The sequence below is a fragment of the Geminicoccus roseus DSM 18922 genome (assembly GCF_000427665.1).
Lineage (GTDB): Bacteria > Pseudomonadota > Alphaproteobacteria > Geminicoccales > Geminicoccaceae > Geminicoccus > Geminicoccus roseus.
In genome coordinates, this window is the sequence record NZ_KE386572.1 from 3,610,219 (window position 1) to 3,667,247 (window position 57,029).

General features: G+C 70.4%; 46 protein-coding genes, 1 pseudogene and 1 riboswitch (2 of these 48 only partly in view). Of the genes and pseudogenes, 27 read left to right on the forward strand and 20 right to left on the reverse strand.

Features of this window, described 5'->3' with window-relative positions:
- Positions 1-231: the 3' end of a carbohydrate ABC transporter permease gene (locus GEMRO_RS0118035; protein WP_027135128.1), read on the forward strand. The gene continues 720 nt to the left of window position 1, outside the view; 231 of the gene's 951 nt are visible here — the last part of the coding sequence; its start codon lies beyond the left edge, outside the window; its stop codon occupies positions 229-231.
- Positions 224-1,123: a carbohydrate ABC transporter permease gene (locus GEMRO_RS0118040; protein ID WP_027135129.1), complete on the forward strand. Its 900-nt coding sequence runs from the start codon at positions 224-226 to the stop codon at positions 1,121-1,123. The genes GEMRO_RS0118035 and GEMRO_RS0118040 overlap by 8 nt, the downstream gene beginning before the upstream one ends.
- Before the next feature lie 31 nt (positions 1,124-1,154).
- Here GEMRO_RS0118040 and GEMRO_RS32830 read toward each other — a convergent pair whose 3' ends face one another.
- The gene (locus GEMRO_RS32830) at positions 1,155-2,534 is read right to left on the reverse strand and encodes a glutathione S-transferase family protein (RefSeq protein WP_051329199.1); all 1,380 of its coding nucleotides are present in this window, start codon (positions 2,532-2,534) and stop codon (positions 1,155-1,157) included.
- On the reverse strand, positions 2,531-3,442 hold the full coding sequence (locus GEMRO_RS0118050; RefSeq protein WP_027135130.1) for a ribokinase: 912 nt from the start codon (positions 3,440-3,442) through the stop codon (positions 2,531-2,533). The genes GEMRO_RS32830 and GEMRO_RS0118050 overlap by 4 nt, the downstream gene beginning before the upstream one ends.
- Before the next feature lie 472 nt (positions 3,443-3,914).
- Here GEMRO_RS0118050 and mntR point away from each other — a divergent pair, with 472 nt between their 5' ends.
- From mntR to GEMRO_RS30360, 3 genes are read left to right on the forward strand one after another with little or no spacing between them, the layout of a single operon-like run.
- The gene (gene mntR, locus GEMRO_RS35365) at positions 3,915-4,358 is read left to right on the forward strand and encodes a manganese-binding transcriptional regulator MntR (protein WP_027135131.1); all 444 of its coding nucleotides are present in this window, start codon (positions 3,915-3,917) and stop codon (positions 4,356-4,358) included.
- Between the two features lie 5 nt (positions 4,359-4,363).
- On the forward strand, positions 4,364-5,278 hold the full coding sequence (locus GEMRO_RS0118060; RefSeq protein ID WP_157505633.1) for a hypothetical protein: 915 nt from the start codon (positions 4,364-4,366) through the stop codon (positions 5,276-5,278).
- On the forward strand, positions 5,275-6,336 hold the full coding sequence (locus tag GEMRO_RS30360; protein ID WP_051329200.1) for an alpha/beta hydrolase: 1,062 nt from the start codon (positions 5,275-5,277) through the stop codon (positions 6,334-6,336). Before GEMRO_RS0118060 ends, GEMRO_RS30360 begins: the two co-directional genes overlap by 4 nt.
- Before the next feature lie 1,286 nt (positions 6,337-7,622).
- On the opposite strand, the gene GEMRO_RS30365 is transcribed toward GEMRO_RS30360, so the two are convergent.
- The 4 genes from GEMRO_RS30365 to GEMRO_RS30375 all read right to left on the reverse strand — a co-directional run bounded on the left by GEMRO_RS30365 (position 7,623) and on the right by GEMRO_RS30375 (position 13,337).
- On the reverse strand, positions 7,623-9,716 hold the full coding sequence (locus GEMRO_RS30365) for a cytochrome-c peroxidase (protein ID WP_051329201.1): 2,094 nt from the start codon (positions 9,714-9,716) through the stop codon (positions 7,623-7,625).
- Between the two features lie 75 nt (positions 9,717-9,791).
- Positions 9,792-10,784: a hypothetical protein gene (locus GEMRO_RS0118085; protein ID WP_157505634.1), complete on the reverse strand. Its 993-nt coding sequence runs from the start codon at positions 10,782-10,784 to the stop codon at positions 9,792-9,794.
- A gap of 103 nt (positions 10,785-10,887) precedes the next feature.
- Positions 10,888-12,687, reverse strand: coding sequence for a multicopper oxidase family protein (locus GEMRO_RS30370; RefSeq protein ID WP_084507120.1), 1,800 nt, complete (start codon positions 12,685-12,687; stop codon positions 10,888-10,890).
- A 50-nt stretch (positions 12,688-12,737) separates the two neighbouring features.
- On the reverse strand, positions 12,738-13,337 hold the full coding sequence (locus GEMRO_RS30375) for an SCO family protein (protein ID WP_035485563.1): 600 nt from the start codon (positions 13,335-13,337) through the stop codon (positions 12,738-12,740).
- Positions 13,338-13,728: 391 nt separating this feature from the next.
- Here GEMRO_RS30375 and GEMRO_RS0118100 point away from each other — a divergent pair, with 391 nt between their 5' ends.
- Positions 13,729-14,007 carry a hypothetical protein gene (locus GEMRO_RS0118100; protein WP_157505635.1) on the forward strand — a complete coding sequence of 93 codons (279 nt, stop codon included), beginning with the start codon at positions 13,729-13,731 and terminating at the stop codon, positions 14,005-14,007.
- A 16-nt stretch (positions 14,008-14,023) separates the two neighbouring features.
- On the opposite strand, the gene GEMRO_RS0118105 is transcribed toward GEMRO_RS0118100, so the two are convergent.
- Together GEMRO_RS0118105 and GEMRO_RS32835 are read right to left on the reverse strand one after the other, a co-directional pair.
- A complete protein-coding gene (locus tag GEMRO_RS0118105) occupies positions 14,024-14,665 on the reverse strand; it encodes a response regulator (RefSeq protein WP_027135136.1) in 642 nt (213 codons plus the stop codon).
- 92 nt (positions 14,666-14,757) lie between these two features.
- Positions 14,758-17,064: an ATP-binding protein gene (locus tag GEMRO_RS32835; protein ID WP_051329202.1), complete on the reverse strand. Its 2,307-nt coding sequence runs from the start codon at positions 17,062-17,064 to the stop codon at positions 14,758-14,760.
- A gap of 191 nt (positions 17,065-17,255) precedes the next feature.
- Positions 17,256-17,363: riboswitch (TPP riboswitch) on the forward strand.
- 52 nt (positions 17,364-17,415) lie between these two features.
- Here GEMRO_RS32835 and thiB point away from each other — a divergent pair.
- From thiB to GEMRO_RS30385, 4 genes are all read left to right on the forward strand, one after another.
- On the forward strand, positions 17,416-18,414 hold the full coding sequence (gene thiB, locus GEMRO_RS0118115; protein WP_051329203.1) for a thiamine ABC transporter substrate binding subunit: 999 nt from the start codon (positions 17,416-17,418) through the stop codon (positions 18,412-18,414).
- On the forward strand, positions 18,390-19,967 hold the full coding sequence (locus GEMRO_RS34355) for an ABC transporter permease subunit (RefSeq protein ID WP_027135138.1): 1,578 nt from the start codon (positions 18,390-18,392) through the stop codon (positions 19,965-19,967). Before thiB ends, GEMRO_RS34355 begins: the two co-directional genes overlap by 25 nt.
- Positions 19,951-20,643 carry a thiamine ABC transporter ATP-binding protein gene (gene thiQ / locus GEMRO_RS0118125; RefSeq protein WP_027135139.1) on the forward strand — a complete coding sequence of 231 codons (693 nt, stop codon included), beginning with the start codon at positions 19,951-19,953 and terminating at the stop codon, positions 20,641-20,643. The genes GEMRO_RS34355 and thiQ overlap by 17 nt, the downstream gene beginning before the upstream one ends.
- Before the next feature lie 63 nt (positions 20,644-20,706).
- Entirely contained in the window at positions 20,707-21,600 is an 894-nt protein-coding gene (locus GEMRO_RS30385) for an alpha/beta fold hydrolase (RefSeq protein ID WP_084507126.1), read from the forward strand.
- Between the two features lie 4 nt (positions 21,601-21,604).
- On the opposite strand, the gene GEMRO_RS30390 is transcribed toward GEMRO_RS30385, so the two are convergent.
- The gene (locus GEMRO_RS30390) at positions 21,605-22,669 is read right to left on the reverse strand and encodes an MBL fold metallo-hydrolase (protein WP_051329205.1); all 1,065 of its coding nucleotides are present in this window, start codon (positions 22,667-22,669) and stop codon (positions 21,605-21,607) included.
- A gap of 322 nt (positions 22,670-22,991) precedes the next feature.
- On the opposite strand from GEMRO_RS30390, the gene GEMRO_RS35370 reads away from it, so the two are divergent.
- Positions 22,992-23,444 (forward strand): HNH endonuclease, encoded by a 453-nt coding sequence (locus GEMRO_RS35370; protein WP_240476713.1) that lies wholly within the window; start codon positions 22,992-22,994, stop codon positions 23,442-23,444.
- A 157-nt stretch (positions 23,445-23,601) separates the two neighbouring features.
- On the opposite strand, the pseudogene GEMRO_RS35840 reads toward GEMRO_RS35370, so the two are convergent.
- Positions 23,602-23,844, reverse strand: a pseudogene (locus GEMRO_RS35840) (restriction endonuclease); the annotation flags it as partial.
- Between the two features lie 296 nt (positions 23,845-24,140).
- Here GEMRO_RS35840 and GEMRO_RS0118150 point away from each other — a divergent pair.
- The 12 genes from GEMRO_RS0118150 to GEMRO_RS35705 all read left to right on the forward strand — a co-directional run bounded on the left by GEMRO_RS0118150 (position 24,141) and on the right by GEMRO_RS35705 (position 40,881).
- Positions 24,141-25,787, forward strand: coding sequence for an extracellular solute-binding protein (locus tag GEMRO_RS0118150; protein ID WP_205625022.1), 1,647 nt, complete (start codon positions 24,141-24,143; stop codon positions 25,785-25,787).
- Between the two features lie 79 nt (positions 25,788-25,866).
- Positions 25,867-26,814: a carbohydrate ABC transporter permease gene (locus GEMRO_RS0118155; RefSeq protein WP_027135142.1), complete on the forward strand. Its 948-nt coding sequence runs from the start codon at positions 25,867-25,869 to the stop codon at positions 26,812-26,814.
- Positions 26,807-27,661 carry a carbohydrate ABC transporter permease gene (locus tag GEMRO_RS0118160; RefSeq protein WP_027135143.1) on the forward strand — a complete coding sequence of 285 codons (855 nt, stop codon included), beginning with the start codon at positions 26,807-26,809 and terminating at the stop codon, positions 27,659-27,661. The genes GEMRO_RS0118155 and GEMRO_RS0118160 overlap by 8 nt, the downstream gene beginning before the upstream one ends.
- Positions 27,662-27,870: 209 nt before the next feature.
- Positions 27,871-29,397 carry an extracellular solute-binding protein gene (locus tag GEMRO_RS0118165; RefSeq protein WP_027135144.1) on the forward strand — a complete coding sequence of 509 codons (1,527 nt, stop codon included), beginning with the start codon at positions 27,871-27,873 and terminating at the stop codon, positions 29,395-29,397.
- 56 nt (positions 29,398-29,453) lie between these two features.
- Positions 29,454-30,479, forward strand: a complete 1,026-nt coding sequence (locus GEMRO_RS30400) for a carbohydrate ABC transporter permease (protein ID WP_051329206.1) — start codon at positions 29,454-29,456, stop codon at positions 30,477-30,479.
- Between the two features lie 3 nt (positions 30,480-30,482).
- Positions 30,483-31,361, forward strand: a complete 879-nt coding sequence (locus GEMRO_RS0118175) for a carbohydrate ABC transporter permease (RefSeq protein ID WP_027135145.1) — start codon at positions 30,483-30,485, stop codon at positions 31,359-31,361.
- A 49-nt stretch (positions 31,362-31,410) separates the two neighbouring features.
- A complete protein-coding gene (locus GEMRO_RS0118180) occupies positions 31,411-32,502 on the forward strand; it encodes an ABC transporter ATP-binding protein (protein ID WP_027135146.1) in 1,092 nt (363 codons plus the stop codon).
- 166 nt (positions 32,503-32,668) lie between these two features.
- Positions 32,669-33,592, forward strand: a complete 924-nt coding sequence (locus GEMRO_RS0118185; RefSeq protein WP_051329649.1) for a thiamine pyrophosphate-dependent dehydrogenase E1 component subunit alpha — start codon at positions 32,669-32,671, stop codon at positions 33,590-33,592.
- A 13-nt stretch (positions 33,593-33,605) separates the two neighbouring features.
- Complete coding sequence (locus tag GEMRO_RS0118190; RefSeq protein WP_027135148.1) at positions 33,606-34,619, forward strand: alpha-ketoacid dehydrogenase subunit beta; 1,014 nt, start codon at positions 33,606-33,608, stop codon at positions 34,617-34,619.
- Positions 34,619-35,743: an acetoin dehydrogenase dihydrolipoyllysine-residue acetyltransferase subunit gene (locus GEMRO_RS0118195; RefSeq protein WP_027135149.1), complete on the forward strand. Its 1,125-nt coding sequence runs from the start codon at positions 34,619-34,621 to the stop codon at positions 35,741-35,743. The genes GEMRO_RS0118190 and GEMRO_RS0118195 overlap by 1 nt, the downstream gene beginning before the upstream one ends.
- Positions 35,744-35,878: 135 nt before the next feature.
- Positions 35,879-37,114, forward strand: coding sequence for an exonuclease SbcCD subunit D C-terminal domain-containing protein (locus GEMRO_RS0118200; RefSeq protein WP_027135150.1), 1,236 nt, complete (start codon positions 35,879-35,881; stop codon positions 37,112-37,114).
- Positions 37,111-40,881: an AAA family ATPase gene (locus tag GEMRO_RS35705; protein WP_027135151.1), complete on the forward strand. Its 3,771-nt coding sequence runs from the start codon at positions 37,111-37,113 to the stop codon at positions 40,879-40,881. Before GEMRO_RS0118200 ends, GEMRO_RS35705 begins: the two co-directional genes overlap by 4 nt.
- 6 nt (positions 40,882-40,887) lie before the next feature.
- Here GEMRO_RS35705 and GEMRO_RS0118210 read toward each other — a convergent pair whose 3' ends face one another.
- The 4 genes from GEMRO_RS0118210 to GEMRO_RS0118225 form a co-directional block, all read right to left on the reverse strand.
- A complete protein-coding gene (locus GEMRO_RS0118210) occupies positions 40,888-41,661 on the reverse strand; it encodes a cyclase family protein (RefSeq protein ID WP_027135152.1) in 774 nt (257 codons plus the stop codon).
- A 318-nt stretch (positions 41,662-41,979) separates the two neighbouring features.
- On the reverse strand, positions 41,980-42,378 hold the full coding sequence (locus tag GEMRO_RS0118215; RefSeq protein ID WP_027135153.1) for a VOC family protein: 399 nt from the start codon (positions 42,376-42,378) through the stop codon (positions 41,980-41,982).
- 29 nt (positions 42,379-42,407) lie between these two features.
- On the reverse strand, positions 42,408-43,484 hold the full coding sequence (locus tag GEMRO_RS0118220; protein ID WP_051329207.1) for a methylenetetrahydrofolate reductase: 1,077 nt from the start codon (positions 43,482-43,484) through the stop codon (positions 42,408-42,410).
- Positions 43,481-44,485: an ArsR/SmtB family transcription factor gene (locus GEMRO_RS0118225; RefSeq protein ID WP_027135155.1), complete on the reverse strand. Its 1,005-nt coding sequence runs from the start codon at positions 44,483-44,485 to the stop codon at positions 43,481-43,483. Before GEMRO_RS0118225 ends, GEMRO_RS0118220 begins: the two co-directional genes overlap by 4 nt.
- 306 nt (positions 44,486-44,791) lie before the next feature.
- On the opposite strand from GEMRO_RS0118225, the gene GEMRO_RS30405 reads away from it, so the two are divergent.
- Together GEMRO_RS30405 and GEMRO_RS30410 are read left to right on the forward strand one after the other, a co-directional pair.
- Positions 44,792-45,523: an MlaA family lipoprotein gene (locus tag GEMRO_RS30405; RefSeq protein ID WP_205625023.1), complete on the forward strand. Its 732-nt coding sequence runs from the start codon at positions 44,792-44,794 to the stop codon at positions 45,521-45,523.
- Positions 45,513-46,175 (forward strand): MlaC/ttg2D family ABC transporter substrate-binding protein, encoded by a 663-nt coding sequence (locus tag GEMRO_RS30410; RefSeq protein ID WP_051329209.1) that lies wholly within the window; start codon positions 45,513-45,515, stop codon positions 46,173-46,175. The genes GEMRO_RS30405 and GEMRO_RS30410 overlap by 11 nt, the downstream gene beginning before the upstream one ends.
- Here GEMRO_RS30410 and GEMRO_RS32840 read toward each other — a convergent pair.
- From GEMRO_RS32840 to GEMRO_RS0118260, 5 genes are all read right to left on the reverse strand, one after another.
- Complete coding sequence (locus GEMRO_RS32840) at positions 46,120-46,635, reverse strand: GNAT family N-acetyltransferase (protein ID WP_051329210.1); 516 nt, start codon at positions 46,633-46,635, stop codon at positions 46,120-46,122. The genes GEMRO_RS30410 and GEMRO_RS32840 overlap by 56 nt on opposite strands.
- Entirely contained in the window at positions 46,632-47,210 is a 579-nt protein-coding gene (locus tag GEMRO_RS0118245; protein ID WP_027135156.1) for a hypothetical protein, read from the reverse strand. Before GEMRO_RS0118245 ends, GEMRO_RS32840 begins: the two co-directional genes overlap by 4 nt.
- Positions 47,207-48,335, reverse strand: a protein-coding gene (gene prfB / locus GEMRO_RS0118250) for a peptide chain release factor 2 (RefSeq protein ID WP_157505637.1) whose coding sequence is annotated in 2 segments (ribosomal slippage) — positions 47,207-48,265 and positions 48,267-48,335 — 1,128 coding nt in all. Because the reading frame shifts where the segments join, the coding sequence is not laid out codon by codon here. The genes GEMRO_RS0118245 and prfB overlap by 4 nt, the downstream gene beginning before the upstream one ends.
- Before the next feature lie 30 nt (positions 48,336-48,365).
- The gene (locus GEMRO_RS0118255) at positions 48,366-50,837 is read right to left on the reverse strand and encodes a penicillin-binding protein 1A (RefSeq protein ID WP_240476715.1); all 2,472 of its coding nucleotides are present in this window, start codon (positions 50,835-50,837) and stop codon (positions 48,366-48,368) included.
- Between the two features lie 129 nt (positions 50,838-50,966).
- Positions 50,967-52,295 carry an N-acetylmuramoyl-L-alanine amidase family protein gene (locus GEMRO_RS0118260; RefSeq protein ID WP_051329211.1) on the reverse strand — a complete coding sequence of 443 codons (1,329 nt, stop codon included), beginning with the start codon at positions 52,293-52,295 and terminating at the stop codon, positions 50,967-50,969.
- A 449-nt stretch (positions 52,296-52,744) separates the two neighbouring features.
- Here GEMRO_RS0118260 and GEMRO_RS0118265 point away from each other — a divergent pair, with 449 nt between their 5' ends.
- Positions 52,745-55,438 carry an Rne/Rng family ribonuclease gene (locus tag GEMRO_RS0118265; RefSeq protein WP_027135160.1) on the forward strand — a complete coding sequence of 898 codons (2,694 nt, stop codon included), beginning with the start codon at positions 52,745-52,747 and terminating at the stop codon, positions 55,436-55,438.
- Here the strand turns inward: GEMRO_RS0118265 and GEMRO_RS30420 are convergent.
- On the reverse strand, positions 55,425-56,606 hold the full coding sequence (locus GEMRO_RS30420; protein ID WP_051329212.1) for a pyridoxal phosphate-dependent aminotransferase: 1,182 nt from the start codon (positions 56,604-56,606) through the stop codon (positions 55,425-55,427). The two genes, GEMRO_RS0118265 and GEMRO_RS30420, sit on opposite strands and share 14 nt — an antisense overlap.
- Positions 56,607-56,642: 36 nt before the next feature.
- On the opposite strand from GEMRO_RS30420, the gene GEMRO_RS30425 reads away from it, so the two are divergent.
- A protein-coding gene (locus GEMRO_RS30425; RefSeq protein WP_169728409.1) for a M48 family metalloprotease crosses the window boundary here: on the forward strand, positions 56,643-57,029 show its 5' end (the start). Its footprint extends 954 nt past the window's final position; only the first 387 of its 1,341 coding nucleotides appear in the window; its start codon is at positions 56,643-56,645; its stop codon lies beyond the right edge, outside the window.

The following is a 57,029-nucleotide window of genomic DNA, read 5'->3' on the forward strand; positions in this document are numbered from 1 at the left end:
CTGTTCACCTTCACCGACTTCCAGCTGGTCTACGCCATCACCCGCGGCGGACCCAACAACGCCACCCATCTGATGGCGACGCTGGCGTTCCAGCGCGCGATCCCGGGCGGCTACTTAGGCGAGGGTGCCGCGATCGCGGTGGCGATGATCCCGTTCCTGGTGGCGTCCACCATCTTCAGCTACGTCGCCCTGGCGCGGCGCAAGTGGCAGCAGGGAGGCAGCGATGACTGAGGCCTCGACCGAGAAGGCGCCGGTGATCACCGCCGAACGCTCCGGCGTGATCAACTGGGATTCCCTCCCGCGCAGGATGATGGTGGTCTACGTGCCGCTGATCCTGTTCCTCCTGACGCTCCTGTTCCCGTTCTACTGGATGGTGGTCACCGCCTTCAAATCGAACGCGGAACTGTACAACTACACCGACTACAGCCCGTTCTGGATCCACTCGCCGACGCTGGAGCACATCAACCGGCTCCTGTTCGAGACCGACTATCCGCAATGGCTGTGGACGACCATGCTGGTCGCCGTGTGCAGCACGGTGCTCTCGCTGTTCGTCTCGGTGCTGGCGGCCTATGCGGTGCAGCGCCTGCGCTTCAAGGGCAGCCAGTGGGTGGGCCTCGCCATCTACCTGGCCTACCTGGTGCCGCCCTCGATCCTGTTCATCCCGCTGGCCACGATGATCTTCAAGATGGGCCTGTACGACAGCCCCTTGGCGCTCATCCTGACCTACCCGACCTTCCTGGTGCCGTTCTGCACCTGGCTCCTGATCGGCTACTTCAAGTCGATCCCCTACGAGCTGGAGGAGTGCGCGCTGATCGACGGCGCCACCCGCCTGCAGATCATGTGGAAGGTGACGCTGCCCCTGGCGGTGCCGGGGCTGATCTCGGCCGGGATCTTCGCCTTCACCCTGTCCTGGAACGAGTTCATCTACGCGCTGGCCTTCATCCAGAGCTCGGAGAAGAAGACCGTGCCGGTCGCGGTGTTGACCCAGCTGGTGGAGGGCGACGTCTACCACTGGGGCTCGCTGATGGCTGGCGCGCTCTTGGGCTCGATCCCGGTGGCGCTGATCTACTCGTTCTTCGTCGACTACTACGTGTCCAGCCTCACCGGCGCGGTGAAGGAGTAGCGGCAGGACGGCAGGCCGGAAGGCCGGCGCGTCAGCGCCGGCGCCGGTCGGAAAAGCCGATCGGCTTGATCGAGGACGGCCGGATGCCCGGCCGCTCCCCACCCGCCGCCCCCGGGCCGCCGTCCGGGGGCGGTTCCTCGTTCTCGGGCGGGCGCGCCTTGCTCAGCACCCGGGCGAAGCGGTTGAGCGGCCGCTCGTTCTGGTCGCCCTGGGTGGTGCCCGGGCGGCGCAGCCGGAACATGAACGAGGTCTCCTCCCCGGCCGATCCCTCCGACGGCCCGGCCGCCGGGGGTGGCGGCGCCGGGGGCGGCGTCGGCTCGGGCGGCGGGCGCTGCTCCGGCCGGGGCGCTTCCGGCACGGCGGGAGTTCGGCCGGCCGGCGCCGTCGCAGGCGGCGGGGGCGGCAGGACCGGGTGCCGCGGCCGCAAAGGCGGCGCCGCCTGGCCCGGCTGCTCGCCCGGACCCGGGCCAGAGCGAAGCGGCACCGGCGGCAGCGGCGGGATCGGCGGCGGCACCGCCAGCCGCTCGACGATCGGCAGGCGCCGCCAGCCCTTGGCCGGCGTCTCGTCCAGATAGGCGATCGGCGGCCGGTCGACATCCTCCAGCCTGGGCCGGGGCGAGGCCGGCGGAGGCGGCGCTGCCGGGGGTGGCGGGGGCGGCGGGGGCGCCTCGGGCACCGGCGGCGCCGGCTGCTCCTCGGCCTGCTCGGCCACCTCCGGCAGGACCAGGTGGCTGGCGATCTCCGGCAGCGCCGGGGCGGCCGCGGCGCCGGCCTCGGCCATCCACGCCCGCAGCGCCGGCAGGGCGTCCAGGGCCTGCAGATAGGCGGCGCAGCTCCGCTCGTCCGCCAGCGCCCGGGCGGTGAGCGGGCCGGCCAGAGCCGCCATCATCGCATCGGCGCCGCAAAAGCCGCCGAACAGGAACGGGCCCCTGGCCGGCGGGCAGGCGGCGCGCAGGCCGCCGATCATTGCCCGCAGCCGCTGGATCTCGCCGGCCAGCGGGCGGCGCAGGCGCTCCGGGATCTCCGCCGGCGGCGGCCGGGCCGCCAGCAGCCCGCGCAGCACCGCAAAGCCGCTGGCCAGCTCGGCGGCCACCGCCCGCGCCTGCGCCCGCGCGCCGGGCTCGGCCGGCCAGATCTTCGCGTGCCCCTCGGCCAGCGCCTCGAGCACCGGCAGCGGCCCCCAGATCGCCCCGCCCGCCCGGTACAGAACCGGGCCATGCTCGGGCGCCAGGGCCCGGGCGCGCGGTTCCTGAGGCTCCGGTGCCGCGGCGATCTCGGTGAAGCTGAGACCGAACTGGTGCAGCGCCAGCCAGACCGGCAGGGCCGGCGAGCCGCAGACCCGCTCGCCGAGCAGCAGGCGGGGAGGCGGTCCGGCGCCTTTCGGCTGCCCTGGGACCGCCGGCACCGTCACCCCACCTTCCCGGGCATCGGCAGGGCGGCTGCCCGCGCCTCGATCTCGGCCAGGCCGGGCTGGGCGCTCTGCGCGCCAAGCCGCTCGCAGGCCAGGGCGGCGCCGACCGCGGCGCGATGCAGCGCCAGGTCCAGCCCCGCACCCCGGTCCAGATAGGCGGCCAGCACCCCGGTGAACGCGTCGCCGGCCCCGGTGGTGTCGACCGGGTCGACCGGCAGCGCCTGGACCTGGAGCAGCCGTTCGCCATCGGCGGCGATGGCGCCCTTCGCCCCCAGCGTGACCACCACGGTCAGGCCGTGGCGCCGCGCCAGCCCGGTCGCCAGCTCGTCCGGCGCGCCCTGGCCGCCGGCGGCCGCCTGCGCCTCCAGCTCGTTGACCACCAGCAGGTCGAGGCGGTCCAGCACGTCGTTGGGGACCGGGGCGGCCGGCGCCAGGTTCAGGATGGTGCGCACGCCGTGCTCATGGGCCAGCTTCAGCGCGGCGAAGCTTTCCTCGGTGCGGATCTCGTTCTGGCAGAGCAGGGTGTTGCCCGGCACCAGCAGGGCTTGCGGCACCTGGCCGGCATGGGTGTCGAGATTGGCGCCGGACGCCACGATGATCTGGTTCTCGCCCTTCTGGTCGACCCCGATCACCGCGATCGCGGTCGGCCGGTCGGAATCGATCAGGCCCGCCACGTCGACCCCGGCCTCGGCCAACAGGCCGCGCACCACCGGGCCGTAGGCGTCCTTGCCGACATGGCCCACGAAATGGACCCTGGCACCGGCCTTGGCGGCCGCTGCGGCCTGGTTGGCGCCCTTGCCGCCGGGCGCCATGGTGTAGGAGGGGCACAGCACCGTCTCGCCCGGGGCGGGCAGCTCCCGCACCGGGAACAGAAGGTCGGCGTTGATCGACCCGGGAACGATGATCATGGACGCGGGCCTCCCTGCGATGGGCCTGATCGGCGCTGTGCCGGTGATGCCGCCAAGCGGCCGGCCTGTCCAGCCCGGCCTCGGGGGAGCGGGAAGGCGCGGCGCCGTTAACCTTTGTGCAACCGGTGCCGGTGCATGATCGGCGCCATGCCAGGACCGCCCGACCATGCCCGTGTCCATGCCGCGCCGCTCCGGCCGGGAGCGCGGTGCTGTGCTGCCGGCGCCTGGCTGGAATGGCTGCTGGCGGTCGCCTGGCTGCCGGTTGCGCCGCTGGCGGCCCGGCTGGCGGCGCTCCTTGGGCGCGCGCTTCCTGCAAGAACCGGCCGCCCCGGCGCACCCGGGAGCGCCGCCGTCCGCGCCGCCCGGCCCTGCGGCGGTGGCGGTCGCCCTGCCGGCCCGGCTCGGCTACCATCCGCCCCGGCCGCGCCGCCCGGCGCCGCCGCGGCAACAGGGGACGAGGACCGGCAACGTGATCGCGCGACAGCGGCAGCTTGGGGATGCGGAACTGCAGGCGGCGGGCTTCGGCCGGGTGCGGCACGCCCACCGCACCGAGATCGCCGAGGACTATGTGGAGCTGGTGGCCGACCTGATCGAGGCCCGCGGCGAGGCCCGCGCGGTCGACCTGGCCCTGCGGCTGGGGGTGAGCCAGGCCACGGTGACCACCCAGATCAACCGGCTGGTGCGCGAGGGCCTGCTCACCTCGGAACCCTACCGGGCGGTGTTCCTGACCCCGGCCGGGCGAGCCCTGGCCGAGGCCTGCCGGCGCCGCCACCGGATCGTGCTGGCCTTTCTGGACGCGATCGGCGTTCCGCCGCAGGTCGCCCATGTGGATGCCGAGGGCATCGAGCACCACGTGAGCCAGGAAACCCTGGCGGCGCTCGAACGGGCGACCCGCCGCCTCGTCGAAGGAGAATGACCATCGTGCTCGACCGACGCCGCTTCCTCGCCGGCTCCACCCGCCTGAGCATGGGCGGTGCCGCGCTCGCCAGCGGCGCCCTTTCCACGGGCGCGCTCGCCCTGGCCGGGACCACGGCGCTGCCAAGCCCGGCCAGGGCGCGGGACGGGTTCCGCCTGTTCGACGCCACCCGCTTCGTCGGCAAGCCGGACGACCTGGAGGCCTGCGGACTGGAATGGATCCGGGTGGTCTATGCCTACGAGTTCTGGCCGAGCGGCAACCGCGACCGCAACGACCCCGACCTGGACTATATCGAGCGGAACCTGGTGCCCAAGCTGCTGGCCGAGAACCGCGACCGCTACGTGCTCGACATCGAGCACTGGGAGGTCGACGAGATCGACAAGCTGGTGGCGATCATCCAGCACATGCGGTCGCTGATGCCGAACGTGCGGCTGGGCTACTACTCGATGGTGCCGGTGCGCGACTACTGGGCGTTCCAGCCGGGCAAGGAGGGGCGGCGGATCGTCTACGGCCAGCAGGTCCAGCAATGGCAGAAGCTGGCCGACGTGGTCGACGACCTCTACCCGACCCTGTACGCCTACTACACCGACCGCGACGGCTGGCTGCGCATGGCCGACGGGATCATCGCGGCGGCCCAGGCGATCGGCAAGCCGACCTATCCCTTTCTCTGGCCGCAATATCACGAGCACAACAAGAAGCTGGAGCTCGGGATCATCGACGGCGCGTTCTGGCTGGAGCAGCTGGACACGGTCTATGGCAAGGGCTGCGACGGCGCGGTGATCTGGGGGACGATCGCCCCGGAACGGCGCACGCCCGAGGGCCGGATCGCCCGGCTGACCTGGGATCCCGCGGCGGACTGGTGGCTGCAGACCCAGGCCTTCGCCAAGGAGGCAGGCCTGGCCGACGGGACCTGCACGTGACCGCCTACCGGTTCGACCCGGCGGTGCGGGCCTGGATGGAGGAAGGCGAGCGGATCGCCCGCCAGGCCGACGTTGCCGGTTCCCTTGCGCCTGCCGGCGCTGCCAGCTCCCTTGCGCCTGCCGGCGCTGCCGGCGCTGCCGGCTCGCCCGCGCCTGCCGGCTCCGCCGATCCTGCAGGCGTTGCCGGCCCTGGGGACGCGGCGCTGGTGCAGGCCAGGGCCGGCTACCGCCGGGCCTGCCGGCATTTCGCCGCCCCCCATCCGGCCGGGCTCACCACCGAGGACCGGACGATCGCCGGGGTGGCCTGCCGGATCTACCGGCCGGCCCGCACCGGTGGCGCCGGCATTCTCTGGTTCCATGGCGGCGGCTGGACGGTGGGCGACCTCGACACCCATGACAGCGTGGTCGCCGACCTGGCGGACGGGGCCGGGGCGGTGGCGATCGCGGTGGACTACCGGCTGGCGCCGGAGCACCCGTTCCCGGCCGCGTTCGACGACGCGCTGGCGGTGTTCCGGGCGGTGCGCGCGTCACCGCCGGCAGCCGCGATCGACCCCGGCCGGATCCTGGTCGCCGGCGACAGCGCCGGCGGCAACCTGGCCGCGGCGGTGGCGCAGAACTGCCGCGACCGGGGCGAGCCGGGCCCCCACGGGCAGCTGCTGGTCTACCCGGCCCTGTCCGGCGACGAGGCCCTGCCGTCGCGCCGCCTGATGGCGGACGCGCCGGGGCTGAGCAGCGCCGACATGCGGCATTTCCTGGAAGTCTATCTGGGCCGCCCGCCGGTGCCGGCCGATTTGGCGGACGCCCGGCTGTTCCCGGCCGGGGCCGCCGACCTGCGCGGGCTGCCGCCCACCTTCCTGACCGCCGCCGAGTACGACCCGCTCGCCTCCGACGTGACCGCCCATGCCGCCGGCCTGCGCGCTGCCGGGGTCACGGTCGAGGCGATCGTGGAGGCGGGCCTGCCCCATGCCTGGCTGCGCGCCCGCCACCATGCCCGCCCGGCCGCCGCCGCCTTCGCCCGCCTGGTCGACGCCGCCCGCCGCCTCGGCCAGGCCCGCTGACGGGCGCCGGCGCGGCCACGGGAACAGCCGGGACGGGCATCACAGGTTCTTGCGGGTTCGGACGGCAGGATGACGCAGAAGCGTCTTGAGCTTGGCGAAGACCTGCTTGCTTCCTCGTCCTGCTGGACCGGTCCCTGATGGGGTGCGGATGATCCGGCTGCTGCCAGATCATGGGTTGGGGGCGGGCGAACAGGGCGGCAGCTGCAGGAGGCTGGCGTCGACAGCGGCGGTAGCTTCTTCGATGCCCGCCACCTCGTCGGCAGCCAGGTTGTCCATGAAGCCGCAGCGGGCGCTTCATCCGATCCCTGCAGGAGACGCGTGCAGGAGCACGCGGCGGCACCATTAGAGCGTCTGGGGACAGCGCCGGCACCAGGAACTGCTCGACGCAGGCGCGAAAGGTTGAGCCGGTCATCGGCCCATTCACAACGGGCGGAGCGATGATGCCGCGGGAGCCCAGCCGGGCGAGGAAAGTCGCGATCTTCCATTGACCGTGCGGTGTGGCATCACTTGGGCGCCGGCTCGTCGGCCATCAACCATGGCGGCTGGCCAGGCTGGCGCTGGTTTCGTTGACGGCCAGAAAGGTGGTGGGGATCGAGATGGCGCTGCCATACCCGCCAGGGTTGGCGGTGCCTAGCTATGTCCGGCCGATCCTGCTCGGCTGCCTTCAGCGTCTCGTTTCCCGCGACAGCCCGAGCCGGCGCAGGGCCGACGAGATCGTCGTCAGGAGCCGGCTCGATGCCGCGGACCAGCTGGGCCTGGATCTGCACTCACGTGATGCCCTGGCTGCAGGTCACGAGTGTCCGCAGCAGGTCCGCTTGCCCGGCCAGCAAGGGCTTGCAGCAGCCGCCGATCCTGGCCGGCCGGGTGCTCCCGCTCACTCCCACCCGCCGCATCAGCCGGTGCGCCGCCATCGGCCTCGCTGCAGAGCGGGCCGCCGCCTGATGGGCCGAAGTACTGGCTTCCATCGCCTGCACCAGCCGACGACGCAGATCCTGGATAGAGGTGCCGCCATAGGTGTCGCCTCCGCTCCGACAGCACAGCCTCCAGCCAAGCAAGCATCCGCTCAGAGCTACAATGATCAAGGGGGCTGAGATCAGGGGAGCTGACAGCGCCGCCGGTGGCGTTGGCAGGGGCGCGAAGGGAGGCGGCCATCCCGGAAGCAGGGGCAAGGGCGGCCGGACCTGGGGTGGGAGCTTTCGTGGACACAGGGGCGCCGGTGGCGTGGATGCAGGGGAGAGCACCGGCCGTTCCGGGTGGGGCGGGAACGGCCGGGCTTTGGGTGGGGCTTATTGCGGGCGCTGGAGCATGCCGCCGACCAGGTTGCGGTCGAACAGGTCGCCGGTGTTGGGGTCGCACAGGCCGGCCGGGTAGCCGCCGCGGCCGACCGGCAGGAGGCGCAGGCTGTCGTCCTTGGCGCGGCCGCGGGAACTGCCGGCGACATGGCCGTCGGTGACCAGCAGCTCGGGATGGTCGAAGGGAGCTGCGTGGCAGGCGACCCGCTGGTCGGTGAGGCTCTTCAGGAAGGCGACCAGGGCGTTGACCTCGCCGTTGCTGAGGTTGAGCGGCACGATGTCGGGCGCCAGATTGCTGCCGCCCTGGTTGGGGCCGACCGGGCTGGAGCGGCCGAGCGGGCCGGTGCCGCTGGTGTCGCCGTTAGCCAGGTCGCGCCGGTTGCCGCCGCGGTTGTAGAACTCGACTACGCCCTTCAGGGTCGCCTCGCCGCCATTGTGGAAATAGGGAGCGGTCAGTGCGACGTTGCGCAGGGTGGGCGTCTTGAAGGCGCCGTCCACGGCCAGGCGGCTGCTGCGGTCGCCCTCGGGGTTGGGGAAGGAGTCGACCTTGCGCCGCTCCACATACTGGCGGGCGAACGACAAGGGCGCGCCGCCGACCTCGGCGCCCAGGCCGATATCCTCGAAGGTCGGGCGCACGCCGATATTGTAGAAGCCGCCGTCATAGAGCGCCGTGCCGCCATCGCCCATCGGCATGGTTTCCACCAGTTCCTGGCGCTGGCGCGGCGGGACGGCGGCGCTGCTGAACAGCGGGCCGGCATGGCAGCTCGCGCATTTCGCCTTACCCTGGAACAGCTCCAGGCCCTGCTTCTGCCGGTCGTTCAGGGCCTCGGTCTTCCCCTCCGCATAGCGGTCGAACGGCGTGCGATCGGAAACCAGGGTGCGCTCGTAGGCGTCGATCGCCAGGCCGAAGAACAGGGAGAAGTTCAGCTCGTCCTGGCTGTAGCCGGCCTGGTCGGCGACCAGCTCGCCCCCGGGCGAGATCCGGTAGGTGCCGGCGCCGGCCCACAGATGGTCGGCGAACGCCTTTTGCACCAGCATCCGGTAGCTCTGCTTCAGCCCCTTGCCGGAATTGCGGATCTGGTTGCCGATCGCAGACTGGTTGCCGAACACGCTGTCGGTGGCGTCGATCTGCTGGGCGGTCAGCGCCGCCTGGGTCAGAAGCTTGCGGCCGATCTTGGCGAAGCTGTTGTCGGCGCATGCCATTTCCACCGTGCTGTTGGGCGGGCCGGCCGCCTGGGAGGCCAGGCTCATGTTGCGCAGCTCCAGGGCCTCCAGGCGCGGGCTGCCGCCCCCGTCCAGCACCACGATCCGCGCGGCGGGGTCGTTCTGGACCTCGCGCCTTCCGAGCACGCCCACGCCGTTGAACACGTTGCTGGCGCGCCCGTCCCAGAAGTTGCGGAAGTAATAGGCGGCGTTGATCACGGTCGGGCTGTTGCGCGGCTCGACCTTGCGGACCTGCCGGACCTGGCCCTTGATCTGCGCCTGGAAGATGTCGTCCAGGCCGTCGACGCAGAAGTCGCGGGTGCGGGTGCGGAACTTGAGCTTGCGGGGCAGGCTCAGCAGCTGGCCGTCGAAGGCGCCCTGCGAGGAGACCACGTCGTTGCTCTCGTAGAGGATGGCTGAGTTGCGGTCGCGGATGTTGGCCAGCTGGTGGAACGGGAAGTCGGAGGCTTCCAGCGCCATGTTCGGCTGGGCCTTCTTGCCGGTGCCGTCCAGAAGGCCGCCGCGGGTCAGCCCGGCGCCGCTGCCAAGGCCGCCGAACTTGTCGTCGGCGAACGGCTGGCCGAGCAAGCCGGGATTGAGCTGGTTGACCAGGCGCGGGTCGGCGCCGGCATGGAAATGGCAGCTGGCGCAGGCCAGGCCGTCGCTGCCGACCGCGTTGTCCCAGAACAGCGCCTTGCCCAGCGCCGCCAGCCAGGCCTTGTCCTTGACCAGGGCGTCATACTCGGCGGCGGGCGGGGCCGGCGGCCGGATCCCGCGCAGGGAGCCGAGGGTGGCTTCGCCCTCCTGGGTCCGGCCGGGCCCCGGCAGGAGGAGGAGGGTCATGGCGGCGAGCAGCAGGCCCGCCCGGGGGACGTATCGGATCACGGCTTTGGGTCCTGTCGCAGCGGGTCGCGGGCGCGCCCTCCTCCCCCCGAGGCGGCGCGCCCGCGAGGGGGTGGCTCAGCGGCCGTCCATGTCGGCGGTGACGGTCGCCCGGTTGAGGGTGCCGTTCATCGACGCCCGCACTCGGGTCGGGCAGACGCCGCCTGCGATGGTCAGGCCGCGGAAGTCGGCACGGAACTCGCCCTGCATCGGTTCGCCGGTCGCCGGGTTGCCGGTGGCCGGATCGGGCACCGCGGTGACGAGACCGACCTGCTCCCAGCCGTTGGTAGGGCGGGGGATGCTGATCACCACCACGCCGTCGGCGGGCAGAACCACGCCGCCACGCACCGAGATCTCGTCGCGCCCGCCGCCGCGCACCCGGCAGTCGGCACGCAGGATTGCGACCTGGCTTCGGTCCCAGCGGGCCAGCGGCGCGCCGTCGGCCTCCAGCGTGTGGTACCAGAGGACATCCTGCCTGGAGGAATAATAGCCCTCCGCGGCGACCAGCGTGCCGGTGGTGATGGCGTTCGCCTTGATCTTCAGGCCGAGGCCGTTGATGGCCGGCCCGGCCGGCATCCGCGCGTCCTTCAGCGGGCGGATTTCCATTTCATTAACCTTGGATCGCGTAACCGTGTCATTGACGATCAGCGGATTGGTCGCCTCGCCGACCACCACATGCTCGGACAGGTCGCTGAACACGTCATGGACATAGACCTGGCCGCCGATGCTCTCGCCGACCACGATGGCGGTGCCGCCGATGAACCCGCCCTCGGTGCGGCCCGGCAGTTTCGCCGCGCTGGCGGCAAAGTCGGCCAGCGTCACGCTCTCGGCATTGGTGGGGGTGTGGATCAGGGCTCCTTCCAGCACCCGCACGGTCACCCCCAGCACCTTGATCGAGCCGATCCACTTGCGCAGGCCCTGGGTGGTGGTCTCCGAGCCGGGCTGGAGGCTGACCTCCGACATCGGCCCCTCGATCTCGACGTCGCCCGGCGCCAGCTGGGCGCTGGCCGGGGCGGACAAGGCGAGGGGCGCGGCGAACGCGGCGCCCAGCAACAAGTTGCGAGCCAACATGAAGGGCCTCCTCCAGGCACAAGACTATCCTCGGGCCCGGCAGGGCTGCCGGGCGCAAATATCGAGAAAATGAATCGGGGTGGGCCGGCGCCGGGCCGGGGGGCTAGGCCACGATGTTCCAGGTTGCCATCATGGCGTGGTCCTCATGCATCGTGTTGTGGCAATGCATGACGTAGCGGCCGGTGTCGGGAGTCGTCTTTCCGTAGGCAGGGTCGGGGAAGTCGCGGAAGCGCAGGAATATTTCCATCTCGTCGATCCGCTGGGTGCCCCCCAGGCGATAGATGTCCGTGCGATAGCGATCTGCTTCGGGAACGGCCCGCCCGTTCTGGGTCAGGATGATGCCTTCCTCGAGATGGATGTGCATCGGATGATCCCAGCCCCCCGAGGTGCTGCGGATCTTCCAGATCTCTGCGGAGTTGCGCTTCACCTTGTTGGTCGGGTTGAGCATGAACTCCGGGCTGTGGTCGATGTCCGGATCCCACAGCTTGCCGTTGATGGCCCACATGCCGTTCTGGCGGCCCAGCACCCATTCGCGGATCTTGACCACCTCGTTCAGGTTGATCGAAGGCAGCGGGCGGAACGCATTGGGAACCCGGCTGGGATCCTCGGCGGCCCCGGTCACCCGGAACTCCAGGATCTGGTTGCTCACCGAGTCAGGATTGGTGGACCGGCCGCGATCGATGCCGCGGCCGTCCGCCATCATCACCAGGTTGTTGGACAGGTAGAGCTTGTCGCCCTTCTTGTAGTTCCTGAAGTCGATGACGATGTCGGAGCGCTCCGCCACCCACAGATCGACGCTGGTGACGTCCTGCAGGGTGCGCGGCAGCAGGTTGCCGCTCTTGGTGATCTGGTCGAAGGGCTGGTTGGCGCCGTCCTTGCGCAGGAGCAGGTTGTAGAAGCGCGACGGGCCGCCGTTCAGGATGCGGAACCGGTACTTGCGCCGCTTCACCTCCATGTAGGGCTGGACCTTGCCGTTGACGGTGAGCTTGTCGCCCAGCCAGCCGTCGACCGAGAACTCGTTGAAGGCCAGCTCGCCGCTGTCCGGATCGAACTGCTTGTCCGCCAGGATCAGCGGCACGTCGTACTCGCCGCTGGGCAGGCGCCAGCCGGTGGTCTCGTCGCCGGTGTCGTCGTCGTCGAAGTTGCGCACCATCGCCACCATGCCCTTGTAGACGTTGGCGGCGGTGAACTCCGGGCGGTGGTCGTGGATGAACAGCGTGGTCAGGGCCTCGCGCTTGTCGCCGCCGGTGACCGGGTCGATCCACTTGGCCGGGATGCCCTTCTTCAGGTCGAACCCGGCATAGGCCATGCAGTAGTGCTGGTTGCGGGTGTTCGGATGGCCGCCGATGTTGCCCTTGGGGTGGGTCCAGTTCCAGGGACCGCCATCGCTTTCCGAGGCGGTGTGGAAGTTGTGCAGGTGCGGCGCGATCTCCGGGTGGCCGAACCCGACATGCTCCTCGGAGGTGGGCAGGTCGTTCTCGATGTGCAGCACGGCCGGCTGGCCGTAGCGGAAGTCGATCAGCGGGCCGCCGAAATCCTCGCCATAGCTCCAGACCTTGCTCCGCAGGTCCTTGGCGAACCGGTGCTCGCGCTCCTTGACCCGCAGGTGGTAGATCCGGTTCGGCAGGAACCGGTTGCTGCAGTACTGGTAGTCGGACGGATCGTAGGGATAGTCGTCCTCGAGCTCCGCCGGCCCGGGAATCGGCAAGGGCTCGTCCCAGGGCGTGGTGCGCGGGCTGGCCGAGCTGGCGGCCAGGGCCCGGCGCAGCGACGCGCCCTTCAGCCAGTAGGCTCCCCCTGCGATCAGGCCGAGCTTCGCGAGATCGCGGCGGCCGAATTTGGCAGCGCTCAGCTGGTTGCGGAGTTCGATCGCCCTTCTGGCGGCAAGCTTGGTGGAAGTCATGTTTCCGCCCCCGTCTCGATGAACCGCGTCAAGTCCCATCGGTGGGCCATTCAGGCGGATGCCTGGCCGGCGATGGAGGTGACCGCCTTGGCGATCCAGGCCGGCCGCGCCAGCGCCGGCGTCGCCGCCCAGCGGTCGATCCTGGCATTGCCGTAGCGCAGGGTGCCGGTGTGGTTGTCGAGGATCAGGTCGTAGAGCGGGTCGCTGCTGGCGAACCCCATGGCCCGGCGCAGGCGCTCGATGTCCTCGAACGCCCCGGTCAGGAACGACCAGCCGGGCTGGGCATCCCATTGCCGCGCATAGGCCTTGAGGATGTGCGGCTGGTCGAACTCCGGCTGCAGCGTGATCGAGTACATGAAGATGTCCCGACCCATCCGGTCCGCCAGCAGATCCTGCACCTCGCGCAGGTTCTGCGAAACCAGCGGACAGATGTCCCCGCAGGTCTGGAAGAAGAAATTGACCAGGACGATGCGGTTCGCGACCAGGTCGCTGTAGAAGAGATGCGGGTTGCCGTCCTGGTCGACGACCTCGACGTCAGGGATCTTCGGATGGCCGCGGCGCGCCTCGGCAACGCGCCCGCCCAGTGCCGCAGCGACGGCTGTGCCGGCCAGGGCGCCGGCTCCCCCAGTGAAGAGCAGTCTGCGATGCATGTTCTTGTTCCACGACAATGAGGCGCATCGAAAAGATCAATGATCGGATAGGGCGGTGCTCCGTGGATGGGCTGCCCGTTCATGAAATAGGCTTATCGATGTCATTGCTCATTCATGGGAATTACGCAATTTAACTCTAGATAGAAGGGTTATAGCCCGCTTTTTGCTGAGGCGTATTCCTTCCCGGCGAGGGTATAGGGGCCGTTCTAACTTTGGATATAAAGGACGGATCCGGCCGGGCACGCCGGGAGAACATCCTGGGCGGCGGCGGAAGCCCGGCAGTCTGCCAAACGATATACAGTACATTACATCTTACGATGAATTGTGACTCCGGAGAATTGTTCTAGCATTTCCGCCCATGCGCGGTGCCAAACACATCATGAATACATCGGTGACCGATTTCGCGCGGCATGTCGTCGAGCTGCCGATCCGCTTCGACCAAGGGTCGGGGCGGACCAGGGTGGTCAGCCGCGAGGAGGTCGAGTTCACCACCCAGGCGCCGCTGGCCGCGGGCGACCGCATCGCCGGCAGCCTGCGCTTCCAGGGCAAGCATGGCCGGGACACGGTGTTCCACTACGTGGCGCTGGTTCTGGGCGCCAAGCTCAAGGGCCGGGATCGGCTGGAGGTGCGGGCCCGGTTCGAGCAGATCCAGCTGGCGGCAGCGGACTGAAGGCGCGGCTCCGGCCTCAGCCGAGCTCGCGCCGCGCATAGTTCGCCAGCTCGATCCGGCTGCTCACCCGCAGCTTCTCGTAGATCCGGTGCAGGTGGATCTTGACGGTGCCCTCGGTGATGCCCAGCCGGAACGCCACCTCCTTGTTGCGCAGCCCCTCGGCGACCAGACGGGCCAGCTCGATCTCCCGCTGCGACAAGGTCTTGGTCACCTGCTGCCGAGCGGCCTCGCGCTCCAGCAGGCGGTCGAAGGTCCAGCCGGCCAGATGGGCCTCCAGCCACTGGCCGCCGCCATGCACGGTCCGGATGCAGCGCACCAGCTGTTCCGGCGCCATGTCCTTCAGGATCACCCCGCGCACCCCCAGCCGCACCGCCTCGAACAGATCGTCCTCGTGCAGGTCGGCGGTGAGCAGGACCACCCGGATGCGCAGGCCCTCCTGGGCGGCCAGGCGCAGCACCTCCATGCCGCTCACCTGCGGCATGTTGAGGTCGAGCACCAGGATATCCGGCTGGTGGGCGCGGACCGCCTCCAGGGCGGCGTCGCCGCTGCCGCAGCGCGCGACCACCTCCAGGTCGCCCGCCTGGTCCAGCAGCCACGCTACCCCCTGGAGCACCAGCGGATGGTCGTCGGCCACCACGACCCGCACCGTCTGGTCCATTCGGGCTCTCGCGCCTCCTGCCTGAGCGTCGCCCATGACCCCGCCCGGCGTGGGGCGGGCGGGGTGGGCGGTGGTTTCCGATGGGGCTGTGGTCATGGCACCGGCGCTCCCTGGGGCAGGGCGGCGCGCCCGGCCGCCGGGCCGGCTGGCGGCGACGGCGCGGCTTCCGGGGCCGGCTCCGCCACCGGCTCGACCAGGCCGGCCAGCTGCAGCTCGGTGCGGGTCGCCGCCACCGCCCGGGCCAGGCTGTCCAGCGCCTCGCGGCTGTCCAGGCCGCGGCTGGACGCGTCCAGGAGCCGGTCGGCCGCCTCGCGGATCCGCTTCAGCCCGAACAGGCCGGAACTGCCTTTCAGCTTGTGGGCCTCGGCGGCCTGGACCTCGGCGGGCAGCGGCCCCTCGGCCAGCCGCGCCCAGATCCGCTCGGCATCCTCGATCACCTGCTGCAGCAGGTCCTCGGCGTGGGCGTCGACCGCCAGATGCACGCCGAACCGGTCGAACAGCGGCAGGCTCGCCTCGCTCACCGGGGCTGCCGGCGCGCTTTCCGGGGCGGATGCGCTGACCTGGGCGATCGCGGTGAACAGTTCCGCCCAGGCGAACGGCTTGCCCAGGCAGCGTTCCATGCCGGCCTCCAGGCATCGCCCGCGCTGCGCCTCGACCACCCCGGCGGTCAGCCCCAGGATCGGCACCCGGCCGCCCGGCGCCGGCAGGGACCGGATCCGCCGGGTCGCCTCGAACCCGTCCATCACCGGCATCTGCAGGTCCATCAGGACCACGTCGAACCGCTGCTCCGAGGCCAGCTGCACCGCCTGCGCGCCATCGGCCGCCCCCACCGTCTCGTGGCCCTGCAGCGCCAGCATCTTGGCGAGCAGGGCCCGGGTCGGCGCGGCATCGTCGACCACCAGGATCCGCCGCGGCGGGCAGCTGGCCGGGCCGAACACCAGCTGCTCCTCGACCAGGCGGCGATCGCCGGCCTCGAACGGGATGGCGAAGCGGAACCGGCTGCCCTCGCCGATCCGGCTCTCCAGCTCGATGCTGCCGCCCATCGCCTCCACCAGCCGCCGGCAGATCGCCAGGCCCAGGCCGGTGCCGCCCCGGTCGCGCCGGCCCGCCGCATGGCCGGCCTGGCAGAAGGGCTGGAACAGCCGGGCCTGCTCCTCCGGGCGGATGCCGATCCCGGTATCGGTCACCGCGACCTGCAGGACCAGGCCGTGCCGGCCCTGCGGGCGGATCGTGGTCTCGACCCGCACCTCGCCCTCCACGGTGAACTTGATCGCGTTGCCGACCAGGTTGAGCAGGACCTGGCGCAGCCGGGTGGGATCGCCGCGCAGCACCGGCCCCGCCGCGATCTCGCTGTCGAAGCGCAGCCCGATCCCGCGCTCCGCCGCGGCCGGCGCGGTCAGCCACTCGACCTGCTCCAAAACCTCCGCGACCCGGAAGTCCACCGGCTCCAGGCGGAACTCCCCGGCCTCCAGCCGGGAGAAATCGAGGATGTCCTGGACGATCGCCATCAGGTGCCGGCCGGAAGTCTGCAGCGCCCGCACCGTGGCGCGGGTCTCCTCGGGCAGCTTCGCCGCGGCGATCAGGTCGGCGCTGCCCAGCACGGCGGTGAGCGGCGTGCCGATCTCGTGGCTGACCAGGGCCAGGAACACCGACTTCGCCCGGTTCGAGGCATCCGCGGCGTCGCGCGCCTCGGCCAGGCTCGCCGAGTAGCGCTCCAGCTTTTCCTCGTCGACCTGCAGCTTCTGCACGATCTTGTAGCCGTAGAAGGTCATGCCCACGACCATGGCCACCACCAGGCCGCCGATCACCAGCTCCAGGACATCCAGGCGCCGCATCGCCGCGATCTGCTCGCCGAACTCGTGGGTCTGGATCTGGCCGACCTGCCGGTTGAGCCCGGCCATCACCTCGGCGAAGTCGCCATAGGCCCGGTCCATGCTGGCCATCCGGGCGGCGGCCTGCGCCGGCTCGTCCCGCGCCAGATGGTCGAACAGCTGGTCGGACACCGATACCATCCGCGCCATCACCGCCTCGGCCTCGTCCAGCCAGGCCAGGAGCGGTACCGCCCGCTCCGGCTGGACATGGCCGATCAGCTCGGCGCGCGCCTCCGCCAGTTCCTGGTCGAAGGCGGTGCGCGCCCGGTCGCGCAGCTGGATCTCCTGGTCGAGCCGGAGGCTGTCGAACACGTCGTTGCCGGGCGCGTTCACCGCCCCGGCCAGCCTGGCCAGGTCGGAATAGCTGGCCAGCCGCTCCACCCAGCGATGGTTGGCCTGGACCGACTGGTCATGATTCTGCTTGATCGTCCGGCCCAAATAGGCGCCGCCGACAATCACCGCAATATTCAGCGTGACCAGCAGAATATATACCCGGAACCATCCGGACTTTTCTTCGGGAGGCCGCAAGTTTATCAGTCGCTCCAGCCGGAAATTAACCAAATATAAAAATCAACAAGAAAACCGCAGAAAATCCCAAGTATCATGCATGAAGATGCGTCCGCCGTACAGCGCCGATTGCGCCGAAGCGCATCCTGCCGGCCGCACCGCCGCAGATCGGCCGGGCTTGTGCTCCAACCCGCGGGCACCTAAGGGCGTGGCAGCGACCCGGGGGGTGCCGGCCGACCGGGCCGGCTGAGACGCCCATGGCGAACCCCAGGAACCTGATCCGGATCATGCCGGCGTAGGGAACGGGCGGCAGCAGCCCAGAACACTGGCGGCGCTGCGCCTCTTCCCCCCGCGCTTGGGGAGGTGGAACGAATGAGGCATCTCAAGGGCGGGCTGGCGGCGTTTCTGCTGCTGGCCGCCGGGCCGGCTTGGGCGAAGCCGGTGCTGGACGTCTATACCTATGCGTCCTTCACCAGCGAGTGGGGGCCGGGGCCGGAGCTGGAGCGCCGGTTCGAGGCACAATGCGGCTGCGACCTGGTCTGGACCTCGGTCGATGACGGCGTGGCGATGCTGGCCCGGCTGAAGCTGGAGGGCGACAGCTCCAAGGCCGACGTGATCCTGGGGCTGGACACCAGCCTCACCGACAGCGCGCGCTCCATGGTGCAGGTGGCGCCGCACCAACTGGACCTGGCCGGGCTGGACCTGCCGGTGGCCTACGACGACCCGGACTTCGTGCCCTATGACTGGGGCTACTTCGCGTTCGTCTACGACCGGACCCGCCTGGCGGAGCCGCCCAAGAGCCTGGCGGAGCTGGCCGAGGCCGACCCGTCGCTCACCGTGGTGCTGCAGGACCCGCGCACCAGCACGCCGGGCCTGGGCCTGCTGCTTTGGGTCAAGGCCGTCTTTGGCGACGATGCGAAAGCCTACTGGGAGAAGCTCTCTCCCCGGATCCTGACCGTCACCAAGGGCTGGAGCGAGGCCTACGACCTGTTCCTGAAGGGCGAGGCGACCATGGCGCTGAGCTACACGACCTCGCCCGCCTACCACATGGTCGCGGAGGGCAAGGACGACATCCGGGCGGCACCGTTCGCCGAGGGGCACTATTTGCAGATCGAGGTGGCGGCGCGCACCGCGAACGCCCAGGAGCCGGAGCTGGCCCAGCAGTTCCTCCGCTTCCTGGTCTCGCCCGAGGCGCAAGCGATCCTGCCGACCAGCAACTGGATGTACCCGGCCGACCGGGACGGGGTGGAGCTGCCGGACGCGTTCGAGGAACTGGTCCAGCCGGAGCGGGCGCTGTTGACCGACGCCGCGACCGTGAGCGCCAACCGGGCCGCCTGGGTGGACGAGTGGCTGGCAAGCCTGGCGCGCTGATCGGCTGGGCCACCGCCGGCCTGGTGGCCACCGCGCTGCTCCTGCCGATCCTGACCCTGTTGGCGACGGGGCTGGCCGAGGGCGGCGCGTCCCGGGCGCTGCTTGACGCGCGCACGCTTGGCATCCTGCGCTTCACCCTCTTCCAGGCGCTGCTCTCTACCCTCCTGGCGGTGCTGCCGGCGGTGCTGGTGGCCCGCGCCCTGGCCAGGCGAAGCTTTTCCGGGCGGCTGGTCCTGGAGCGGCTTTTGGCGCTGCCGGTGCTGGTGCCGGCCTTGGTGGCGGGCAGCGCGCTGCTGGTGCTGTTCGGCCGGCGCGGCTTCATGGCCGGCCTGTTCGAGGCGCTGGGTCTCACCTGGCCCTCGGTCTACGGCCTGGCCGGGATCGTGCTGGGCCATGTGTTCCTCAACCTGCCGCTGGCGGTGCGCATCCTCCTGCCGGCCTGGGCGGCGGTGCCGGCCGAGCAGTGGCGGCTGGCCCGCCAGCTGGGCCTGGGCGACCTGGCCCGGCTGCGCCTGATCGAGGCGCCGGTCCTGGCCCCACGGATCGCCCGGGCGTGCGGGATCGTGTTCATGCTCTGCTTCACCAGCTTCGCCCTGCCGATGACGCTGGGCGGGGGACCTCGTGGCGCCACGCTGGAAGTCGCGATCTACGAGGCGCTCAGGGTCGAGGCCGATTTGGTGCGCGCGGCCCTGCTCTCGCTGGTGCAGATCGCGATCTGCGTGGCGCTGGTGGGGCTCGGCAGCAGCGTCGGCGTGGCCCGCACCGGGTTGTCCGCCGGGGCGCCGGTGCGGGTCCGGGTCGAAGACGGCCGGCTGGCCAAGGCCCTGGACGGGCTGGTGCTGGCGCTGGCGCTCCTGTTCCTGCTCTCGCCGCTCGCAGCCCTGCTGCAGGCCGCCGCCGGCGGGCCCTGGGGTGCCGTGCTGTCCAGCCCGATGTTCTGGCTGGCCCTGCGCAACAGCGTGCTGGTGGCCCTGGGTGCTGCGCTGCTGGCGCTGGTCGCCGGGACGCTGCTGGTGCTGGGCGGGCGCGGCCAGCGCGGGCTTTCCGGCCGGATCGGCGAGCTGGTGGGCTCGGTGCCGCTGGTGACCCCGGCTTTAGCGCTGGGGGCCGGACTGTTCCTGCTGCTGCGCCATCTGGTCGATCCCGCCGAGGTGGCGCTGCCGGCGATCGCACTGGCCAACGGCCTGCTGGGCCTGCCCTACGTGGTGGCGATCCTGGCCCCGGAAGTGGCGCGGCGCGAGTTGGAGCATGGCCGGCTGTGCCAGGCGCTGGGGATAAGCGGCTGGACCCGGCTGCGCCTGGTCGACCTGCCGACCGTGCTGCCGGTGGCGGGCCTGGCCGGCGGGCTGGTCGCCGCCTTCTCCCTGGGCGATTTCGGGGTGGTGGCGCTGTTCGGCGCCGACCAGGCGCGCACCCTGCCGATGCATCTTTATCTGCAGGCAGGCTCGTACCGTTCCGACGACGCGGCGGTGACCGCGGTGGTGCTGGTGGCGCTGGCGGCGTCCTTGATGTGGCTGGTGGAACGGGGATTGGCGCGTGCTGCAGGTCGATGACGTCCGCTTCCGCCACGAGGGCAGCGAGTTCCACTACGACCTGCAGGTGCCGCAGGGCTCGATCACCGCGCTGATCGGCCCATCCGGCGGCGGCAAGTCGACCCTGCTCGACCTGGTGGCGGGCTTCCTGGAGCCCACGTCCGGGCGGATCCGGATCGAGGGGCGGGACGTGACCGGGCTGCCGCCGGCCGGGCGCCCGGTCACCAGCCTGTTCCAGGACCACAATCTGTTCGGCCACCTGGACGTCGCCACCAACGTGGCCTTGGGCATCCGGCCGAGCGGGCGGCTGGCCCCGCCGGAGCGCGCCACGGTCACGGCCGCCCTGGAGCGGCTGCAGATCGGCGCCCTGGCCGGGCGGCGCCCCTACGAGCTCAGCGGCGGCGAGCGCCAGCGCGCGGCCTTGGCCCGCTGCCTGGTGCGCCACCGGCCGCTCCTTTTGCTGGACGAGCCGTTCGCAGCCCTGGGGCCGGCCATGCGCCGGGACTTTTTGGACCTGGTCGCCCAGCTGCGCACCGAGCAGGGCCTGACCGTGCTGCTGGTGACCCACCAGCCGGAGGATGCCGCCCGGATCGCCGACCGCCTGGCGGTGCTGGCGGAGGGAAAGATCGTGGCGGCCGGCCCGCGCGACGCGATCCTGGCCGATCCGCCGCCGGTGCTGGCTTCGTATCTGGGCTAGCGATCCGGGGCCGGCCGCGCCATCTTCAAGAATCCTGGGGCCGGGCCAGGGACCGGACCCGGCATGAGGCAACGGAACGACGCGATGGACCAGGTGGCGACGGCACTGCTGCTGCCGGCTCTTTCCTCGATCTCGGCGCGGGCGGAGATGGCGCCGCTGGCCAGGCGGCTGGAAGGCCGGCTGCGCTGCGTCACCGCCGACTGGCCGGGCTTCGGCGACCGGGCGCGCGGCCGGCCCCAGCTCAAGCCCGACACGATGCGGGCGTTCCTGGAGGGGCTGCTGGCGGAGACCGGGCCGCCGCCGGTGATCGGCATCGCCGCCGGCCATGCCGCCACCTACCTGGTCGAGGCGGCCGGGCGCCATCCGGGCCTGTTCCACCGGCTGGCCCTGGTGGCGCCGACCTGGCGCGGGCCGTTGCCGACCATGCTGGGCGACGCCCGCCAGGCCTGGCGCGGCCGGGTCCGCCGGGCGATCGAGCTGCCGGCGGTGGGCGAACTGCTCTACCGGGCCAATGTCGGCCGGCCGATGCTGGCCAAGATGATGCGCGCCCATGTCTATGCCGATCCCGGCAACGTCACCGAGGCGGTGATCCAGGCCAAGCGCGCGATCACCCGGCATCGCGACGCCCGCTTCGGCACCGCCGCGTTCGTCAGCGGCGGGCTGGACCCGGTGGGCTCGCGCGAGGCGTTCCTGAAGCTGTTCGAGCGGGAGCTGCCGCCGACCCTGATGCTGCGGCCGGAAGGCGCGCCCCGGCGCTCGGCGGCGGAGATGGACGCCCTGGCGCAGACCGGGCGGGTGAGCACAGTCCGGGTGCCGGGCGCGCTGGCCGCGCACGAGGAATATCCGGACGAGGTGGCGGCGGCGATCCAGGCGTTCCTGGACCAGGCGTCGGTTGCGGAGGCGGGCGCCGGCCCCGATCCGGCCACCGGCCCGGCCGGGCCTCCAGCACCGGCCTGAGCAATCAGGCCAGCGCCCGGGTCTCGCCCACCGCCATCACCCAGCCCCAGTCCGGCGCCTGGCCGACCCCGGCGATGGCGTCGCGGAAACGGGCGGGCGGCTCGAACGGCGGCTCGTCGGTCAGCCGGACCACGCCCCAGTGCATCCCGACCACGTTGTTCGCCCGGAACAGCCGGCCGATCTCCACCGCCTCCTCGGGGGTGCAGTGCGAGGCCTGCATCAGCTTGCGCGGCTCGTAGGCGCCGATCGGCACCAGCGCCAGGTCGACCGGGCCGTAGGCGCGGCCAAGCTCCTCGAACACCGGGCCGAACGCGGTGTCGCCCACGAAATAGACCCGCCGCTTGGGCGTGGTCAGCAAAAAGCCGCTCCACAAGGACTGGTTGCGGTCCCACAGCGTGCGGGCGGAGAAATGGATCGAGGGCAGGGCGGTGATGGAGAGGCCCGGCATCTCGGTGGCCTCGTGCCAGTCCAGCTCCACCACCCGGCCGAAACGGCCGGTGTCCAGATACCCTGAGACCTTCAGCGGGCAGACCAGGGTGGCGTCGCCGGAAAGCGGCAGGCGCTCCAGGGTCGCCAGGTCCAGATGGTCGTAATGGTTGTGCGACAGGAGCAGCACGTCGATCGGCGGCAGGTCGGCCGCGGCCAGGGAGGGCGGCGAGAAGCGCTTGGGCCCGAACGGCGCCACCGGCGAGGCATAGTCCGACAGGAACGGGTCGCAGGCGATCCAGCGCCCGTTCAGCCGCATCAAGAAGCCGGCATGGCCAAGCCAGGTGACCAGGTCGCCGTCCTTCGCGGCGGCGAGGCGGACCTTCGCCTGGCCCGGGTCCAGCACATGGCCGTCCTCCAGTTCCACCGGGCTGCGCCGGGAGAAGCCTCGCCACATGAACGCCCACCACTCGCCGCGCTCGCCGGCGCGCACCGGGCTGCCCGGCGGGTTGCGGAAGCCGCCTTCGACATGATGCCAGGGCATAAACGGGATCTGCCTCGGTTCGGCCCGGCCGGCGCAACCGGCCAGCAGGAGCGGGGCTCCGGCCAGAACCGAGAGGAGATCGCGGCGGGTCTTGGTCATGGATCCGGAGAATGTCGGCCTGGACGGGCTACGTCCAGGGCGGCAGCCCGGATCATCCGGACCTGCAGTCATGCAGCCAACGCAAGGTTGCCTTGAAACCGTCGCAGGAGGGGTCTACCCAGATCAGGCAGTCGAGGAAACCCGAGCCAAAGGGGGGCGTGCCGCAACCACGCAGACCTTCAGCCCCAGGCGCTTCGCATCGGTCGCGGAGAATGCCCACCTCGCCGCGTCGGCCTTTCCGGCGCTTGTTCTCAATGCGGACTTCCAGCCGCTCAGCTGGTATCCCCTGTCGGTGTGGAGCTGGCAGGACACCGTGCGGGCGATGTTCCTGGACCGCGTTTCGGTTCTTTCCCATTACGACCGGGTGATCCGCTCGCCCGGACAGGAACTGCGGCTGCCGAGCGTGGTGGCGCTCAAGCAATATGTCCCGCAGGAGCGGCGCCCGCCGTTCACCCGCTTCAACCTGTTCCTGCGCGATTCGTTCACCTGCCAGTATTGCAGCACGACCGCGCCCACCCACGAGCTGACCTTCGACCACGTGATCCCGCGCTCGCGGGGCGGCCGGACCTCCTGGGACAACATCACCACCGCCTGCACCCGCTGCAATCTGCGCAAGGGCAACCGGATGCCGCACGAATGCGGCATGCACCCGATGACCCGGCCGCAGCAGCCGACCACCTTCCACCTGCGCCGCAACGGCCGGCAGTTCCCGCCCAACTACCTGCACCAGAGCTGGCGCGACTTCCTGTACTGGGACAGCGAACTGGAGCCGTGATCGGCGGGTTCGGGCCGCGTCCGATCGCGCTGAAGGCCTTCGGGTGCACGGTGACGTTCCCGACCTGCCTGGTGCGGACGCCGATCCTCAGCTCCTTCAGCAGATCGCAGAGCGCCTCGCCGTCGATCCGTCCGACGGGAGGCGCTCCGTCGCGGGCGGTTTTGCGGCGGGCGTCCGGGGTGAAGCGGCTGGTGGCGATGAACAGGTCCTGGTCGCAACGCCCGGCCATGGCGCCGCGAACGTCGCGGATTGCCGATGCGCCGACGACATCGCGGCATCTCTGGCGCCGGCAGCTCATCGCGCTGTCCGGCAAGCCGAGGATTGTCGGGATCTTGCCAACAGGTTCCGCGATGTCGGCGGAGCCGGCCCGAGCCTGAAGCGCCTGGATCGACAGGGTCATTGACTGGCCGATTGCCCGAGTATTGTCCGAGGCCGGTAGTGCATCTTCGCTTGTCCTGGCCGGAAGCCTCGCCAATGCTGCCGCTACATCCGGGAACCGGCCAGCAGGTGGCCGCGCCTGTTCCGGGACGCTGCCTTCATGGGGGCGTGTCTTTGGCCGGCATGGCGGGTGCCTTGATCTGCGGCTTTGAGCGTGGACCTGCCTGATCGGGCCTAGCCAAGCTTGGGATGGCTGCGCATAGTGCCTCCCGGACGGCCGCCAAAGAACAGGCCGCTACAGATCAGGGGGTTCATCCCATGCGCATGACCAGCGTTCTTCTGGGCGCTTCGGCGTTACTTGCGCTGTCGGTCGGACAGGCGTCCGCCGAGGGCCAGGTGACGTGGAACGACGACGACACCGTCTCCATCCAGATGGGGCCGGAATACGACAACCAGGTCATCACCGTCACCCGCGAGGAGCTGGGGACGATCTTCGGGCCCGACGAGAAGCCGTTCGAGGGCGTCGAGATCAGCGTCACGGTGAACAGCGGCGGGCCCAAGGGCGGCATTTCCGGGCCGCTGTTCTCCTTCCGGCCGATCTGGGAGGAACTGTCCGGCGGCAAGATGAACATCGTCGAGCTGCCGTTCGGCGAGCACTACACCAAGATGATGCTCGACCTGCGCAACGGCACCGGCCAGTACGACGCGTTCATGGCGGGCGCGTTCTGGTACGGCGACGTGGCGCCGGTGGGGCTGCTCTACCCGATCGACGAGCTGATGGCGTCGGGCGAGTACCCGCAATGGTCCTACGACGCCATGCCGCCCAGCCTGAAGACCCTGCACCACTGGCAGGAGACGCCCTACGGCGTGCTGAACGACGCGGACGGCCAGGTGCTCTACTACCGCAAGAGCGTGCTGGAGAACCCGGAGCACCAGGAAGCGTTCAAGGCCGAGTACGGCTACGACCTGCCGTCGCCGCCCAAGACCTGGCAGCAGCTGCTGGACATCGCGAAGTTCTTCAACGGCAAGAACTGGGACGACAGCGACGCCGAGCCGGACAACGGCGCGGTGCTGCATCTCAAGGTCGGCGAGCAGGGCCACTACCATTTCCAGACGCTCTCGGCCTCGTTCGCGATGACGCCCGGCGAGAAGCTGGACCGCTACCACAACGTGTACTGGTTCGACCCGACCGACATGACCCCGCTGATCAACATGCCGGGTCACGTCAAGGCGCTGGAGTTCCTGCAGGAGCTGCACAAGACCGGCCCGGCCGCCCAGGTCGGCTGGTCGCTCGGCGAGGCCTGGGACTATTTCCTGCGCGGCAAGGCGGTGTTCGCCTATTCCTGGGGTGACCTGGGCGCGCTCTGCCAGGACGAGACCCGCTCCAAGGTCAAGGGCGACTGCGCGTCGGCGATGATCCCGTCGTCCAACGAATATTACGACATGGAGAAGAAGGAGTTCGTCCAGACCGACAACCCGCAGCCGATCGGCAACACCACCGGCGGCTCCTGGCACGGCATCATCTCCAACTTCTCCGCCAATCCCGAGGCGACCTATTCGCTGCTGGCGCTGATGGCGATGCCGCCGGTCAGCAAGATGATGGCGATGTATGGCTGGGACGGCGTCGACCCGGGCTTCAGCTACCAGTTCCTGCCCGAGGACGGCGGCACCGCCAGCGTCGAGGACTACGAGAAGGCCGGCTGGGACGCCGAGGACGCCAAGGCCTACACCCATGCCTACCACGAGACCTTCTACGCGCCGGTGAGCCTGCCCTACCTGCGCATTCCCGGCACCTTCGAGTACTGGGACATCCTCGACAAGAACCTGTCCTCCACCATGTCCGGCTCGAAGTCCGCCCAGCAGGCGCTGGACGACACCGCGGCGGCCTGGGAGCAGGTGACCGACCGGATCGGCCGCGACAAGCAGCTGGCCGACTACAAGGCCGCGATCGGCTACCAGGACTGATCCACGCCCCTCGACCCCGCCGGGACCCAGCCGGGCCCGGCGGGACGGTCAGGTTCGTTTGGACGACTGGAGCGGACGCATGCGCTGGACGAGCCGGGTACGGTTCCTGTTCCTCGCACCCGCCGTCGTGTGGGTGCTGCTGTTCACGATTTTCCCCTTGGGCTATTCGCTCTTCATCGCCTTCAACAAGATCGAGCAGACCATGCAGGTCGAGCGGGTCAAGGAACCCGTGCTCAACGAGGCCGGCGAGCCGGTCCTCAACTCCAAGGGCGAGCCGCGCACCCGCAACGTGGTGATCCGCAACTCGGTCACCACCACCGAGTTCGTCGGCTGGAGCAACTTCACCCGGCTGTTCTCCGACCCGCAGGTCCGCGAGGCGATCCAGGTCACCTCGGTGTTCGTGTTCATCGCGGTGCCGATCGAGCTGGGCCTGGGCTTCATGATAGCCTTGCTGTTCAACCGGCCGATCATGGGCCGCTCGGCCCTGCGCGCGATCATGATCCTGCCGATCTTCGCGACCCCGATCGCGATGGGCTATTCCTTCTTCACGATCTTCTACGAGGAGGGCGGGCCGCTCTCCTTCACCGGGATCCCCTGGCTGTCCGATCCCGGCTGGGCGCTGTTCTCGGTGGCGGTGGTCGACATCTGGCAATGGACGCCGTTCTGCTTCCTGGTGTTCCTGGCAGCCCTGCAGGGCGTGCCCGACGAATTGCTGGAGGCCGCCCGGATCGACGGCGCCTCCGCGGTCGACATCCTGACCAAGGTGCTGCTGCCGCTCCTGCAGCCGACCATCATCATCGTGCTGCTCCTGCGCATCGCCGAGGCGGTGAAGCTGTTCGACATCCCGTTCGCGCTGACCGGCGGGGGGCCGGGCGTCGCCACGCAGTCCTACTCGTTCCTGGCGTTCCGCACCGGGCTCCGGTTCTTCGATCTGGGCTACGCCAGCGCCATGGCCTACGGGCTGCTCGCGGTGGTCATGGTGATCGTGCTGTTCTTCTTCCGGAGGCTGCGTCAGAACTATGGGTGAACGCGGTGCCGCAGCCCAGCTGCGCTGGGCCATCTTCTCGATCATCGCGATCGCGGTGACGATGGCCTTCCTGTTTCCGATCTACTGGTCGTTCTCCCAGTCGCTGCGCAACCCGGCCGACACCTTCACCGTGGCCGGGTTCGGCATCCCCTGGGTGAACTTCGACCCGACGCTCGAGAACTGGCTGGACCAGGTCGGCACGCCGGAGACCACCAGGGCGCTCTACAACAGCACGGTGATCTCGGTCTCGGCGGCGATCCTGGCGCTGGTGCTGGGCACGCCCGCCGCCTACGCCATCGCGCGCTTCCAGTTCCGGACCTGGAAGAACCAGGACATCACCATCTGGTTTCTGTCGCAGCGCATCCTGCCGCCGGTGGCGACCGTGATCCCGTTCTACCTGATCATGCGCAGCCTGAACCTGCTGGACACCCACCTGGCGCTGATCCTGATCAACGCCACCTTCATCCTGCCGTTCGTGGTGGTGATCCTGCGCCAGACCTTCCTGGAGCTCCCCGTGGAGCTGGAGGAATCGGCGCTGGTGGACGGGGCGAACTACTGGGTGGCCTTCTGGCGGGTGGCGCTGCCGCTGGCGGCCCCCACCATGGCGGCGACCGGCCTGATCATCTTCGCGTTCAGCTGGAACGAGTTCCTGTTCGCGGTGGCGATCAGCAGCCAGAACGTGATCACCATCCCGGTGCACATCGCAGGTGCTGTCGATACACGGGGGGTGCAGTTCTGGTTCATGGGCGTGCGCGCGATGGTGGCGGTGATCCCGCCGGTCCTGATTGCGCTGATCGCGCAGCGCTATATCGTGCGCGGATTGACGCTGGGGGCGGTCAAGGGCTGAGCGGGAAGGGGTGGCGCTTGACGGCCCCTGAACGATGCCGTTAGCTTTTCTTACGAATGATAAAACGGTCTACACAAAACAGACCGATGATCAGGGCAATACGGGCGGAACAGCCCGGCTGCAAACGGCGGTGAGCTTGGGCATGTCCGGAAAAACGGACGTGTGCTTCGACTTGGACCGTCGATCACGACGACAGGGGAGGCTGCTCGATGTTCTATGTTCCGAAGAATGCCATCTATAAGAGGATCCCGCGGCGCCGGTTCCTGGAACTGGGCGGCGGGGTCGCGACCGCGCTCGGCGCCGGCTCGATCGCGGTCGGGCTGAGCTCGGTGGTGACGCGCAGCCCGGTGCAGGCCGCCTCGTCCGACGACGGCAAGTGGAAGCAGTATTCCGGCACCAAGCTCGTGTTCATGAGCGAGAACACGCCGCCGTCCTTCGCGATCCGCGAGAACCTGAAGCCGTTCTACGACCTGACCGGCATCGAGGTGGAAATTCTCACCGACGATTTGCCGGTGGTGCAGCAGAAGGTCGGCATCGACCTGCGCAGCGGCCAGGCCGACTTCCACCTGAACTATGTGCAGGACAAGCCGATCGGCGCGCCGTTCGCCGACTACTTCGCGAACCTGAACGACTTCGTCAACGACGACACCCTGCCCCAGGATCCGGACGGGATGGGGGCGGACGCCTGGTTCGAGAACTTCCTCGATGCCTGCGGGACCATGTACACCCGCGACCGCCTGATCGCCTTCCCCTACGATTCGGCGGTGGCCTGCACCTTCTACCGGCAGGACCTGTTCGAACAGCACAGCCCGGACTTCGAGAAGGAGTACGGCTACCGGATGGAGTTCACCAACGACACCACCTGGAAGAACGTCTACGACTTCGCCGACTTCTTCAAGAAGCTGCGCGCCTCCGGCCAGGACGTGCCCTACGGCTATGCCCAGCACCAGGGCTCGTTCGCCTGGACCGCCCAGCTCGACATCCAGCGCCTGATGTTCGCGCACGGCCGCTGGACCGAGTTCAACATCGACGACAAGCTGGGCTCCAAGGAGCCGGGTCCCACCAACTGGGGCGACGAGAGCTCGGTGTTCCTGATGGAGAAGTGGAAGGAACTGGCGGACGTCGCCCATCCGGACAACCTCGCCAACGACACCCTGCAGCTGAACACGGTCTACCAGGCCGGCCAGATCGCGATGCAGGTCCAGTACCACGAGTTCGCGGCGTCGATCGAGGACGAGAACACCAGCCGTGCGGCCGGTGGCAAGACCGCCTACGCCGCCTGCCCGAAGGGCGAGGCCAGCTGGATCAAGAACGGTGGCGAGGCGGTCAACGGCACCAATTGCGGCATCGGCGGCATCGGCATCAACAACAACGCCTCCGACGACCTGAAGCGCGCCGCCTATCTGTTCGCGATCTGGTCGACCTCGAAGAACACCCAGTACAACGTGCTCAAGGGCGTGGGCGGCACGCCGACCCGCAAGGCGGTGATGGACATGCCGGGCGTGAAGGAGGCGCGCCAGCGTCCGACCGACATGCCGAACGCGCTGACCTTCGACGCGGTCTATGACTACGGCATCCGGGACCCGCACTTCGTGCTGGGGCCGAAGATCCCGGAAGCGAACGAGTACTACCAGATCATCCTGACCGAGGTGCAGAAATGCATCTCCGGCCAGACCGAGCCCGCGGAAGCCTGCGAGGCGATCCGCGATCAAGTCGACGATCTGAACGACATCTGAGCATCGGCAGCGCCTGCCGGCCGCGTTGGGCCGGCAGGCGCGCCTGGAGCACCGGCATGGCCACCCAAGTCTTTTCCGGCGGCGAGGCGCTGCGTGGCGGCGGGCCGGGCGGCATCAACCCGGTCGGCATCATGCCCGGCTTCGTCACCCGCGACGGCGTCACCGTGCTGGAAGCCGAGCCGGCCGCCCGCAACCCCGAGCCGTCGCGCCGCTACTATTTCTACATGATGGCCCCGGCGATCATCACGCTGGCGGCGATCTCGCTCTATCCGTTCTTCTGGCTGATCTGGATGAGCCTGCACGATGTCGACATCATGGCGGGCGACAAATGGATCGGGCTGAAGAACTTCGAGCGGCTGTTCACCCGCGACACCAAGTTCTCCAACGGCTGGTGGCTGCTGATCCAGTACAGCGCCATGTGCCTGTTCTTCGAGGTGCTCCTGGGCGTGCTGATCGCAGTGCTGCTCAACCGGTCGCGCTACGAGAAGATCCTGGTCACGGTCTTCCTGATGCCGATGATGATGGCCCCGGCGATCGCCGGCCTGGTCTGGTACTACCTCTATAACGGCACGTTCGGCTGGTACCACTGGTTCATGCAGAGCGTGGGCCTGCTGGGCGAGACCTCGATCCTGGGCTCGCCGGACACCGCGATGATCGGCCTGGTGCTGGTCGACGTCTGGCAGTGGACGCCGCTGATCATCCTGATCACCCTGGCCGGCCTCAAGCGGGTGCCGCGCGACCAGCTGGAAGCCAACATGGTCGACGGGGCAGGGGAGATCCGCAACTTCTTCCAGGTGATCCTGCCCAATCTCTATCCGTTCCTGCTGATCGGCATCCTGCTGCGCTTCATGGACAATTTCCGCTTCATCGACTCGGTGCTGATCCTGACCGGCGGCGGCCCGGCGGACGCCACCAACATCCTGCCGGTCTACCTGTTCGACGTCTCGTTCCAGTACTTCAAGCTCGGCCGCGGTGCGGCGATCGCGCTGACCCTGCTGGTGGTGACGATCATCCTGGGCATGATCCTGGTGAAGATCTTCGACAGTCCCGCCGCGCGCAATGTCGGCCGGACGGAGGGCTGAGCCATGGCTTCCAAGGATGTGGTCGAGTACCAGTCGCCGGCGCGGCGGGTCGCTGGCGTGGCGGTGGTGGCCTTTCTCGTCCTGTACCTGATCTGGACGATCCTGCCGATCTTCGTGATGTTCGTGTCGTCCCTGAAGGACCTGCTGGAGGCGTTCCGGATCCCGGCCGTGGGCGACTGGAGCGGCATCGCGCTGTTCTTCGACTTCGCGCCGACGTTCAAGCATTACGCCAACCTGTTCGTGAACCTGAACTTCGGCGTCTACTTCATGAACAGCGTGCTGGCCGCGCTGGGCTCGGCGCTGGTGTCGGTGGTGCTGGGCGCGACCTGCGCCTACGCGCTCTCGCGCACCGAGTTCCGCGGCAAGAACGACCTGTTCTTCTGGATCATCAGCACGCGCATGGCGCCGGTGGTGGCGGTGATGGTGCCGCTCTACGCGATCTTCCGCTCGCTGGAACTGGTGGGCTCGCTGTGGGGCCTGATCCTGGCCTACACCACTTTCAACCTGCCGTTCGCGATCTGGATCCTCAAAGGCTTCTTCGACAACGTGCCCTACGCCATCGAGGAAGCGCAGATGGTGGACGGCGCCACAAGGATGCAGGCGTTCCGCTCGATCCTGCCGCTGGTGGCCCCCGGGATCGGCGCGTTCCTGGTGTTGTGCGTGCTGTTCGCCTGGAACGACTTCCTGTTCGCCTCGATCATCGGCTCGGGCGGCGCGAAGACCCTGCCGGTCGCCACCAAGGAACTGGTGCAGCCGCAGAACATCCAGTGGGGCAGCATCATGGCCGCGGGCGTGGTCACCACCCTGCCGATGATGCTCCTGGGCCTCCTGATCCGGCGCTACCTGGTCACCGGCCTCACCATGGGGGCCGTGCGCGAATGACCTCCCCTACTTATCAAAAGAAGAGCGGTGCGAGCATGAGGATGTCCCCATGGCCTCGGTGAGTGTCGACAAGGTCTGGAAGTATTACGGCTCCACCGCGGCGGTGAAGGAACTGCACCTGGAGGTCGCCGACGGCGAGTTCGTCGCGGTGCTGGGCCCGTCCGGCTGCGGCAAGTCCTCGACCCTGCGGATGCTGGCGGGGCTGGAGCATATCAGCGCCGGCGAGATCCGGTTCGGGGCGAAGCGGGTCAACGACCTGCCGCCGCGCGACCGCGACATCGCCATGGTGTTCGAGAACTACGCGCTCTACCCGCACAAGACCGTGTTCGACAACATGGCCAACCCGCTCAAGCTGCGCGGGGTGGAGCGCCGGGTGATCGAGGAGCGGGTCAAGAAGGCGGCCGCCACCCTGGAGATCGGCCACCTGCTCGACCGCCGGCCGGGCGAACTGTCCGGCGGGCAGAAGCAGCGCACCGCGATCGGGCGGGCGATCGTGCGCGAGCCGGCCCTGTTCCTGTTCGACGAGCCGATCGCGCACCTGGACGCCAAGCTGCGCGCGCACATGCGCGGCGAGCTGAAGCTGATGCAGCGCCGGCTCGGCACCACCATGATCTACGTCACCCACGACCAGCTGGAAGCGCTGTCGATGGCCGACCGGATCGCGGTGATGAACGACGGGGTGCTCCAGCAGCTGGGCACGCCCCGGCAGATCTACGACCATCCGGTCAATGCCTGGGTGGCGGGGTTTGTGGGTGAGCCGCCGATCAACTTCCTGGACGGCCGGCTGGTGGAGCAGGACGGGCGGCTGCAGTTCGTCCATCCGAGCTTCGCCCTGCCGCTCTTGCCCGAGCAGGAGGCGATCGTCCGGCAGCACTACCGCCAGGCCGAGATCCGCATGGGCATCCGCCCGGACCAGGTCGCGATCGCCACGGGCGGGTCGGCCGATTCCTTCGGCGGCACCATCCTGGTGACCGAGCCGATCGGCGGCGACATGCTGGTCGACGTGCGGCTCGGCGAGGACAAGGTGCTGGTGAAGACCCGCCCGGATTTCGAGGGCCGCATGGACGAGCCATGCCACTTGACCCTGGACCGGAGCCGATGGCACCTGTTCGGGAAAGACGACGGCGTGGCTCTGTTCTGACCGTCCACAACATGGACAGGGGGGAACGGACCGGCGGCGATCGTCCGGGTTCGTCCACGTCACGCTCAAGCACGCAGAGCGGTCGTGAAACGGTTCGCCGGAAAAGGCGACAGGGAGGCAAGAAGTGCAGTTGAGTCGCGAGGACCTGCTCAAGGCTTATCGCCGCATGGTGATGATCCGCGAGTTCGAAGAAGCCGTGCACGAGGAGTTCTCGGCCGGCGGCATCCCGGGCTTCGTTCATCTCTATGCCGGCGAGGAAGCCTCGGGCGTCGGCATCTGCATGCATCTGAACGACGACGACTACATCGCGTCGACGCATCGCGGCCACGGCCACTGCCTGGCCAAGGACTGCGACGAGCACGCCATGATGCTGGAGATCTTCGGCAAGAAGGACGGCCTTTGCGGCGGCAAGGGCGGCTCGATGCACATCGCCGACCTGTCCAAGGGCATGATGGGCGCCAACGGCATCGTCGGCGGCGGCCCGCCCCTGATCTGCGGCGCGGCGCTCACCGCCAAGACCCTCAAGACCGGCGGCGTGGCGGTGGCCTTCGTCGGCGACGGCGCGTCCAACCAGGGCACCGTGTTCGAGAGCTACAACCTGGCCAAGGTCCTGAACCTGCCCGCGATCTTCGTGGTCGAGGACAACGGCTACGCCGAGGCGACCTCGTCCAAGTACTCGGTCGCCGGCAGCCAGGTGAACCGCGGCAAGGGCTTCGACATCCCCTCGGTCGAGGTCGACGGCAGCGACTTCTTCGCGGTCTGGGAGGCTGCCCGCGAGGCGGTCGAGCGCGCCCGCGCCGGTGGCGGCCCCTCGCTGATCCACAGCCGGGTGCTGCGCTACTACGGCCATTTCGAGGGCGACGCGATGACCTATCGCCCGGGCGACGAGGTCTCCAAGTACCGCGCCGAGAAGGACCCGCTGATGCTGTTTCGCCGCCGGGTCACCGAGGCGGGCCTGCTGGAGAGCGGCGACCTGGACGAGATCGAGCGCAAGACCAAGGACCGCATCGCCCAGTGCGTGGTCGAGGCGAAGGCGGCGCCGCAGCCGACCGAGGCCGACCTGCTCACCGACGTCTACATCTCCTACTGAGCGATACAGAACCATGGCCAAGAAGAGCTATCGGCAGGCGATCAGCGAGGCGCTCCGTCAGGAGATGGAGCGCGACCACCGGGTGATCGTGATGGGCGAGGACGTCGCCGGCGGTGCGGGCGCCGCCGGCGAGCAGGACGCCTGGGGCGGCCCGCTCGGCGTGACCAAGGGCCTGCTTCCGCAGTTCGGCCGCGAGCGGGTGATCGACACGCCGATCACCGAGAGCGGCTTCATCGGCGCCGCGGTGGGTGCTGCCGCGACCGGCCTGCGTCCGGTCGCCGATTTGATGTTCGTCGACTTCATGGGGGTCTGTTTCGACCAGATCTTCAACCAGGCGGCGAAGTTCAAGTACATGTTCGGCGGCAAGGCCACCACGCCGGTGGTGATCCGCACCATGTACGGCGCCGGCTTCCGCGCCGCCTCGCAGCACAGCCAGTGCCTCTACAACATCTTCACCCACATCCCCGGGCTGAAGGTGGCGCTCCCCTCCAACCCCTATGAAGCCAAGGGGCTGATGATCCAGGCGATCCGCGACGACGACCCGGTCATCTTCTTCGAGCACAAGGCGATGTACGACATGGAAGGCGAGGTGCCCGACGAGGCCTACGCCATCCCGTTCGGCCAGGCCAACGTCACCCGCGAGGGCGACGACGCCACCATCATCGCGTTCGGCCGGATGGTGAACTTCGCCAACGACGTGGCCGACAAGCTGAGCAAGGAGGGGATCTCCTGCACGGTGGTCGACCCGCGCACCACCTCGCCGCTCGACACCGAGACGATCCTGGAGACCGCCGCCGAGACCGGCCGGGTGGTCGTGGTCGACGAGGCGCATCCGCGCTGCAACATGGCCACCGACGTCTCCGCGCTGATCTGCCAGGAGGCGTTCGACAAGCTGAAGGCGCCGATCAAGATGGTCACCGCGCCGCACGCGCCGGTGCCGTTCTCGGCAGCACTCGAGGACCTCTACATTCCGAGCATGGACAAGATCGAAGCCGCCGTGCGCGCGGTGACGGGGAAGTCGCACTGATGGCAGAAATCCAGACGATCGTGATGCCCAAATGGGGCCTCGCGATGCAGGAAGGAATGCTGGCCGCCTGGCACGTGGAAGAGGGTGCCGAGATCAAGAAGGGCCAGGAGATCGCCGACATCGAGACGTCGAAGATCGCCAACGCCTTCGAGAGCCCGATCGGCGGCAAGCTGCGCAAGATCCTGGTGACCGGCGGCGAGACCGTGCCGGTGGGCGCGCTTTTGGGCGTGGTCGCGGACGCCTCGGTGAGCGACGACGAGATCGCCACCTTCGTCGACGACTTCCAGACCAAGTTCGCCGAGCAGCTGGCCGCGGCGGTGACCGAGACCGGCCCGGAGCCGGAGACGGTCGAGGTCGGCGGCCAGCGCATCCGCTTCCTCGCCATGGGCGAGGGAGCAGGCGCGCCGGTGGTGATGATCCACGGCTATGGTGGTGACCTGAACAACTTCCTGTTCAACCAGCCGCCGCTGGCCGAGAAGCACACCACCTACGCCATCGACCTGCCGGGCCATGGCGGCTCGACCAAGGAGGTGGGCGAGGCCGATATCGCCTCGATGGCCAAGACCGTGCTGGGCTTCCTGGACGCCAAGAGCGCCACCAAGGCCCATCTGGTCGGCCATTCCATGGGCGGCGCCGTCAGCCTCTACCTGGCGCTGAACCATCCCGACCGGGTGGCCTCGGCGACCCTGCTGGCCCCGGCCGGCCTGGGTTCCGACATCTCCATGGAGTACATCAACGGCTTCATCGAGATGTCGCGCCGCAAGAAGCTGGAGCCGATCCTGCAGATGCTGGTCGCCAAGCCCGAGATGGTGACCGGCGACATGGTCGAGGACGTCCTGAAGTTCAAGCGCCTGGACGGGGTCGACGCGGCGCTGAAGAAGATCCGCGACACGATCTTTGCCGGCGGCAGCCAGCAGCTGCAGATGCGCGACCAGCTGGGCGACGCCAAGGTCCCGGTGCAGGTGATCTGGGGCAACCAGGATCAGATCGTCCCGGCCAAGCATGCCGACGGCCTGCCGGGCTCGGTCAAGGTCACCCGCTTCGACGAGGCCGGCCACCTGATCCACATGGAGAAGGCGCCCGAGGTCAACGAGGCGATCCTGGCGTTCACCGCGGCCGACTGAGCCGCGACACAAGGCCTTGAGAAGGGAGGCACGCGCCGCGTGCCTCCCTTTTTTCATGCCGGTCCGGTACATACGGGCACCGCCCCCTGCCGCCCTGCCCAACAAGCCGCCGATGCCGATCCCCGCGAGCCGCCCATGCGCCTGATCCACACTTCCGACTGGCATCTCGGCCACGAGATCCTGGGCTTCGACCGGGGGCTGGAGCACGACGCCTTCCTCGACTGGCTGCTGGACCAGGTCGAAGTGCTGGGCGCCGATGTCCTGCTGGTGACCGGCGACATCTATGATTCGGTGAATCCCTCCACCGCGGCGCAGCGGCGCTTCTACCGGTTCGTGGCGCGTGTCCTCGACAAGGTGCCGGGGCTGCAGCTGCTCCTGACCGGCGGCAACCACGATTCGCCCAGCCGGCTGGAACTGCCGGCGGATCTCCTGGACGCGCAGCGGGTGGCGATCATGGGCTCGGTGCCGCGCACCGGCGGCCGGCCGGACCCGGCGCGGCTGGCCGTGCCGCTGCGCGACCGGGGTGGTGCGATCCGGGCGGTGTGCGCGGCGATCCCCTACCTGCGGCCAGGCGACCTGCCCGATGACGTCGGCGGCGACGGGCCGGTGGCGGAACTGCACCGCCAGGCGGTGGCGGCGGCCGACGCGATGCGCGGCGACCTGCCGCTGGTGGTGACCGGGCATCTGCATGTGTCCGGCGGCGAGGTCTCCGACCTGAGCGAGCGGCGGGTGCTGATCGGCGGGGCGGAGGTGGTGCCGGCTTCGGTGTATCCGGCCCATGCCGCCTATGTGGCGCTGGGCCATCTGCACCGGCCGCAGCAGATCAAGGGGCCGACCGCGATCCGCTATGCCGGCTCGCCCTTTCCCCTTTCGGTGACCGAGCGGGACTATCGCCACGGGATTGTGGTGGTCGACCTGGACGGCGGAGGGGAGGCGCGGATCGAGACGGTGCAGGCGCCGCGCACCGTGCCGTTCCTGCGGGTGCCGCGGACCGGTGCGGTGCCGCTGGACCAGGTGGAGGCGGCGCTGCGGGAACTTTCGCTGGAGGATCCGGGGCCGGAGCGCCGGGCGTTCCTGGAGGTCGCGGTAAGGCTGGACGGGCCGGAGCCGGATCTGCGCCGCCGGATCGAGCAGGCGCTGGACGGCAAGCCGGTGCGCCTGGTGCGGGTGGCGCGCGAGGTCGCGGCGGCAGCGCCGGGCGGCGGGCAGGTCGTTCCGGCGGAACTGGCCGAGCTGGCCGAAATCGAGGTGTTCCAGCGGATGCATGCCCAGGAGCATGGCGGCCACCCGCCGGCCGAGGACCTGTTGCAGGCGTTCCGCCAGCTTTTGAGCGACGTGCGCGATGCCGAAGGCCGGGAGGCGGCGCCATGAGGATCCAGGCGATCCGGGGCCAGAACCTCGCCAGCCTCGCCCAGCCCTTCGAGGTCGACTTCGAGGCGGAGCCGATCCGCACCGCCGGGATCCTGGCGATCGCCGGGCCGACCGGGGCCGGCAAGTCGACCCTCTTGGACGCGATGTGCCTGGCGCTGTTCGACGAGCTGCCGCGCTTCGACCATGCCGACAAGCAGGCAAGGATCGGCCAGGCGGGCGGCGACGAGGCCGGGGCGCAGGCCTACAACGACGTGCGCAATGTCCTGCGCCACGGTGCTGCCGAGGGCTTTGCCGAGGTCGATTTCGTGGGCCAGGACCGGCGCTCCTACCGGGCGCGCTGGCAGGTGCGCCGCGCGCGCGGCAAGGCGGACGGCAAGCTTCAGCAGCAGACCGTCACCCTGACCGATCTGCAGACCGGCCAGCCGATCGGCGACAAGAAGACCGACACGCTGGCCGAGATCGCCAGGCGGGTCGGGCTGAGCTTCCAGCAGTTCCGCCGCTCGGTGCTGCTGGCCCAGGGCGATTTCGACACCTTCATCAAGGCGGACGCCAAGTCGCGCGCTGAGCTCCTGGAGCGGATCACCGGCACCCAGATCTATGCCGAGCTGTCCAGGGCGGCGTTCGAGCGCAGGAAGGCGGAGCAGCAGGCGATCAAGCTGCTGGAGGACCGGGGTGCGGAGATCCGGCCGCTGGAGCCGGACGCGCGCATAGCACTGGAGGCGGCCGAGCAGGAGGCCGCCGCCGCGCTGGCGGCGCTCGACCGGGAGCGGAGCGAGCTGTCCAAGGCCTCGGCCTGGCACGGAGCCTGTGCCCGGCTGAAGGCCCGGGTGGCCGAGGCCGAGGAAGCGCTGCGCGCCGCCGTCCAGGCGGACGAGGCCCTGGCCCCGGCCCGGGCGGAGCTGGAGGCCGGCGAGCGCGCCTTCGCGCTGCGGGCGGAATGGGACGATGCCGGGCGCTGCGCTGCCGAGCTGCGGGAACGGCAGGAGGCCATGGAGGCGGCTGGACAGGCCGCCCGGACCGCCGCTGCCGGCGAGGCGGCGGCCAATGCCGCGCGCGGGCAGGCGGAGCGGGAGCTGGCGGAGCGGCGCACCGAGGCCCAGCGGTTGGCACCCTTGCTGCAGCAAGCGCTGGGCCTGGACCAGCAGCTGGCGGCGGCGCTGGCCGAGACGGCCGAGGCCACCGCGGAGCATTGTCGGCGCCAGGACGCGCTCGGGGCCGGCGAGGCGGAGGCGGAAAGGATCCGGGCTGCTGAAGGCGAGGCGGCAGCCCGGCGCGACGAGCACCAGGCCTGGCTGGAGCAGCACGGCGCGCTGGCGCTCCTGGCGCCGCGCCTGGACGAGGTGCTGCGCGACCTGGAGACGGCGGCCGGGCTGGAGGCAGGCATCGCCAAGCTGGCCGGCCAGGCGCTGGCCGGGCAGGAGGCGAGCGCGGCCCGGGCGGCGGAACGCGCCCATAAAGAGGACGAGGCGCGGCTTCTGGAGAACCAGGCCCTAGCGCTGGGCCGGGAGATCCAGGCCGCGCGCGCGCAGGCCAGGGAGATCGACCGTGCCCGGGTGCAGGCGCGGCTGGAGCAGGCGGGTAGCGCGGTCCACCAGCTGGAGGCGCTGGCCGAGGCCGGGCAGGGGGTGCGCCGTGCCGACGAGGCGCTGGCGCAGCTCCAGGCCAGCGCTGCGCGCGATGCCGGGCGCGCGGACAAGGCGCAGGCGGAGCTGGGCAAGGCGCAGGCGGAGCTGCCGGTCGCCAAGGCGCGGCTGGACGAGGCGCGGCGCGGCCGCGACCTGTCCGAGGCCGCCGCCGGGCAGCAGGCCGAGCATCTGCGCACCCTGCTGGTGCCGGGCCAGCCCTGCCCGGTCTGCGGGTCGCGCAAGCATGGCGAGGTGCAGATCGACGCGGTGCTGGCGATGCTGGCGGAGGCCGACCGGGTGCGGGTGCAAGAGCTGGAGGAGGCGGTCGGGGAACTGCAGCGCCTCGGCAGCGCGGCCACGGCCCGGCTGGAGGAGATCGCCGCGGGTGAGGCCGAGCGGGCTGCGCGCGCCGAGGCCGCGACGAGCGACCGGCAGCGGGCAGAAGCGCGCTTTGCCGCGGCGCGCCTGGAGCTGGAGCCGATCCTGCGGGCACTGGACGGCGCCCTGCCGGAGCCGCCGGGGGAGCCCGCCGCGTGCGATGCCGACAGCCTGGCGCCGCACTTGGCCGCGGCCAGGCGGCTGCGCCAGGAGGCCGCCGCGGGACTGGAACGGCTGGAGGAGCTGGAGGAGGCGCTGCGCGCCCGCCAGGGGGAACAGGAGGCCTGCCGCTCGGCGAAGGAGGCGGTCGACCAGTGGCTGCGCCAGGACAGCGAGCGGAGCCAGAGCCTGCTGCTGGAGGAGAGGGCGGTCCAGGAACGGCTGCAGGCCGCGCGGGACCGCCAGACCCTGCTGCTCGACCGGCTGGACGGGATCCTGCTGGGACCGGTGCCGGACTGGCGGGAGCACTGCCGCCAGGATCCGGCGGCCCTGGCGGAGAACTGCCGGCAGCAGGTGCTGGAATGGGGGCAGCGCAGCCTGGCGCTGCGGGAGCTGGAGGGCGAGATCGCGAAGCTCGGCGCGGAGCTTCGTGCCTGCGAGGCGGTGCTGGTCCACCAGCGCCAGGCGGTGACGGAGGCGGGGGGCCTGCGGGAGCGGGCGGAGCGGCATGAGGCAGCGACCCGCGCCGCGCGGGCCCAGCTGCTTGACGGGCGGAAGGTGGCCGAGGTCGAGGCGGAGCGGGACGAGAAGCTGGCCCGGGCGGAGCAGGCGGTGAGCCTGGCCGCGGCGCAGGCGAGCCAGGCGGTGCAGGTCCGCGCCACGTGCGCCGAGGCAGAGAGCCAGGCCGGACGCGCCCTGGAGGCGGCGCGCTCGGCCTGCACGACCGCTGAGGCCAGGCTGGAGGCAGCACTCGCCGCGCGCGGGCTTGGCCGCGACCAGGTGCAGGCGGCGCTGGCCAAAGGCGAGGGCTGGCTGGCGGACGAGCGGGCGCGGCTGGAGGCGGCCAGGCGCACGCTGGAGGGTTGCCAGATGGCGCTGTCCGAGCGGGCGGACGCGCTGGCCGAGCATGAGCGCTCCGAGCCGCCCGCCTGGAACGCCGAGGAGGTCGAGGAAGCCACGGTCCTGCTGGAGGCCAGGCGCGGCTCGGCCGAGAGCGCCTACCATGCGCACCGGGCGGAACTGGAGCGCGACCGGCGGGTCCGGGCCGAGCAGGCCGATCTTCTGGCGCAGATCGAGGCGCGTCGGGCCGAGGCCGATGTCTGGCTGCGCCTGGCCGACCTGATCGGCTCGGCGGACGGCACGAGGTTCCGCCGCTATGCCCAGAACCTGACCCTGGTCCAGCTCCTGCATCTCGCCAACCGGCACCTGGCCGAACTGAACCCGCGCTACGAGCTGGAGCGGGCGCCGGGCGGGGACCTGGTGCTGCAGGTGGTCGACCGCTACATGGCCGACGAGGTGCGCGGCGTGCACAGCCTGTCGGGCGGCGAGCGCTTCCTGGTCAGCCTGGCCCTGGCGCTGGGCCTGGCCAGCCTGTCGTCCGGCCACGGCATCCAGGTGGAGAGCCTGTTCATCGACGAGGGCTTTGGCGCGCTGGACGCCAACAGCCTGAGCCTGGCGGTCTCGGTCCTGGAGCGCCTCCAGGCGACCGGGCGCCGGGTCGCGGTGATCAGCCATGTCGAGGAGCTGAAGGAGCGGATCGCGGTCAAGGTCCAGGTGCTGCCCCAGGGGGGAGGGCGGAGCACGGTGGAGGTGACGGCGTCCTGAGCCGGCTCAGTCGAGGATCGCCACGGCCCGGGTCCAGCCGGCCGAGGCGGCGCGGATCTTGACCGGGAAGCAGCTCACCACAAAGCCGGTGGCGGGCAGCGCCTCCAGGTTGTGCAGCTTCTCCAGGTGGCAGTAGCCGATCTCCCGCCCGGCCTTGTGGCCCTCCCAGATCAGGCCGGCGTCGCCGGTCTCCTGGTAGCGCTGCTTGGTGTGCACGAACGGCGCGTCCCAGCTCCAGCCGTCGGTGCCGGTCACCCGCACCCCCTGTTCCAGCAGGAACAGGGTGGCCTCGCGGCCCATGCCGCAGCCGGCCGCGACATAGTCCGGGCTGCCATAGGCGGCGCCGGCGCGGGTGTTGACCACCACGATCTCCAGCGGGGCCAGGCGGTGGCCGATCCGCTCCAGTTCCGCCGCCACTTCCGCGGCGCCGACCACGTGCCCGTCGGGCAGGTGGCGGAAGTCGAGCTTCACGCCCGGCTGGAAGCACCAGTCCAGCGGCACCTCGTCGATGGTGATCGCGCGCCTGCCGCCATCCATGGTCGAGGCGAAGTGATAGGGCGCGTCCAGATGGGTGGCGTTGTGGGTGGAGAGGCGGATCCATTCCAGCGCCCAGCCCTCGCCATCGGGCAGCTCGTCCTCGCGCAGGCCCGGGAAGAACCGGACGACATCCGCGGCGGTCTGGCGGTGGTCCAGATAGTCGATGCGCGGCTCGTAGCCCGGAGGATCGGCGGCGACGTCGTTCTCCAGGGGCACCGACAGGTCGATGATCCGGCGTGGCATGAAGCGGCGACCTTTCCTGGCCATGCCCGGAGGGTAGCGCCGGCGCGGGCGGACGCCCAGCTGGCGCATGGCAGATAACCGTCCTGTGCATGTTGAAAAGACCCGCAGGCACCATATATCGCATTGCAGCAAGGCGGCCGTCCGGGACGCCTCGCAGGCCGGCAGGGTCGAGCGCAGCTCTCCTGGCGGCAGGTCCGATCTGATCGGGCCGGCGGGCTTCGGTCCGTTTTCCGGGCATTTAGCCTCCCTGATCTACTCGGCCGGGTCTTCGGACCCGGCCACTTTTTTTGCGCCGCGTTCCGGGGGAGGGACGGGAGGTCAAGGAGTGTCGGGGCAGCGGTGCTGGATCAGGTCCCAGCGGTTGCCGAACGGGTCGGACCAGACCACGACCCGGCCATAGTCCTCGTCGCGCGGGTCTTCCTCGATGCGGGCGCCAGCCGCCCGGAGCCGCGCCAGATCCGCCTCGAAATCGTCGGTTTCCAGGAACAGCCAGACGCGGCCGCCGCCCTGGGCGCCGATCGCCGCTTCCTGCCGGTCCCCGACCGCGCGGGCCAGGAGGATCTCGGTCTCGGCACCGGGCGGGGCGATGCGGACCCAGCGCTTGTCGTCGCCAAGGTGAGTGTCCTCGCGGCACTCGAAGCCGATCTGCCGGAAGAAGGCCAGCGCCTGGTCGTAGTCCGGGACCAGCAAGGCGAGATGGGCGATCCGCTCCGGCATGGACGCCGGTCCCGCCCGGTCCCCCTGGGTCAGGCGGCGGCGGCCATGGACGGCGGGACCAGATGGAGGTTGCAGCGGCCGAGCAGGCGGCAGACCGCGAGCGTCAGGTCAGCGCGGTTCAGCGCGTAGAGATGCAGCGCGTCGAACCCCTCGGCGACCAGCCGGCGGCACTGCTCGGCGGCGACCGTGGTGGCGACCATCCGGGCCAGGTCGGGCTGGTCGTCCAGGCCGTGGAACAGTTCCGCCAGCCAGGCCGGGATCGAGGCGCCGCACATGGAGCTGAAACGGCGGATCTGGGCAAAGGAATGGATCGGCATCACGCCCGGCACGATCGGCACGGTGATCCCGGCGGCCTGGCAGGCGTCGCGGAAGCGCAGGACCCGGTCGGTGTCGAAGCAGTACTGGGTGATCAGCTGGGTGGCGCCGGCCTCGACCTTGGCGGCCAGGTGGCGCAGGTCGGTGGCGGCGTCGGCGGCCTCGGGATGGGTCTCGGGATAGCAGCCGGCGGCGATCGCGAACCGGCCGGCCGAGGACAGGCTGCGGATCAGCTCGGCGGCATAGGCATGGCCGTCCGGGCGCGGCCGGTAGGCCTTGCCGACGCCGTCGGCGGAATCGCCGCGCAGCGCCACCACCCGGTCGATGCCCAGCGCCGCGTAGCGCTCGGCCAGCGGCACCACCTGGTCGCGGGCCAGGGCGGCCGCGGTGATGTGCGGGGCAACCGGCACGTCGAAGCGGGCGCGCAGCTCGGACACGGTCTGGAAGGTCGCCTCGACCTGGTCGCCGCCGCCAGCCCCGGAGGTGACGGTCAGGTGGTCGGGGGCGACCGCCACCAGCCGGCCGACCTCGGTGAAGAAGGCCTCGGTGGCGGGGCCGGTGCGCGGCGGGAACAGCTCGATCGACAGGCGCGGCTGCGGCAGGGGCTCGCCCAGCATCGGGAAGCGGCGGGCGAGCACGGGCTCCCGGTCGAACCGGGCGGCGGTGTTCTGGTCGGACATGCGCTGTTCCAGTTCGTGGGCGTCGATGATTCGGACGGCGCCGGGAGCGCCGGGGATGCGGACGGCGCCGGGGGCGCCGGCGGGACCGGCCGCCGGAGGGGTCGGGTTCATGCGATGGCCTCCGTGCGGCTCTGCGATGGCGGGAAGGGAAGGACCTGGGCGTCGTCCAGGCGCGCCGACCACAGGACGGTGGTCAGGTCCTTGCCCTGGATGCGCACCGGCTCGTCGACGGCAAGGCCCAGCTCGGCCAGCCAGCCGGTCATCTCCGTGTCGGAGAACCCTAGGCGGCGGTGCTGGCGGTCCTGGCGCAAATCCTCGCGCTCGTGGCGGGCCAGGTCGACCACCACGATCCGGCCTTCGGGCGCCAGCACCCGGCGGGCCTCGGCCAGGGCCGCGAACGGGTCGTCGGCGAAATGCAGGACCTGGTGGAAGGTCACCGCCTTGAACGAGGCGTCGGGCAGGGGCAGCTGGTACATGTCGCCGTGGCGGACCTGGCAGTTGCGCGCCTCGCGGCGGTCCAGGTTGGCCCTCGCGATCTTCAGCATGTCCTGGGCGACGTCGACCCCCAGCCCGTAGCCGATCCGGCTGGCCAGGAGTTGCAGGACCCTGCCGGTGCCGGTACCGATGTCGAGCAGGGACGGGGTGCTGACCCCCTCGAAGGTCTTCTGCAGGGCGGCATCGATCGCCTGGGTCCCGGCCGGGTCGAGCTCGCGCTCCTCGTCCCAGGCCTTGGCGCGATGGTCGAACCAGGCCTCGGCGGCGCGGCGCCGGGCGGCGCGGACCACTTCCAGGCGGCGGCGGTCGAGCTGGAGCAGGCTGTCGTCGGCGGGCAGCAGCCGGCAGATCGAGCGGGCGAGCCTGGCGCCCTCGCCGTCCTGGGCGCGGCGGTAGAACACCCAGCTGCCCTCGCGGAACCGGTCGAGCAGGCCGGCCTCGGCCAGGATCTTGAGGTGGCGGGAGATGCGCGGCTGCGACTGGCCCATCACCTGGACCAGCTCGCTGACCGTCCACTCGCCCTGGGCGCACACCGCCAGGAGGCGCAGGCGCGAGGGATCGGCCGCGGCGGCGAGGCCGTCGAGCAGTCGGGCGAGTTCAGGGCCGGAAGCATCCATCTCAGGTCTCCTGAGACATATCTACATTTCTTTATATGCTCTGGTCAAGCTGCCCGCACGGCCCCAGCCAACCATCGGGGCTGGAACGTCCAAGACGGCCTGCGCCAGGCGCGGCAGGATCAGGGACGCTGGCCAGGCGCGGCCGGCTGCCGCCCTGCGCCGGACCGCGGGTGGCAGGGCACACCCGCATCCCGAACCGGGCCAGTCCGACGCCCCCGCCTTGAAACCAGCGTAAGCCGCCCGTACTTCTGCCACGGGTCGGCGTGTAGCAATGACCCGACGATATCCTGCGTGTATGAGGCAATGATGAGCCACCGTTGGCGTGTGACCAGGTCCGCCGCGATCCTGGCGGTTTCGGTCACTTTGGCCGGCTGTGCCACCGCCGCCGACCCGGATCCCTGGGAGCCGGTCAACCGCGCGATCTTCAGCTTCAACGAAGTCACCGACCAGATGTTCCTGGAGCCGGCGGCCAGGGGCTACCGCGCCGCCCTGCCGCAGCCGGTCCGCGACAGCATCGGCAACGTGCTGCACAACCTGCGCGAGCCGGCCTATGCGGTGAACGCGGCGCTGCAGGGCGAGCGCGACCAGTTCGGCACCTCGGTGGGGCGCCTGATCATCAACTCCACCCTGGGCATTGGCGGCCTGTTCGACGTGGCCTCGGCGTTCGGCTACCAGAAGGTCGAGACCCGCTTCGACAAGACCCTGCAGACCTGGGGAGTCGACCAGGGGCCCTACGTGGTCCTGCCGTTCTGGGGGCCGGACACGCTGCGCGGCGCGCTCGGCCGCATCCCCGACGCCTACATGAACCCGATCCAGTACCTGGACGGCGAGTGGCCCTGGATCACCCAGAACATCATGGAAGGGCTGGACTTCCGCTATCGCAACATCGAGACGATCGACGATCTGCGCCGCGGCAGCATCGACATGTACGCCACGGTCCGCTCGATCTACCTGCAGCGGCTCAAGGCGGGCACGCTCGCCGACGGGCCGGATGCCCAGTACGACGCCATCTTCGAGGAAGACCAGAATGTCGAATGAGCAGGTCCGCCTGGCCGGGCTGAGCCGTCGCCTGCTGCTGTCGGGCGCCGCGGCGCTGGCCGTGCTGGCGACGCTGCCGATCGGGCCGGCCCGGGCGCAGGACGCCGCGCAGGCCTTCATGGACGATGTCGGCCAGCAGGTCGTCCAGATCTTCCAGACGCCGGACCTGAACGACAAGCAGCGGCTCGACCGGCTGGTGGAGATCCTGGACGCCAGCGTCGACTTCGAGATCGTGGCGCGGCTGGTGACCGGGCGCTACTGGCGCCAGGCGACGCCCGAGCAGCAGGCGGAATATGTCGAGCTGTTCCGCGAGTTCACCATCCAGACCATCGCCTCGCAGCTGCGCAACTATGGCGGCGAGACCTACCAGATCACCGGCGGCCGGGCAGTCGACGACCGCGACACCGTGGTGTCCAGCAAGATCGTGCGCGGAGCGGGCCAGCCGCCCGCCAATGTCGACTGGCGGATCCGGCAGACCGACAACGGTTTGAAGATCATCGACGTGGTGGGCGAGGGCGTCTCGGCGGTGGTGACCTGGCGCCAGGAATATGGCGAGATCCTGGACCGCAGCGGCTTCGACGGGCTGATCGCGCGGCTCAAGGAGCAGATCGCGGCGCGCAGCCAGACGGGCCTGCCGCCCCGAGAACTTTGACCATCCGCAGCGATTCCGGCCGGAAGCCGCAGCGCTCGTAGAAGCGCAGCGCGCGCTGGTTGGTGGCGAACACGTCCAGGCTGAGCAGGCGAAAGCCGGCCAGCACCGCCCAGTCCTCTACCGCCGCCATCAGGGCGGCGGCGATGCCCTGGCCCTCGGCGGCCAGGTCCAGCGCCAGCAGGCTGACATAACCGCAGGCCTCGTCGGTGACGCCGTCCCGGCCGGGCAGCGCCTGGACGAAGCCCAGCCGCTGTCCCGCGCCATCCACGGCCACCAAGAGCGCGGCAACCGGGGGCGGGTCGCCCAGCATCGCCGTCATGAAGCGGCCCTGAAAGGCGCGCATCGCCGCCAGGTCGTGCCAGTCCGGCCGGGGAACGTCGGAAAGGCGCTGGCTCAGGCCATGGATGAAGGCCATGTCAGACTCATCGGCCGGGCGGATCCGGATAACCGGCCCGGTCATGGCGCCCGGGCTTCCAGCTCGGCGATCCGGGCCCGGGCGGCGGCAAGCTCAGCGCGCAGTCCGGCCGTCTCGTCGGCGCCGGGCGGCGGCTCGACCTGCAGCATCTCGCCCTCGGCCACCGCGCTCAGCACCGCATGGCCGGCCTCCAGCCCGCCCAGCAGCCCGGAGATCCGCTCCAGTTCCGCGCGGGCTTCGGCCAGCTGCTCCACCGCCGCCGGCACCCCGTCCAGCCGCGCCTTGGACAGTTCCGCCAGGCTGCGCACTTCCTCTTCCAGACGGGCGGCCTTGCGCACCGCCTCCTCCAGATCCTGCTCGAGCTGGCCGTTGCGCTCGCGCAGCCCCTCGTTCTCGCCCTCCAGCGCCGCCAGATGCCCGACCAGCCGGTCCAGCTCGGCCGAGCGCTCCGCCGCGTCGCCGGCGGTCCGGCCGGTGGCGGCGCGCTGCGCCTCCACCTTGGCGCGGATGCCCTCGATCGCCTTCTCCAGCTCGTCGGCGCTGCGGTCCGGGCCGCTGTCCTGCGCTGCCGCCGGCAGGGGCAGCAGCAGGACCGCGCCCAGCAGCAGCGCTCGGATCAAGCCGGATCCTCCACCTCGGTGGCGACCCCGGCCACGCCGCGCGCCAAGGACGCCTCCAGGAACTGGTCGAGATCGCCGTCCAGCACGCCCTGGGTGTCGGAGGTCTCCACCGAGGTGCGCAGGTCCTTCACCATCCGGTAGGGCTGCAGCACGTAGGAGCGGATCTGGTGGCCCCAGCCGATATCGGTCTTGGCGGCCTCGGTCGCATCCGCGGCGGCCCGGCGCTTTTGCAGTTCCAGCTCGTAGAGACGCGCGCGCAGCATGCCGAACGCGGTGTCGCGGTTGCGGTGCTGGGAGCGGTCGCTCTGGCAGCTCACCACGATGCCGGTGGGCATGTGGGTGATCCGGATCGCCGATTCGGTCCGGTTGACGTGCTGGCCGCCGGCCCCCGACGCCCGGTAGGTGTCGATCCGCAGGTCCTTGTCCTGGATGTCGATCTCGATCGAATCGTCGATCTCGGGATAGACCCAGACGCTGGCGAAGCTGGTGTGCCGGCGCGCCTGGCTGTCATAGGGCGAGATCCGCACCAGCCGGTGCACGCCGGCCTCGGTCTTCAGCCAGCCATAAGCGTTCTCGCCGTCCAGCTTGAGGGTCGCCGACTTGATCCCGGCTTCCTCGCCCTCGGTCTCCTGGATCAGGCTGACCTTGTAGCCGTGCTGCTCGGCCCAGCGCGTGTACATGCGCATGAGCATCTCGGCCCAGTCCTGGCTCTCGGTGCCGCCGGCCCCGGCGTTGAGCTCGACAAAGGCGTTGTTGCGGTCGGCCTCGCCGGAGAGCAGGGCCTCCAGCTGCAGGCGGCGCACCGTGTCGCGCAGGGTGCCAAGCTCGGCCTGGACCTCGGCGATGGTGGCCTCGTCGTCCTCGGCCTCAGCCAGCTCGGCCAGTTCCACCCCATCGTTCAGCCGGGTCTCGATGTCGCGGACCTGGTCGATCCGCGCCGCCAGGCCGTTGCGCTCGCGCATGATCTTCTGCGCGCGCTCGGCATCGTTCCAAAGGGTCGGGTCCTCGGAGAGCGCGTTCAGCTCGTCCAGGCGGATAAGGGCTTCATCCCAGTCAAAGATGCCTCCGGAGCAGGGTGACACCTTCTTTCAGCTCGTCGGCGAGGTTCGCGATTTCGGCGCGCATGGAAATCTCCGGGAAAGGAAAGACGTAGGGTCAGTACAGGCCGTCGCCGGTGACGGGCGGGGTGGCCGGGACGGCGGGCGCCGCCGGGCGGCCCTGGCCCGGCGGGTCGTAGAAGGCGGTCTCGCCGCCCACCACCTCGCCGCTGGCATATTCGCTGGTGGGCGCCGTGCCCGGCAAAAACGCCTCCAGGATCACGTCCTTGGTGCTGGGGCCGGGCAGGGCGCCGGAGGCCGCGTCGATCCGCACCAGCTGCACGCCGGGCGGCACCCGGAACGGGTTGGGCGGCGTGTCGGCCAGCGCCTTCTCCATGATCTCGGTCCAGATCGGCAAGGCCAGCGTGCTGCCGCTCTCATGGTCGCCCATGCTCTTGGGCTGGTCGTAGCCGACGAATACCCCGGTCACCAGGTCGGGGGAGAAGCCCACGAACCAGGCGTCCTTGAAGTCGTTGGAGGTGCCGGTCTTGCCGGCCAGCGGCCGGCCGAGCCTGGCGGCGCTGGAGGCGGTGCCGCGCTCGACCACGCCGGCCAGCATGTTGGTCATCTGGTAGGCGTAGCGCGGGTCGGTCACCGCCGGGCGGGTGTCCGGCAGAAGCGGCGGCAGCCCGCCGTCATAGGATTCCACCGCGCAGCCCTCGCAGGCGCGGTCGTCGCGGCGCATCAGCGTGTCGCCATAGCGGTCCTGGATCCGCTCGATCAGCACCGGGGTGAGCTTCTTGCCGCCGTTGACCAGCTCGGCATAGGCCGAGGTCAGCCCCAGCAGGGTCACCTCGTTGGAGCCGAGCGAGCCGGCCAGGAAGCCCTGCAGGTTGCGGTCGATGCCGAACCGGTGGGCGACGTCGATCACGTCGTCCATGCCGATCGCCTGGGCGAGGCGCACCGTCATCAGGTTGCGCGACTTCTCCAGGCCCAGGCGCAGGGTGGAGGGGCCGTAGAAGCGCTGGCTGTAGTTCTCCGGCTTCCATTTCGGCTGGTCCGGCCCCTGGTCGACCACGATCGGCGCGTCCAGCACGATCGATGCCGGGGTATAGCCGTTCTCCAGCGCCGCCAGATAGACGAACGGCTTGAACGAGGAGCCCGGCTGGCGCCAAGCCTGGGTGGCGCGGTTGAAGCTGCTCTGCCGGAAGTCGAACCCGCCGGTCATCGCCAGGACCCGGCCGGTGTTGGGGTCCAGCACCACCACCGCGCCCTCGAGCGCCGGGCGCTGGCGCAGCGCGAAGCGCGGCGCTTCGTCCGGCCCGGCGATGTCCTCGACCAGGATCACATCGCCCGCGGCCAGCACCTGGTCGGCGCGGGTCGGCTCCGGGCCGAGCTTGCCCTCGGCATCCGCAGGGCGCGCCCATTTCAGGTCGGCGGCCTGGATCATGCCCGTATCGCCGTCGGCAAAGCCAATCTCGGCGCGCTCCGCGCCGGCCGCCAGCACCACTGCCTTCTGCCAGTTCAGCAGGGCGATGCCGGGATCCACCGTCGCCAGCGCCTCCTGCCAGGGCTGGTCCGGGCCGATGCCGGGCAGGCTGGCCAGCGGGCCGCGCCAGCCGGTGCGCCGGTCATAGGTGGACAGGCCGCGGCGCAGCGCCAGGTCGGCGATCCGCTGGATCTCCGGCTGCACGGTGGTGCGCACCGACAGGCCGCCCTCATAGAAGCCGGCCTCGCCCAGCTCGCCCACCAGCTTGCGGCGGACCTCCTCCAGGAAATAGTCGGCGCTGGCGACGTCGGCCTGGCCGCCGCGGGCGCGCAGCACGAACGGCTCGGCCCGTGCGGCCTCGGCCTCCTCGGCGGTGATGTAGCCGTCATCGAGCATCCGGCCGATCACGTAGTCGCGCCGGGCGCGGGCGACCTCGGCGTTGCGGGCCGGATCGTAGCGCGACGGCGCCTTGGGCAGGCCGGCGATGAACGCGATCTCGCCGAGCGTCAGGTCGTCCAGGGACTTGTCGAAATAATTCAGGGCCGCCGCGGCGATGCCATAGGCGCGATACCCCAGGAAGATCTCGTTCAGGTAGAGCTCGAGGATCCGCTCCTTGCTCAGGACCCGCTCCATCCGGATCGCCAGGATCGCTTCCTTGATCTTGCGATCCAGCGACATCTCGTTGGTCAAGAGGAAGTTCTTGGCGACCTGCTGGGTGATGGTCGAGGCGCCGCGCGGCCGCTCGTCGTTGACCACCCGGCGCAGGTTGTCGATCACCGCCGAGGCCACGCCCTGCGGGTCGATGCCGTGATGGTGCCAGAAATTCTGGTCCTCGGCGGCGACGAAGGCCTGCTGCATCCGGATCGGGATCGCGTGGATCGGGATCCAGACCCGGCGTTCCTTGGCGAATTCGGCGAGCAGGCGGCCGTCGCCGGCATGGACCCGGGTGACGGTGGGCGGCTCGTAGGTGGCCAGCTGGCGCACGTCCGGCAGATCCTGGCCGTAGCGCCACCATGCGTAGCCCAGCACCCCCACACCGACCAGGACCGCCAGCAGCACCAGGTTGAACAGCACGCCGAGCGCGCGCAGGAACGACGTCAAGTTCTTAGCCTTTCCGTGCCTGGCGGACGCCGGCAGCGGTCGAACGAGGTCCAAACCGGCGCGGAGACTAGCCGATCCGCCCCGCCGGCTCAATTCCGCTCGCGCCTTCGTGCACGCGGGCAGGGCTGCTCAGTCGTGGCGGGCCTTGAAATAGGAATCCAGCGCGTCGCGCACCGCCCGGGCCACCTTGCGCTGGTGCGCCGGGTCCTTGAGCAGCTTTTCGTCGCTGGCGTTGGACAAAAAGCCCAGCTCCAGCAGCACGCTCGGCGTGTCCGGCGACTTCAGCACGACAAAGCCGGCGAACCGGCGGGTCCGCTTGACCAGGCGGGTCACCTTGCCGAGTTCCTGGACCAGATAGTCGGCAAAGCCGATCGAGCGGTTGGTGGCGTCGCGCAGGGCCAGGTCGATCAGGATCTCGCTGACGATCGGGTCCTGGTCGGTCAGGTCCAGGCCGGACACGATGTCGGCCTTGTTCTCCTTCTGGGCGAGGGTGGCCGCCTCGCGGTCGGAGGCGCGGTCGGACAGGGTGTAGACCGAGGCGCCGCGCATCTCCGAATTGTTGCCGAGGCTGTCGGCATGGATCGAGATGAACAGGGCGCCGCCGGCCTCGCGGGCGATCGCCTGGCGCTGGCGCAGCGGCACCGCCTGGTCGCCGTCCCGGGTCAGGGTCACCCGGTAGCGCCCGGACTTCTCCAGTTCGGCCCGGATCGCCCGGGCCACCGCCAGGGTGATGTTCTTCTCGTAGGTGCCGCGCCGGCCGATCGTGCCCGGGTCCTTGCCGCCATGGCCCGGGTCCAGCACGATCATCGGCTTCAGCCCGACCGGTGGCGCCAGCGGGTCGCGGGCCGGCCGCTGCAGCGCGTCGGGCATCGACAGGATCGAGCCGGCGCCGGCCAGCGCCTGCGGCGGCCCAGCCGGCTGGAGCTTGGGAAAGCTCTTGGGCGTGGGCACCGGCGGCAGGTTCGCCTGGATCACGGCAGGCGGCGCCGGCGGCTCGGGCGGATCCTCGGCGGCGACCACCGGCGGCGGGGGCGGCGGGGCCAGGGCCGGCGCCCGGCCGGGCGTCAGGTCGATCACCAGCCGGTAGAAGCGCGAATCGGCGGACGGCAGCAGCAGCTCGGCCTTGATCACCCGCGCCACGCCCTTGAGCTCCACCGACAGGCTGGCGGCGCCGGGCGAGGTGCTGGTGTACCAGGAATCCACTAGGCCGCGCGGCTGGGGCAACCGTCCGATCGGCAGGGCCCAGCGCGCCTGCGGCACGATCACCTCGAGCTGGGTGCGGTCCGGCGACAGGTTGGTCTCGGTGGGGACATTCGCGTCCAGGTCGAGAACGATCCGCGTCTGGGCGTCGCGCATGCCAAAGCGCAGGCCGGAGATCCGGGTCTCCGCGGCCTGGACCGGAAGCGCGGCCAGGACGAACGCGAGCAAGGCCAGGATGAAACCCAGCGTCGCCAGCATTTTTACACGTACCGGGGCGCATCTTGCGCTTCCGATGTCCGTCCAATGTCTTGGTGATTGAGACAGCGGATCGATGGTTCTATAGTCCCGTGCGTGTGAGCGGATCCGGTGCCGTTCGTCGTGGCCTGCGATCGCTTGCAGCCCGATGCTTCGGATAGCGCCGATCCCGCCGCATCTCAACCAACAGGCTCACCCGCTGGAGCACTCCCGGGTCGGCCCTCATTTCCTGAACGCAATGCACCACGTTGGAAGCCAGCCGTACGACGAACCCCGCAGAAGTGCGATGGTCGATTCGTCGGCTCGGAACAGCGTGGCCCCCCTCGTCTCGCAGGCGGCGCCGCCCGCGAGCCAACCCGTTTCGCGCGCCGGTCGGCGCGCGGACCTAGAACAGCATGTGCCTGGCGGAAGCGCGCGCGCGCCGCGCCGGATGCGTGCGGAGATTCCACTCGATGACGCGACGTATGTTGATCGATGCGGGCCACCCGGAGGAGACCCGGGTCGTCGTTCTCAATGACGAGCAATTGGTCGATTTCGATTTTGAATCGTCCACCAAGAAGCAGATCAAGGGCAATGTCTATCTCGCGAAGGTGACGCGCGTGGAGCCCTCGCTCCAGGCGGCCTTCATCGAGTATGGCGGCAACCGGCACGGCTTCTTGGCCTTTTCCGAGATCCATCCGGACTACTTCCAGATCCCGCAGGCCGACCGCGCCATGCTCGACGAGGTGGCGCGCGCCGACGAGGACGACGCCAACGGCTCGGACGACGACGACGACGACGCCGATCTGGCCCGCAAGCGCGCGCGCCTGCTGCGCAGCTACAAGATCCAGGAAGTGATCAAGCGCCGGCAGATCATGCTGGTGCAGGTCGTCAAGGAGGAGCGCGGCACCAAGGGCGCGGCGCTGACCACCTACCTGTCGCTGGCCGGCCGCTACTGCGTGCTGATGCCCAACACCCCGCGCGGCGGCGGGATCAGCCGCAAGATCGAGGACGCCGAGGACCGCAAGCGCCTCAAGGAAGCCGCCGCGGAACTGGACGTGCCGAAGGGCATGGGCCTGATCATCCGCACCGCCGGCCAGGAGCGGACCAAGGCCGAGATCCGCCGCGACTACGAATATCTCCTGCGCCAGTGGGAGGACATCCGCGAGACCACGCTCAAGAGCATGGCGCCGTCCCTGATCTACGAGGAAGGCGACCTCGTGAAGCGGGCGATGCGCGACCTCTACAGCCGCGACATCGAGGAAGTGCTGGTCGAGGGCGACGAGGCCTACAAGCAGGCCAAGCGCATCATGACCATGCTGATGCCGTCGCGCTCGCGCCGGGTGAAGCAGTATCGCGACGAGGTGCCGCTGTTCTTCCGCCACGGCGTCGAGGACCAGCTGGACGCGATGCACCTGCCCAAGGTCGAGCTGCCGTCGGGCGGCACGATCGTGATCCACACCACCGAGGCGCTCACCGCGATCGACGTCAATTCCGGGCGCGCCACCCGCGAGCGGCATATCGACGAGACCGCGCTCAAGACCAACCTGGAGGCCGCCGACGAGGTGGCGCGCCAGATGCGGCTGCGCGACCTGGCCGGCCTGATCGTGATCGACTTCATCGACATGGCCGACCAGCGCCATGAGCGCCAGGTCGAGCGCCGGCTGCGCGACGCGCTGAAGATGGACCGCGCCCGGCTGCAGATCGGCAAGATCAGCCAGTTCGGCCTGCTGGAGCTGTCGCGCCAGCGGATGCGCCCGTCGCTGCAGGAGCTGTCGACCCAGACCTGCCCGGTCTGCCATGGCCTGGGCGTGGTCCGCTCCACCGAATCCTGCGCCCTGCACGCGCTGCGCCGCATCCAGGAGGTCGGCATCGCCGGCGAGACCGCGGTGATGCGCGTGGTGGTGCCGGGCAGTGCCGCCTACTACCTGCTCAACCAGAAGCGCGACGCCCTGTTCCGCATGGAGCAGCGCTACCAGATGCGGGTGTTCGTCGACAGCGACGACCAGATGATCCCGGGCGAGATCGGCGTGGAGCGCCTGGAGCGGCGCGAGAAGCCGATCGACGTGCCGGCCCCGGTGGCGGCACCGGTCCTGGAGGAGGAGCCGGCCGAGGAGCCGGAGATCGAAGACGAGGACGAGGAGCTGGTCGAGCGTCCCGCCAGCCGTGGCGGCGACGAGCGCCGCGGCGAGGGCCGTCGCGGCCGGCGCGGCGATCGCCGCGGCCGTCGCGACGAGCGCACCGAGGACCGTGCGGCGGAAGCCCCGGCAATCGAGCAGCCGGCCTATCGCGAGCCGGTCGAGGCGGCCGAGGGCGCCGAGGACGCGCCGGACGAGGCCATGGCCGCCCCGGTCGCGGCGGCGCCGTCCGCCGAGGACGGCGAGGACGGCGGCAAGAAGCGCCGCCGCCGGCGCCGTCGTCGCCGTCGTGGCGGCGATCGCGGCGGCGAGCAGCAGTTCGGCGCCGAGCAGAACCTCGACGATTCCGGCGACGAGGGCGACGAGGAAGGCGAGGGCGAGGCGGTGGCCGAGCCGGCGTCCTTCGCCGCGCCGCAGCCGGCCGAGGCCGTGCCCGACCAGGTGCCGGCCGACAGCCCGGTGGTGCCGCTGCCGGCCGAGCTGGTGGCGCCGCTGCCGGTCGAGGTCCCGCAGGTCGAGGTGAGCGACGAGGAGGACGCGGCCGAAGAGGTCGCGGCTGCCGAGGAGGCGCCGGCCGAGGCGCCCGCCCCGGAAAAGCCGAAGCGGCGCAGCCGGGCCAAGAAGCCGGTCGCCGAGGCGGCCGAGGAGGCCCCGGCCAAGCCTGCGGCCAAGGCCAAGAAGGCGCCGGCCCGCTCGCGCGCCAAGGCGGCGCCCGCCGCGGCCGAGGCGGCGGCACCGGAGGCCGAGGAAAAGCCGAAGCGTCGCCGCGCCCCGGCCAAGAAGGCGGCCGCGCCCAAGGCCCAGCCTGCCGAGGCCGAGGCGGCGCCCGCGCCGGCCGAGACTGCACCGGCAGCGAGCGAGGCGCCGGCCACGCCGGCTCCCGCCGCTCCGGAGCCGGCCGCGCAGCCGGCGCCCGAGCCCGCGAACGAGCCGGCCGCTCCCGAGCCGGCCGCTCCCGAGCCGGCTGCCGCCGAGGCGCCGGCCCGTCCGGTGCGGCGCGGCTGGTGGAACCGGCTTACCGGGAGCTGAGGCCAGGCCGGTCCAGGATCGGGGCGAGGGCGGCCTGCAGCCGCTCCGCCCCGAGCCGGATCCGCTCGGTGGGGCCGGCGAACGACAGCCGGATCCAGTGCTGGCCGTCCACCGGGTCGAAATCCATGCCCGGGGTGACGGCGACATGGGCCTCGTGCAGCAGCCGGCTGGCCAGCGTGCCGGCCGGCAGCCCGGTGGCGCGGATGTCGATCCACAGATAGAATGCCCCGTCCGGCGGCGCGATCCGGTCCAGCCCGATCGCGGCCATGGCGTTCTTGAGGATGTCGCGGTTGTGCCGGTAGGTCTGCACCCGCGGGCGCAGCTCCTCGTCGGCGTCCAAGGCTGCGGCCGCCGCGATCTGCGCGATGGTCGGGGTGGAGATGAACAGGTTCTGCGCCAGGCGCTCGACCGGGCGGACCAGGGGTTCGGGCAGCACCAGCCAGCCGACTCGCCAGCCGGTCATCGACCAGAATTTCGAGAAGCTGTTGACGACGACCGCCTCCGGCTCGACCTTGAGCACGGTGGTAGGGGACGCCTCGTAGGTGATGCCTTGATAGATCTCGTCGACGATCAGCCGCACGCCGCGTTCCCTCGCCCAGCGGGCCAGGGCCGCCAGCCGCGCGTCGTCCAGCATCGTGCCGGTGGGATTGGCGGGGCTTTGCAGGACCAGGCCGTCGATCCGGCCCGGCACCGCGTCGAGCTCGGCAGGTGTCGGCTGGAACCCGTCGGCCGGGCCGGTGGCGACCCGGACCGCCTCGATGCCGAGGCCGGCCATGACGTTGCGGTAGCAGGGATAGCTGGGATCGGCGACCAGGACCCTGGCGCCCGCATCGAACGAGGCCAAAAAGGCCAGCACGAACCCGCCGGACGCGCCGGTGGTGACCGCGATCCGGCCCGGGTCCACGGTGACGCCGTACCAGTCCTGGTAGTGGCGGGCGATCCGCTGGCGCAGCCGGGCCATGCCCAGGGCCGGGGTGTAGCCGAGGCCGCCAGCGACCAGGGCGGCGGTCGCCGCCGCCACGGCCAGGCCGGGCGGGCCGCCGCCGGGCTCGCCGACCTCCATGTGGACGATGTCGTGCCCGGCCGCCTCCAGGCGCCCGGCCTCCGCCACGACGTCCATGACCAGGAAGGGCGGAATGGCGCTGCGCCGCGACGCCGGCAGGCTCATCGATGGGTCTCCCGGCACATGCTCTCCTGCCGTTTCATGGCTGTCCTCGCGCTGGTTCTGCTGCTGGCGGCCCTGCCGCTGCGGGCCGCGCAGGCCTTGGTACTGCTGCGCGACGTCGAGATCGAGACGACCATCCGCGAGCTGGCCGACCCGATCTTCCTGGCCGCCGGGCTCGATCCCTCCTCCATCGCGATCTACATCGTCAACGACAACACGCTGAACGCCTTTGTCGCGGGCGGGCAGAACCTGTTCCTGAACTCCGGCCTGCTGATCCGCACCGAGACCCCCGACCAGCTGGCCGGGGTGATCGCGCACGAGGCCGGCCACATCGCCGGCGGCCATCTGAGCCGCGCCCGGGTTGCCATGGAGGATGCCGGCACCCAGGCGATCCTGGGCACCCTGCTGGGCCTGGCCGCGGCGGTC

Excerpts from the sequence above, each read along its gene's own strand:
- GEMRO_RS30390 (WP_051329205.1), bottom strand. The coding sequence starts at position 22,669 with ATGACCAAGACCCGCCGCGATCTCCTCTCGGTTCTGGCCGGAGCCCCG.
- GEMRO_RS0118050 (WP_027135130.1), bottom strand. The coding sequence starts at position 3,442 with ATGATCATCGTTCCCGGGTCGATCAACGCCGACCTTCTGTTCCCGGTG.
- GEMRO_RS30375 (WP_035485563.1), bottom strand. The coding sequence starts at position 13,337 with ATGCATCGCAGACTGCTCTTCACTGGGGGAGCCGGCGCCCTGGCCGGC.
- GEMRO_RS32840 (WP_051329210.1), bottom strand. The coding sequence starts at position 46,635 with ATGACCGGGCCGGTTATCCGGATCCGCCCGGCCGATGAGTCTGACATG.
- GEMRO_RS0118215 (WP_027135153.1), bottom strand. The coding sequence starts at position 42,378 with ATGCCGGAGCGGATCGCCCATCTCGCCTTGCTGGTCCCGGACTACGAC.
- GEMRO_RS30420 (WP_051329212.1), bottom strand. The coding sequence starts at position 56,606 with ATGAGCCTGCCGGCGTCGCGGCGCAGCGCCATTCCGCCCTTCCTGGTC.
- GEMRO_RS0118105 (WP_027135136.1), bottom strand. The coding sequence starts at position 14,665 with ATGGACCAGACGGTGCGGGTCGTGGTGGCCGACGACCATCCGCTGGTG.
- GEMRO_RS35370 (WP_240476713.1), top strand. The coding sequence starts at position 22,992 with ATGTTCCTGGACCGCGTTTCGGTTCTTTCCCATTACGACCGGGTGATC.
- GEMRO_RS30405 (WP_205625023.1), top strand. The coding sequence starts at position 44,792 with ATGAGCCACCGTTGGCGTGTGACCAGGTCCGCCGCGATCCTGGCGGTT.
- GEMRO_RS0118210 (WP_027135152.1), bottom strand. The coding sequence starts at position 41,661 with ATGCCACGCCGGATCATCGACCTGTCGGTGCCCCTGGAGAACGACGTC.
- GEMRO_RS0118155 (WP_027135142.1), top strand. The coding sequence starts at position 25,867 with ATGCGCTGGACGAGCCGGGTACGGTTCCTGTTCCTCGCACCCGCCGTC.
- GEMRO_RS30385 (WP_084507126.1), top strand. The coding sequence starts at position 20,707 with ATGAGGCAACGGAACGACGCGATGGACCAGGTGGCGACGGCACTGCTG.
- GEMRO_RS0118165 (WP_027135144.1), top strand. The coding sequence starts at position 27,871 with ATGTTCTATGTTCCGAAGAATGCCATCTATAAGAGGATCCCGCGGCGC.
- GEMRO_RS0118150 (WP_205625022.1), top strand. The coding sequence starts at position 24,141 with ATGCGCATGACCAGCGTTCTTCTGGGCGCTTCGGCGTTACTTGCGCTG.
- GEMRO_RS0118040 (WP_027135129.1), top strand. The coding sequence starts at position 224 with ATGACTGAGGCCTCGACCGAGAAGGCGCCGGTGATCACCGCCGAACGC.
- GEMRO_RS0118200 (WP_027135150.1), top strand. The coding sequence starts at position 35,879 with ATGCGCCTGATCCACACTTCCGACTGGCATCTCGGCCACGAGATCCTG.
- GEMRO_RS0118085 (WP_157505634.1), bottom strand. The coding sequence starts at position 10,784 with ATGTTGGCTCGCAACTTGTTGCTGGGCGCCGCGTTCGCCGCGCCCCTC.
- GEMRO_RS30400 (WP_051329206.1), top strand. The coding sequence starts at position 29,454 with ATGGCCACCCAAGTCTTTTCCGGCGGCGAGGCGCTGCGTGGCGGCGGG.
- GEMRO_RS30410 (WP_051329209.1), top strand. The coding sequence starts at position 45,513 with ATGTCGAATGAGCAGGTCCGCCTGGCCGGGCTGAGCCGTCGCCTGCTG.
- GEMRO_RS0118185 (WP_051329649.1), top strand. The coding sequence starts at position 32,669 with ATGGTGATGATCCGCGAGTTCGAAGAAGCCGTGCACGAGGAGTTCTCG.
- GEMRO_RS0118265 (WP_027135160.1), top strand. The coding sequence starts at position 52,745 with ATGACGCGACGTATGTTGATCGATGCGGGCCACCCGGAGGAGACCCGG.
- GEMRO_RS0118220 (WP_051329207.1), bottom strand. The coding sequence starts at position 43,484 with ATGAACCCGACCCCTCCGGCGGCCGGTCCCGCCGGCGCCCCCGGCGCC.
- GEMRO_RS0118260 (WP_051329211.1), bottom strand. The coding sequence starts at position 52,295 with ATGCTGGCGACGCTGGGTTTCATCCTGGCCTTGCTCGCGTTCGTCCTG.
- thiB (WP_051329203.1), top strand. The coding sequence starts at position 17,416 with ATGAGGCATCTCAAGGGCGGGCTGGCGGCGTTTCTGCTGCTGGCCGCC.
- GEMRO_RS0118195 (WP_027135149.1), top strand. The coding sequence starts at position 34,619 with ATGGCAGAAATCCAGACGATCGTGATGCCCAAATGGGGCCTCGCGATG.
- GEMRO_RS30370 (WP_084507120.1), bottom strand. The coding sequence starts at position 12,687 with ATGACTTCCACCAAGCTTGCCGCCAGAAGGGCGATCGAACTCCGCAAC.
- GEMRO_RS35705 (WP_027135151.1), top strand. The coding sequence starts at position 37,111 with ATGAGGATCCAGGCGATCCGGGGCCAGAACCTCGCCAGCCTCGCCCAG.
- GEMRO_RS0118190 (WP_027135148.1), top strand. The coding sequence starts at position 33,606 with ATGGCCAAGAAGAGCTATCGGCAGGCGATCAGCGAGGCGCTCCGTCAG.
- GEMRO_RS0118160 (WP_027135143.1), top strand. The coding sequence starts at position 26,807 with ATGGGTGAACGCGGTGCCGCAGCCCAGCTGCGCTGGGCCATCTTCTCG.
- GEMRO_RS0118180 (WP_027135146.1), top strand. The coding sequence starts at position 31,411 with ATGGCCTCGGTGAGTGTCGACAAGGTCTGGAAGTATTACGGCTCCACC.
- GEMRO_RS0118225 (WP_027135155.1), bottom strand. The coding sequence starts at position 44,485 with ATGGATGCTTCCGGCCCTGAACTCGCCCGACTGCTCGACGGCCTCGCC.
- GEMRO_RS0118175 (WP_027135145.1), top strand. The coding sequence starts at position 30,483 with ATGGCTTCCAAGGATGTGGTCGAGTACCAGTCGCCGGCGCGGCGGGTC.